Raw genomic sequence first — 57,583 nt, 5'->3', positions numbered from 1 at the left:
TTCTTCTCTCTTACTTAACACCACCGCTTTTTAATCATATTTATATCTCCTGACTTAGAAAAAATAAGCCGCTGTATTTCTGTCAAATAGATGACTGTCTAAGTTAAATTTTCTCCTTTACCCTGCTTCTGGTTTTTGTTTATATCTAAGACAAAGAAAATCAATTATTAAATAAATTCAAGGAAGTCTAATGGCCACCAAGCAAGATCTACACGCTGGCATTTTTGAAAATCATCCCGAACATTTCCAGCTGTTTACCGGAATAAATATCGCTTCTTCCGAGCTTATGCAGCTGGATTATTCAAACAAAGATATTGCAATTATTGGCACAGACCAGTTTACCGTTACCCAGCTGGATAAAATTAGTCAACATGCCGGTTCGGTGAAAGTTTTTCAGATTAATCCTGCTTTTGTGCTGCCAGGTTCAGACCGCATTCTGCAACGCATTATTAATCATCCTTTAATTGGTAAAAATCGTCGTCTATTTAACAACCGGATTAAGAGTCTGCTTTCCCTCAGATTTCTGGAAAATCAGGTACAAAACCTGTGGCTAAGACGCCAGTTAATGCCAAATCTTGCATCTTCTCCTAACACCTATCTCAAGTCAGATCATTATTATGCCGCGCTACAGCGGGAAAATTGCCAGCTGATTACCTGGCCAATCCTAAAAATTACTGAAAACAGTATTTGCTGTATCAATGGAGATCAGCATCAGGTCGATATTATTATTCATACTTATTTAGCAGAAGAATAAGCTACGTTGGGAACTCAACATGAAAAATTGATGAAATCTAGAACTCTACACCCAGGATTAATAGTGTACTTATTCAACAAATTGATTAAATAACGCTCTTTTGTATTTTTAATTATGATACTTGATATTTTTTAAATTTATAAAAATCATATATTATTTCTATAAATAAGCACTTATTGGTATTTTTTAGCTATAAAACAGAGCCAAATCAAAGTTTGGCTCTGTTTGGCTTTTTAGCCAATTCGACGTTTTAAACCCGTCATTTGCAAGACACGTGTCGAGATTTCTTCAATCGACATTTCAGAGACATTCAGGTACTTGATTCCTTCCGAAATGTAGATTCCTTCAATGGCACGCAGCTCCATCTGGCACTGGCTAAAGCTGGCATAACGACTATTGGCCTTACGTTCAGTGCGAATCGCGACGAGACGGTCTGCATCAATCATCAGACCAAACAGCTTGTTTTTATGCGGACGCAGTACCGCTGGCAAGCGATTATCGTCCAGATCTTCTTCTGTTAGTGGATAGTTGGCCACCCGAATACCAAATTGCAAAGACAAATAAATGGAGGTAGGTGTTTTACCCGAACGCGACACCCCAATCAGAATCAGATCGGCTTTATCATAATGACGCGTACGCGCGCCATCATCATTGTCCAAGGCAAAATGTACCGCATCGATACGGGCTTTATAGGAGGCAGTATCAGTCACCGCATGGGTTTGACCGACTAAAGTTGTAGGCAACACCTGCAACTCATCCGACAACTTACTAATAAGCCCTTCAAATACATCAAGATTTACGGCATTTGCGGTATTAATAATCTCCCGCACATAAGGGTCGACTAAAGTATCAAAAACCAGTGGTTTTTCACCGTCTTGCAGAGCACGCGCATTGATCTCTGCAACCACACTGGTTGCGGCTTCTTCAGAGCTAATATAAGGGATAATATGAATGTCAAACTTTACATTTGGAAACTGCGCTAATAGTGAGTGCCCAAGCGTTTCAGCGGTAATTGCCGTGCCATCCGAGATAAAGAAAACACTACGCTGAATTTGTTTACCTTCTGACATTAAAATTCTCCTCCACCATTTGTCTTAGTGCTATATAATCTTTATAGTAAACCGATCTTACATGACTGTCGCTTAGTAAAATCAAAAACCTAGATGATTTGCTATACTCTCATGCCAAGATAGTGATTAATACTGCAAAAGTGGAGTAACAACTTTGGAAGCGCGCGTAATTGGTCTGGAAAAATTAGGGAAGCACGACGTTGAACTCGTGGGTGGGAAAAACTCATCCTTGGGCGAAATGATCAGCCACTTATCCAATGCTGGTGTATCGGTGCCAGGTGGCTTTGCAACTACAGCTGAAGCATATCGTGAATTTCTCGAGCAAAGTGGCCTAAACGCTAAAATTAATGCAGAGCTTGCAGCACTAAATGTGGATGATGTGAATGCTCTTGCTGAAACCGGTGCAAAAATCCGCCAATGGATTGTGGATACTCCACTTACCTCTGAATTAGAACAAGAAGTTCGTACAGCATTTGCAGAACTTTCTAACGGCAACCCTGATATCGCGGTTGCCGTTCGTTCATCAGCGACAGCAGAAGATTTACCAGATGCTTCTTTTGCTGGACAGCAAGAAACTTTCTTGAATATTCGCGGTATTGATAACGTGCTTATCGCGATCAAAGAAGTTTTTGCATCTTTATATAATGACCGCGCAATTTCTTATCGTGTCCATCAAAACTTCGCGCATGACGTGGTTGCCCTTTCAGCAGGGATCCAACGTATGGTTCGCTCTGAAACGGGTGCTGCAGGTGTGATGTTTACCCTGGACACTGAATCAGGCTTCCGTGATGCAGTGTTTATTACCGCGTCTTATGGTTTGGGTGAAATGGTCGTTCAAGGTGCAGTCAACCCTGACGAATTCTATATTTCTAAACCGCTGTTAAATGCAGGCCGACACGCGATTTTACGCCGCAACTTGGGTTCTAAACACCAGAAGATGATTTATGGTGAAGAAGCTTCTGCAGGTAAATCAGTGGTTGTCGTAGATGTAGAAAAAGCTGAGCGTCAACAGTTCGCTCTAAACGACCAAGAACTCCAAGAACTTGCCAAACAAGCGCTGATCATTGAAAACCACTACGGTTCTCCAATGGACATCGAGTGGGCAAAAGATGGCGATGATGGAAAAATCTACATCGTTCAGGCACGCCCTGAAACAGTAAAAAGCCGTGAAAATGTCGGCACCATGGAGCGCTATCTCCTCAAACAACGTGGTACTGTGATCTGTGAAGGTCGCTCAATCGGTCAACGTATCGGTTCTGGTAAAGTCCGTATCGTGACTTCAATCAAAGAAATGGACAAAGTACAAGACGGTGACGTGCTGGTATCTGACATGACTGACCCGGATTGGGAACCAGTGATGAAACGTGCTGCTGCGATTATTACCAACCGTGGTGGTCGTACCTGTCATGCTGCAATCATTGCACGTGAACTTGGTGTTCCTGCGATTGTAGGCTGTGGTAATGCCACTGAAGTACTGGTTGACGGTCAGGAAGTGACTGTGTCTTGCGCTGAAGGTGATACGGGCTTCATCTATGAAGGTGCGCTGGATTTCGAAATCCAAACCAACTCGATCGAATCAATGCCTGCTCTTCCGTTCAAAGTCATGATGAACGTCGGTAATCCGGATCGTGCATTCGACTTCGCGCAAATTCCAAACGAAGGGATTGGTCTTGCACGTTTAGAATTCATCATCAACCGTATGATCGGTGTGCATCCTAAAGCATTGTTGAATATTGACAGCTTGCCACGTGAAACACGTGCTGCTGTGATGGCGCGTACTGCTGGTTATGCTTCTCCAATCGAGTTCTATGTAGAAAAACTGGTTGAAGGTATCTCTACTCTTGCTGCTGCATTTGCAGATAAACCAGTGATCGTGCGTATGTCTGACTTTAAGTCAAATGAATACGCAAACTTGATCGGCGGTAAGTTGTACGAGCCAGAAGAAGAGAACCCGATGCTGGGCTTCCGTGGTGCAAGCCGCTACGTGTCTGACAACTTCCGTGACTGCTTCGAGCTTGAATGCCGTGCATTGAAAAAAGTTCGTGATGAAATGGGCTTAACCAATGTACAGATCATGATTCCATTTGTGCGTACTGTGGCTGAAGCAAAACGTGTGATCGAGTTATTGGAATTGAACGGTCTTAAACGTGGTGAAAATGGTCTTAAAGTGATCATGATGTGTGAATTACCAACCAACGCATTGTTGGCCGATCAATTCCTTGAACACTTCGATGGTTTCTCTATCGGTTCAAACGACCTGACCCAGCTAACGCTTGGTCTAGACCGTGACTCTGGTATCGTATCGCACTTGTTCGACGAACGTGACCCTGCTGTAAAAGCGCTTCTTGCTCTTGCAATCCAGGCATGTCACCGTGCAGGCAAATACGTGGGTATTTGTGGTCAAGGTCCTTCAGACCATCCTGATCTTGCGAAATGGCTCATGGAACAAGGCATTGAGTCTGTATCTTTAAACCCGGATTCAGTCCTGGATACCTGGTTCTTCCTGGCTAAAGAAAAAGTGGCAACTGCATAATAGATTTTAAATAAAAAAAGACCCTTTCGCAGGGTCTTTTTTTTATGGGATGAATATTCTTTTATATTTCAAAACGCTCTTCTGAAAGTTTTAAAAATATAAGTTTTTGTATTTTGTTTCTCCACATTCAAATTGTAATGACAAACAAATGCCAACAGTAAAATCATTTTTAAAGGGCAATAATTAAAGCGAATCGGATATGTTGAATGATGCACTCAAACCACCCGATCCTTGTTACACTGTTTTTGATTTGAAGCATTTTCTTCATAAATAGGATTGAAAATACTCAATTTATCTATAATCTTAACGATAAGATGGTGTTTGTTTTCAAAATAGAATTCAATACAATCTTAATTCAACCTATTATCAGTTCAAATTTATATATTGAGATTCAGTCTATATGCAGATTTACTTGGCACGAAACAATCAACAAGCTGGTCCATATACGCTCGAGCAATTAAATCAAATGCTTGCCAATCAGCAAGTCATGCTAACTGATTTGGCATGGCATCAAGGCATGGCAGAGTGGAAAGCTTTAGGTGAGCTTACCCAGGGAAAATCGGTATATCAACCTGAGGGTTATGTCGCACCAACCGCAACACCTGACACGCCTTTCCAGAACAACCCGCCTATAACAGTGTCTGGTACGCAACCACGCACCCAAGCAACTACGCAAAAAAATACACTTGCCAGTATTCCCAGCCGTATTCTGGCCAAAATTGTAGACGTGTTACTCTGGTTACCAGCGACTTTTATTCTGACTGGATTCTTCACCCCTGAACAGGAAGTCCGCTTTGCAGAATTGAACCAAGAGTTCATGAGTGTGATACTCAACAGTGATGCTGATCCTACCATGGCGCAGCAACTGCAAACCCAGATGTTTGAGATGTTTTCTCAACAAGCCTGGATTGCAACTGCGGTCTATTTACTGATCATGCTGGTGATTCAAGCCTACCTTATTGCCAAATCTGGGCAAAGTATTGGCAAAAAAATGACGAAAATCAAAATTGTAGATGCTGAATCTGGTGAGAAAGTTAGCTTATTACGTGCCTTCACCATTCGTAGCGTATTCTTTATATTTCTGAATATCATCTTCATGCCCTTGAGTTTAATGATTGACTGGGCCTTCGGATTGGGTAAAAAACGTCAGACCCTGCACGATAAACTGGCAAAAACTCAAGTGGTAAAACAATAATTTTGAATCACTTAAAATGGGATGATATTCATCCCATTCTTTCTTACATAACTTTGAAATTGAAATAAAATTCCTATAAATATTCCTAAATCCCGAGCAACAAAATCGGTTTTTATTACAGGCATTTAAAGCGGCTTTAGATATAGCTTAGTTCGTCAATCTCAGGCATAATGCCCTACAACGTAGCGGTGTATTATGATTAATAGGATGTTTTGTAAAAATCAGCCTTTTTCGTCATGTGCACTTTAATCGCTATCCCATATTAAATTAGGGAATGGGACTCTTCACCGAGGTTGTAAAATGAGACAAACGATTTTAGCTGTATTGTCTTTATCTGCGATGACTGCACTCTTGACCGGGTGTGGTGGTGATATGGTACTTCTGAACTCTAAAGGTCCAGTTGCAGCAGGTCAAAGTAACCTGATGATGACTGCGATTTACTTAATGCTGTTGGTGGTTATTCCATCAATCATCATGGCATTATGGTTCGGTTGGAAATATCGTGCATCGAATAAAGACGCAGACTATAAACCTACATGGACACACTCTACTGCGATTGAAATTGTGGTATGGGGTATTCCTGTCATTATTATTGGTATTTTAGCTTGGTTAACTTGGTGGGGTTCCCACAAGTATGACCCATACCGTCCAATTGAAGCAGATAAAGCACCATTAACTGTTCAAGTTATTGCTGAACAATTTAAATGGATCTTCATCTATCCTGAGCAAAACATTGCAACAATTAACGAATTGCGTTTCCCAGAGAAAACTCCGGTAAGCCTTCGTATCACGTCTAACTTCACGATGAACTCTTTCTTCATCCCGGCGTTAAGTGGTCAGATTTATGCAATGGCAGGCATGCAAACTCACCTTAACTTCTTAGCTGATGAAACGAGTCCAGCTGAAGGTTATCGTGGTTTCTCTTCAAACTATTCAGGCTATGGCTTCTCACAAATGCGCTTCCGTGCACATTCTGTGACTGATGCTCAATTCGCTGAATGGGTTGCTGCAGTTCAATCAGGTAATGGTACTTCAGTAAATCCTGTTGCAGTTCAAAAAACTGTTTTAGACCAAGCTGAATTTGCGACCTTACGTGACGGCAACCGTTCACAAAAACAAATTGATGCAATGGTTCGTAATGCAAGAACAGATTTAGAGAAACGACTTGCTGAAACTGCACAAGCAGAAGGCCCATATAAGACTCAGCCACATCCTGTGACTTATTATTCTTCTGTCGAGTCTGGTTTGTTTGAATCTGTGATTCACAACTATATGAGTAACTACCACGGTGCTGATCATACAGCTCCTGTAGAAGCTGCAGCGACTGATGCTGTTGCTCAGGAAGCATCTGCTTCTGAAGCTCATGTAGCAGGTGAACATGCGACTGCTTCTCAAGGAGAATAAGACATGAGCTTCTTAGGTAAGTTAGGTCCAGATGCAATTCCTTACGATCCAATCGTATTGGCAACTGTTGCAATGATGATCTTGGGTGCTATCGCAGTTGTTGCTGGTATTACCTACTTCAAAAAATGGGGCTACTTGTGGAACGAATGGTTCACATCTGTAGACCATAAAAAAATTGGTATCATGTATATCTTCGTATCTGTGATCATGCTGGTGCGTGGTTTCGCCGATGCGATCATGATGCGTCTTCAGCAGTTCCTTGCAAAAGGTGGCGGCGAAGGTTATTTACACCCTGAGCATTACGACCAGATCTTTACCGCGCATGGCGTGATCATGATCTTCTTCGTGGCAATGGGTCTTGTAGTTGGTTTAATGAACATCTCTGTGCCGCTTCAAATCGGTGCACGTGACGTTGCATTCCCATTATTGAACTCACTCAGCTTCTGGTTATTTGCCGGCGCTGCGGGTCTGATGATGGTTTCACTTGCGTTAGGTGAATTCGCTGCAACAGGCTGGATGGCATACCCTCCACTGTCAGGTATCGAATATTCTCCAGGCGTAGGTATGGACTACTACATCTGGGCACTGCAAATTTCAGGTCTAGGTACGCTATTAACGGGTGTTAACTTCTTTGTTACCATCATCAAAATGCGTGCGCCTGGCATGAAACTCATGGAAATGCCAATCTTTACCTGGACATCTTTATGTACAGCGGTATTGATTATTGCGGCTTTCCCGGTGTTGACTGCAACAATTGCAATGCTAACGCTTGACCGTTACTTCGATTTCCACTTCTTTACAAATGACCTGGGTGGTAGCCCAATGTTGTATGTAAACCTGATTTGGACTTGGGGTCACCCAGAAGTGTATATCTTGGTATTACCAGCATTTGGTATTTACTCAGAAGTTGTTGCGACTTACTCGCGCAAAGCATTGTTCGGTTACAAATCCATGGTGTATGCAACAGTAGCAATCACAGTATTGTCATTCGTTGTATGGGTTCACCACTTCTTTACTATGGGTGCAGGTGCCAACGTTAACGCGTTCTTCGGTATCATGACCATGATTATTGCGATTCCTACAGGTGTGAAGATCTTCTCTTGGTTGTTCACCATGTACAAGGGTCGTATTGTTTACACTACCCCAATGCTATGGACACTTGGCTTCCTTGTGACTTTCGGTATCGGTGGTTTAACAGGTGTATTGATGGCAGTTCCACCAGCGGACTTCTTGGTACACAACTCTTTATTCCTGATTGCTCACTTCCATAACGTAATTATTGGTGGTGTAGTATTCGCGATGTTCGCAGGTATCATCTTCTACTGGCCGAAAATGTTCGGTTGGAGACTGAATGAAACTTGGGGTAAAGCAGCATTCTGGTTCTGGTTCTTCGGTTTCTACTTTGCATTCATGCCACTTTATATCCTTGGTTTCATGGGTATGACTCGTCGTTTGAATACATTTGACAACCCAGACTGGGATCCGTATGTAAATATTGCAATGTTTGGTGCAGTTCTGATTGCACTTGGTATTGTATGTTTCGTGATGCAAATTGTGGTTGGTTTCCTACAACGTGACCAACGTCTAGATTTGACTGGCGATCCATGGGATGGTCGTACGCTTGAATGGTCGACATCTTCTCCTGCTCCGTTCTATAACTTTGCTCATCTTCCAAAGATCAATGGTATTGATACTTTCTGGGTTGAGAAAGAAAATGGTGTTGCGTATGCAAAACCAACGAAGTATGAAGATATCCATATGCCAACGAATCGTGCTGCTGGTTTCGTTATCGCGATGTTCATCACTGTAATGGGCTTCGGTTTAATCTGGCACATCTGGTGGTTAGTAGTTGTTACGTTCATTGCTTCTATCATTAGCTTCATCGTGTCTTCTTTCACCAAGAAAGTGGATTACTATGTTCCTGCTGCTGAAGTTGAGCGTATTGAAAACGAACGCTATGCGATTCTTGAAAAACACTTGAAGAAGGACTAAGACAATGGCTGAAGTACTTCATCACGATAACCACGGACACGATGAGCATCATCACGATGATACTGACATCACCGTCTTTGGTTTCTGGACTTACTTGATGAGTGACCTTGTCCTGTTCGGTACACTCTTCATTGCGTTCGCTGTTTTAAGTAGCCACATTCCTGTGGGTACTCCAAGTGCGAGAGACCTGTTTGGCGACTCTTTAGGTTTCGTTCTGACTGAAACCTTCGCTCTCTTGATCTCTTCTGTAACCTTTGGTTTTGCAGTTCTTGCTGCATACAAAAAAGACGTTGCAAAAGTACTGACTTGGTTAGCGATTACTTGGGTATTCGGTGCTATCTTCATCGGCATGGAACTATATGAGTTCAATCACTTAGTTCATGCGGGTCACGGTCCAAGCACAAGTGCGTTCTTATCTGCGTTCTTTACCTTGGTAGGTACGCACGGTATTCACGTAACTTCTGGTCTGGTCTGGATGATCGTGTTAATGGTTCAAATCAAGAAATATGGTTTGACTCTTGCAAACACGCGTCGTCTAGCTTGCCTAAGCTTGTTCTGGCACTTCCTTGACATCGTTTGGATCTGTGTATTCAGCGTAGTTTACTTGATGGGAGTTCTGTAATGAGTCACGATCACAACTCAGCTGGTGCATCACACGGTAACGTTAAGCAATATACAATTGGCTTCGTACTTTCTGTCATCCTTACCGTAATTCCATTCGGTATGGTGATGGCAGGCGGTTTTGAACGCGGTATCTTGATTGCAGTAATTGCGATTACTGCGGTTGCTCAGATTCTTGTGCAGTTAATTTACTTCCTGCATATGAACTCTTCTTCAGAGCAACGCTGGAACGTGATTGCGTTCGTGTATACCATCTTAACCATCGCTATTCTTTTAGTAGGTTCTGTATGGATCATGAATTACCTACACTACAACATGATGATCTAAACTGGTCGTCATGTTGAAAAAGTATTTATTCCTGACTAAGCCAGGAATTCTCTTCGGTAACTTTGTTACCACTTTGGGTGGCTACTTCGTAGCCACTCAAGGTTCTGTAGATTTCCTTCTCCTGCTTATTACCCTTCTCGGTACTACGCTTGTCGTAGCATCAGGATGTGTGGTCAACAACGTGATTGACCAGGACATCGACCAAAAAATGCAGCGCACACAAAATCGTGCTCTGGTCATCAAAACCATCTCTGAACCTGTTGCCCTGGCTTTTGCTCTGGTCTTAGGCCTCATTGGTTTTAGCATTTTATGGTTCTGGGTAAATGCGTACGCTTTTCTTTTCGCGGTGATTGGTTTTGTTGTATATGTTGGTTTCTACAGCCTATGGACAAAACGAACCACAATTCATCAAACTGTAGTCGGCAGTATTTCTGGTGCAGCTCCGCCTGTCATTGGCTATACCGCTGTGGCCAATCAATTTGACCTGGGTGCATTACTGATCTTTTTAGGTTATGCGTTGTGGCAAATGCCTCACTCATGGGCAATTGCGGTTTACCGCTTTGATGATTACAAAAATGCAGGCATTCCCATTTTGCCTGTGGCGCGCTCGATTCATCGTACCAAGATCGAATCACTTTTGTATGTGGTGTTATTCACCCTGACCATGAATGCATTATTTGTATATGGCTATGCCAATTGGTTGTATGCAGTCATTTTAAATCTATTGTGCATTTACTGGTTGTATATCGGTGTCATTGGATTTAAAGCTGAAAATGATCAGCTTTGGGCAAAGAAATATTTTCTGTTCTCTGTCATCCTGATTACCGTGATCAGTATTGTATTTAGCTTTACTTCAACTGCGCCATCTACACAGATAGTATTTTTTTAAAAAGATAGAGAGTTCGTCTCTATCTTTTTTTATTTCAGAATCAACGTCTCATATGTTCATGCATCGGTTGCATCGCATGGCAGTCATAACACAAAGCACTCAAATTGATTAAACGGTTATCGGCTTTATTACCATTAATATGATGCGTATGTAAATTTGCATGATCGTGAGTACAATCTTTTGTACATGCTTCACAGCGCCATTGTTTCGATTTTCTGTATTTATAGGAAATATACTTCCAGTCCATTTGATATTGATTAACTACAATATCATTTTGGTCTGTATATAACACTTGAATCATCGCCTGATAAAATTGTGGCTCAAACTTGAGATAAAAATCACTTAAGTCTAATTTTTTGGATATCTGGTTTTTTTCCATCGGTGTCATCGAAGTTTTATAGCCGTTTAACTTTAATTGACTTAGACAGTATTTACAGACATCCAAATCATACTCACCACTTTTAATTTGGTTTGTATAATTTGAAATAAAGCGAATTTTACGAATTTTATCTGTGCGTGCTGAACACACATAACGCTGTATACGCCCAGCAGCCTTCATTTCTTTGAGCTTATGACAATGACAAATGTGTAATTTAGGCAGACTCTCTTCTTGCTTATTTCCCTGAAAAGCATCCTGAATATTCAGAGAAACCATCACGCCTTTATAATAAAGCAAACCCGAAGGAGAGCTTGTAATATCACCAATATCAACCTCGACACCTTCATGCAAATCATATAAATCTGCGTAGGTAATACCATTGCGAAAGGGTAAATCAGTAATATCTAAAAGCTTTGCTTTCATTTGACTTCTTAATTCATTTAAGAAGTCACTAGTTAAAAAATCAACGAGCTGCATTTGAATCACCATAGGCAACAGCACGAATTCTATCTTCAGCGGTTGTCACCACTCTAAATTCTACACGTTGTGATGCACCGTAATGCTCTCTATTAGAGCCACTCGCAGGTTGCCCATTTTTACCTAAAGGTGCAGCCGAAGAAAATCCAATTGCTCTGAATTTACGTTTTAACCACGCTTTTTCTACCGTTGTTAATAATGAACTTTGTAGTAAATAAATTAAGGTATTTTGTGCACGTGTTTGAGAAAGCTGCATGTTACGAATATAAGCCTCTTCCTCACCAACACCTTTTGCCCAGAAACTTGACGTATGCCCTTCAATACGAATTTCTTTAATATTATCAACAAAACGATCTTGCATCACCGAACGAATATAAATAGGGAAATATTCATTCAGTGCCTGCTTAAATTCAGCACTTAAATCTGCTGAACCTGCCTTAAAAAGAATTTCCTCATTATTAAAGCGCACTGTTAAGTCAGGACTTAGAGTTGCACCCCACTTGGTCAATTTACTTTGTAGCTTTTGCTCTAATTGCGAATGTAATTGTTGTTCATCCGCCTTAAAAATTCGTGGGATATCGACTGATTCTTTAACACGTATCATGTAAATGACACTAATAAGCAAAAACACCATCATCAGTGCAGTCATAATATCGCTTAAACTAATCCATTGATCAGAATTCGTTGCACGCTGACGCATAAAGGGCAACATTAAGATCTCACTCCCTGATCAATCGAGTCGATAATATTTTTTAAATTTTCTGTAATTGGCTCATAATCTTGTGCAAACTTGGTTGAAAGTGCACCTAATTGCTGAGCGAGTGTGATCAATGACTGATTCAATGTCTGCTGCAATTGAGTTTCAATCGTGCTTAAACCATCGCTTAATTGCTGCTGCGTCTGTTCAAATGATTGCTTCATTTGCTTTTGCATTTGCTCAGCTTGCTGTGCAGACGTTGTTTGTATCTGTAGCGCACGCGTATGACTAGACTCTAAATAGTCATGAATTTCAGTAAAGATCATTTCGGTCAGTTGATTGATTTTATCCATTTGCGATTCAGTCTTGTTAAAACTCTCTGCAAACAATTGACGCGTTTGATCAACCTCTACAAGTTTTGCATCCAAAGCGCCATAGAAATGCTCAATACGGTTGTTAAACTCATAGTTGGTATGATCAATGGATTGAATGGCTTGCCCTACTTGTAAAATAATTTGCTTAAAACCATCCACATTATGCAACACAGTTGAAAAATCATTTTTCACCTGTTCAATCTGAGACAACATTCCCTCATAATTTGTGGTCTGTTGTTCTACGTGAGATGCGTATTGCTCCTGCCAATCTACTAAACGGTTTACAGATTGATTAAGTTGCTTAAAGTTTTCACCCAAACTATCTGTTAAATTTTCATTGAAACGTTGAATTGCTTGTTCCAGGGCCTTAATGAAAATATCAGTGGTCTGTTCTGCTTGCTTTTGTGCAAACGAAACAAATTCGTTTCTTAATTCTGCGATTTCACCTGCAATATAACCTTGTGTACTGCGTTGAATTTGCTCAATACCACCTAAACTACTACTGATCGATTGAAGCATTTCTTGCATATTATTTTTATTATTTTTATCTAAATTTAGGCCAAAATTTTCAATGGCTTTTACTAAATTCTGATGATGATTTTGATTATCAGTATAAATTTTTTCTAAAAATTGGCTCTGCTTTGCTAAAATTTGATGCTCTTCATAAAACTGCTGCACCTGCTTATCTGCCTGTAAATCAGTATCATTTTCTTTAAACTTAATAAGTGCATGAAATTTAATTAAAATTGAAGCAAGAATACCTGCAAATGACCCCCAAAATGCAGTTTTAATACCATTTACTAGAGTCGATAGACTTCCCGTTGGATCCTCTGTGTCAAAGCCCGCAAGCCCCAAAGCAACACCAAAGAAGGTAAAGCCAATCCCTATTGTAATCAGTAAACTTGGGTAAGCAGGATTAGCCTTTTCATGCAAGCGATCTAAACGAATAAAATAAATAAAGAAAACAACAATAACTACAATTGCAAGGAAATGAAAAATTTTGGAAAAAACATCAAGAAAATCTAACATGACAGAGGGAAAGGAAATAAAATTATGTGAATAGTATCACTATAAATAATTGTTCCCACAAAAAAACTTCAATAAACACAAAAGAATAAATATAACTTAATATTTGAATTTAGCTATTTCAAAGCTATGACTTGTATTTTAAACCTAAACCCTCTAAAATTCTTGGCTCGCAAACACTGCGACACAACCTTGGTTGTGACTCCTTGCTTCAATTTACTTAAATTGGGGCTGTCCAAACCGTAAGGAGCTGACAATGCGTCATTACGAAATCGTACTTTTAGTACACCCTGATCAAAGCGATCAAGTCGTTGGTATGGTAGAACGCTACCTAACTCACATCAAAGAAGCTGAAGGTCAAATCCACCGTCTTGAAGACTGGGGCCGTCGTCAATTGGCTTACCCAATCAACAAGATCCACAAAGCTCACTACATTCTTATGAATGTTGAGTGTGGTCAGACTACTCTTGATGAGCTTGAAGAATTGTTCCGTTATAACGATGCAATCATTCGTAGCCTTATCATCCGTCGTGAAAACGCAATCACTGAAGAGTCACTATTGGCGAAAAGTGCTGAAGAAAAACGTGCGCGTAAAGCTCAACGTGAAGAAGCACAACACGCTCAAGACTCTGCTGAAGCTTAAGGAGAACATAACATGGCACGTTTTTACCGTCGTCGCAAGTTCTGCCGCTTTACAGCTGAGAACGTTACGTACATCGACTACAAAGATATCGACACTTTAAAACAGTACATCACTGAAAACGGCAAGATTGTTCCTAGCCGTATTACAGGTACTAAAGCTCGTTACCAACGTCAATTGGCGCTAGCTATTAAACAAGCTCGCTTCTTGTCTTTGATCCCTTACACTGACAATCATAAGTGAGGTTGAGCTGTGGATATTATCTTATTACAACGCATTAAAAACCTAGGTAAACTAGGCGATAAAGTATCAGTTAAAGCTGGTTATGGCCGTAACTTCCTTATCCCACAAGGTATGGCAGTTGCTGCAACAGAATCAAACACTGCTGCTTTTGAAGCTCGTCGTGCTGAACTTGAGAAAGCTGAAGCTGATGTTTTAGCTGCTGCTCAAGCACGTGCTGACCAATTGAACGAAGTAAATATCGTAATCACTGCGAAAGCTGGTGACGAAGGTAAACTATTCGGTTCTATCGGTACTCGTGACATCGCTGACGCGTTGACAAATGCTGGTCTAGAAGTAGACCGTGCAGAAGTACGTCTTCCAAATGGCGCACTTCGTCACACTGGCGAATTTAACATCGCAATCCAATTGCACCATGATGTTACTGCAGAAGTTCTGGTTACTATCGTAGCTGAGTAATTTCTCGCCTCAAAAAGAGCATGCGAAAGCATGCTCTTTTTTTATCTATAAAAAAATGACAGGTATCTCCTGCTTAAAAATTATTTTATTACCCATACAAATGAAAATTTACCCTTCGCATTTGATTTCAGAACGCGTATGATTTCATGTCGTAGTGAATAAAAGCTATTCATCTCCGATAATGTTTAACCATTGTATTTAAAATCAGGGATTTATATGTCACAGGCGAATGCCAGCAAAAAGCCGACCAGCGCTAATATCGAAATCAGTACTGAGAACAGCAATCTCAAGGAATTTCGTACTCCACCGCACAATTTAGCGATTGAACAAGCCGTACTTGCTGCATTAATGACCGTTGCCGAATCTTTTGAACAGGTCGGTGATGTGCTGACTGAAAATGATTTTTATGCGACCCGACATAAATATATTTTCCGCGCCATTGATCAACTCTCTAAAGAAAACTCACCTTATGATGCGGTACTGGTGCATGACTGGCTGATCAAGCAGAACTTGCTGGATGCCATTGGTGGTGAAGAATATCTGATGCAGCTCATGGCAGACTCGCCATCGAGTTTCTACAACCTGGAAACCTATGCAGGCAAAATTAAAGAATTCTCCACCCTGCGCAGCATGATTAAAGTCAGCTCTGAAATTTTACAAAATGCCTATGACACCAAAGGCCGTACCGTCAGTGAAATTCTGGACTTGGCTGAAACCAATATTTTCTCGATTGCAGAACAACATAATAACAATGCCAAGGCGCAAGGGCCTAAACCGATTAACTCTGTCGTTGCCGATGTTTTTGATAAATTGAATGAATTATCACAAATGGAAGGTAGCATTACCGGTTTAACCACAGGTTTTGTGGAACTGGATAATAAAACCTCAGGCATGCAATCCGGCGACCTGATTATTGTCGCAGCGCGTCCGTCCATGGGTAAAACCACTTTTGCCATGAATCTGGTCGAAAGCGTTTTATTTAATAACAACCTGCCGGCGCTGGTCTATTCTATGGAGATGCCAGCGGATTCGATTGCCATGCGTTTGATTTCGTCATTTGGCCGTGTGCATCAGGGGCATTTGCGTTCAGGCAAAATGGACAGCGATGAGTGGTCAAAAGTGACCAGTACCATTGTGCATTTACAGGAAAAAAACCTGTATATCGATGATTCCTCTGCCCTGCCACCAACTGAATTACGTTCCCGTGCCCGTCGTATTGCCAAAATGCATGGTGGCAAACTCGGCTGTATCATGGTCGATTATCTTCAGTTGATGAAAGTACCCGGTATGGGCGACAACCGTGTCGGCGAGATCTCGGAAATTTCACGAAGTTTAAAAGCCTTAGCCAAAGAAATGCAGTGCCCTGTGATTGCACTTTCCCAGTTAAACCGCGCCCTGGAAAACCGCCCCAATAAACGCCCGGTGATGTCCGATTTACGTGAATCCGGTGCAATCGAGCAGGATGCCGATTTGATCATGTTCATTTACCGCGACGAGGTTTATAACAAGGAATCAAAGGAAGCCGGCACTGCTGAAATTATTATTGGTAAGCAGCGTAACGGCCCGATTGGTACGGTACGTCTGGCTTTCGAAGGTCAATATACCCGTTTTAGTAATCTCTCACCTGAGTTTTATGCTCAGTATGATGATGAAGAGTAAACAAGCTCAGTCATCAGATTTCCATCGTCCCTCCAGGAGTAATTTAGGGTGCGCCAAGCTACAGTTTATATTGACAGTGCAGCACTGCAATATAATTTAAACCGTGTCAAACAACTTGCCCCAACCGCTAAAATCGTCAGTATGGTCAAAGCCAATGCTTACGGACATGGAGTTAAAGACTGCCTGGCAGCCTTAAGTGCAAGCGATGCTTTTGGTGTCGCATGCTTACAAGAAGCCCTGGAAATTCGTGAACTGGGTTATCAACAGCCGATCACGCTCATCGAAGGTGTTTTTGTTGCAGACGAAATGCCAATCGTGATTGATCAGAATATTGAAGTGATTGTGCATCAGCAGGCCCAGGTCGATTGGCTCTTGGCACATAAAGATGCTTATATCGCCAAAGACCTGAAAGTCTGGGTCAAGCTGAATAGCGGGATGAACCGTCTTGGCTTTAAGATTGATGTAATCAAAGACGTGATCAATCAACTCAAAGCTGAAGGTTTTACTTGTGTTTTGGCGATGCATTTTGCCAATGCCGATGCTGATCACCCGCTGAATGATGAACAAATCCGTCAATTCTTAGAAATTAAAAATGACTGCGCACCATTGATGGGTTCATGCTGTAATTCAGCAGCCATTTATAAATATCCAGAATTGCATTTTGATTTTGTCCGTCCCGGGATCATGCTTTATGGCGCGACTCCATTTGCAGATCGTGATGTGCATGATCTGGATTTAAAACCAGTCATGACCTTTACTGCCGAAGTGATTGCGCTCAACCATATCAAGGCAGGTGAGCATGTCGGTTATGGTTCAACATTTACAGCTGAGCAAGACATGACACTTGCGATTGTTTCAATTGGCTATGGTGATGGCTACCCTCGTGCTTTCCCGAAACAGAACTATGTGGCGATTAATGGCCAGCAAACGCGTGTCATTGGTCGTGTAGCAATGGATATGATCGCGATTGATGTAACTGCGATGCAGGTAAAACCTGGTACTCAAGTCGAACTTTGGGGGAATACCCGTTTGGTCGATGAGGTTGCTGAAGCCAATGGCACCATTGGTTATGAACTGTTATGCAGACTCAGTCATCGTCCGCTACGTAAAGTTATTTGAGTTGATCCTCAGAGCCAAAAAAGTCCAACAGAAGTTGGGCTTTTTATTTAAGCTGACTTTTGTTCTTCAGCCTGCTCTAAACTCAATTGCTCTAATAAAGCATCGACATGATGTTGCTGAAAGGCAAAAGGATTAAAGTCATTAAATCCCATGTCCTGACAGAATTGCTGGATTTGACTGCGTTTAGAAATATACTTCATCGACCAGTCGGGGAAACTCGGATATTCGATTTCCTTGGTCTCAAACAATTTAATATCATGATGGCGAGGATCTTTATTGAGTCTCTCGAGCAGCAGACTTTTTAAGGTTAAACACTCACCTTCCAGACATTGAAAAAAATAACCATCGGCAAAATACAGCACTCCTGTGACTTGATAGCGATGATTAAAATCACGTGCTTCTTTCAGGATATTGGTCAGATCTTCAAGCAAATCAACTTTAGAAGACGTACTTTTACTGGCGTAACAAAATTGGTACATGCGCTAACTTATCTATTTTTATTATGCTGGTGCACAGAAGTTCATACTGTACGCGAAAAAACTGAACCAGAATACCTTTTACAGAAAATATTCATTCGATGGAACAGGTAGCGCTGCCAGTCCTTTTTTCAAGGTGTCTGACCATTGCCGGCTGATCGACGTGAAATATTCATCATCTTCGGCAATACGTTTACCCCTCGGCATCATTAAACTGTCTTTTTTATACACCAGCACATCGAGTGGCATACCGACCGATACATTGGAACGTAAGGTCGATGCAAATGAAATGAGCGAACAACGCAGAGCTTCATCCAGCGGCATATCATAAGTCAAGGCGCGATCCAATATCGGCTTGCCATATTTACTCTCGCCAATCTGGAAATACGGCGTATCCCGCGTGGCACAGATAAAATTTCCTTGCGGATACACATGATAGAGCTGCATTTCTTGATCTTTGAGCTGACCACCCACCAGTAAATTACAATAATAATTACTCTGTTCCAAAATGTCGCTGGTGACATTGGCGATGACTCTCTTAAGCGTGCTCCCGATCAGTTCAGCCACATCAAACATGGTATGCAGACTGAGTATATTGGGTTCCTGCTTCAATTCTAGCTGATTTTTGATACGCCCAATTACGGCTTGTGTTGTGGCCAGATTTCCGGAGGCCTGTATGACGATCATACGCTCCCCAGGAATACCAAAGGTATACAGTTTGCGAAAGACAGAAATATGATCTACTCCGGCATTGGTCCGTGTATCACTAATAAAAAGCATACCTTGCTCTAAACGTAGCGCACAACAATACGTCATTCTTTTGTCCTTATTAACATCCTAGTACCTGAACAATGGAATGCATGGATTCCACACCGCCCTTCTCCCTCACACCACGTACCGGTGCTACATCCCAATAATCCCGCCCAATGGCCACATAAATATGCGAACTTGGAGTAAACAGCAGATTACTCACATCAAAACAATACCATGTCTGCTCTACAAACACCTCTGCCCAGGCATGACTGGCCAGATGTGAAGCATTTTGTGCATATAAATAGCCAGAAACATAACGGGCAGCCAAGCCCAGATATTTACACATGGCAATGAAAATATGACTATGATCCTGACAGACCCCCTGACGTGCTTCAAAGGCATCTATGGCAGAGCCTTGCACTGAGGTGCTATTGGAAATATAAGGGACATGTTCCAGCAAGGCCTGTGCCAGTTCAATCAGACGTTGACGGCTTAATGCAGGGACATGAGCTTGTGCAAAATCTTTCATTGCTGCATTACATTGCGTTGATTCGGTTGGCTGTAAAAAAATATTGGGATTGATTGAATCATTCAGTCCAGTCTGATGCGCGGGATTCAGCTCGACAATCCCTTGCGCCATGATCGTTAAGGAATAATAAGGTTCACGCTGGTTACAGGTCATCCACAGATTATGAAAGGCATCTTTTCGGATTTCTTTATTCCCCGGTACACTAATATCCCAGGAATGCACCCGTTGATGCGCATTGCTCGAAGGCATCATTTTGATGTACTGAATACTGTTCCTCACCTCAGCTGTATACATATAATGCGTTTGGTGATTCACCATCAATTTCATACATCTGCCTCAAACAGTTGATGGATATGGTCGCTAAACTGATAGAACTGAATCCGGTTCGGTTCTGTACGCAACTGTTCCCAGTATTGCTCCAGGTCACCCCAGCCCATTTCCACTAGAATTCTGACTACATCATCGATCTTGCACAGTGTCGTACTGGTTTCTTCACCGAGTCGTAACTGATGATCGAGCTGTTCGACACATTGTCCCAGGCTAAAGAACAGAAAAATATCGGCAGATTCAGCTTCCAGAATATCTTCACATTCAGTCACCACTTCACAAATATAACCAGCATTTTTGTCTGCAGTTTTGATCAGTTTCATTAGTTCTGCATAGCCTGATGCAGACAATACTCCGCGTAGTTCCTGAATATTATCTTTAGCCACTTTAAACTGCTGGCTAAAAGATGCGGTCTGAGTTGAATCTAGTACCAATTCATTTAAGGAACTGGCATCAAAAGCGGGTAAACAAAAAGCATGTGCATAGGCCACAGCTGCTTCGTCTTCTAAAAATGGAAAGCGCGCACATAAAAAATGAGTGCGAGATAAATAACGCCCTAACCAAAAAATATGTTGTGCATTGCTATTCAGCAAAACCATGACATTTTCCTTCTTTGGAATATTATGAATGTAAATTGTCGACTACCCAGGTATCTTTAATACCGCCACCCTGTGATGAATTCACCACCAGTGAACCGGGCTGCATCGCTACACGTGTCAAGCCACCCTGCACAATTTCAGTACGGTAAGGCGAGCTTAAGACAAATGGGCGCAAGTCAATATGACGTTCAGCAATACCAAAATTGGTCAAAGTCGGACTAACCGATAAGTCCAAAGTTGGCTGCGCAATATACAAATGCGGCGCAGCTAAAATTTTCTCCCTGAAAAATTCAATTTGCTGTTTCGAAGCCTGTGGCCCAATCAGCATGCCATAACCACCCGAACCCTGAGCTTCTTTTACCACCAGCTGGTCCAGATGGGCCAACACATAGCTTAAATCTTGCTGATTACGACATTGATACGTCGGAATATTTTTTAGTATTGGCTGTTCACCCAAATAAAAATGAATCATTTTATCGACATATGGATAAATCGATTTGTCATCTGCGACACCTGTACCCGGTGCGTTGGCAATCAGGACATTATTTTGTAAATAAGCTGACATTAAGCCAGGTACACCCAGGGTACTCTCCGGTTTAAAGCATAATGGATCGAGATAAGCATCATCGACCCGTCTATAAATAACATCGACTCTTTGGCGACCACGTATAGTTTTTACATAAACCTTCGAGTCATCAACAAAAAGATCACGTGATGTTACCAACGGTACATTCATTTCTCTTGCGAGAAAGGCGTGCTCATAGTAAGCACTATTAAAACGCCCTGGCGTCAGCACTACGACAAAGGGTTTGTCGACATGGGCATTTTCGATCAGGATTTCTTTTAAAAGCTGCGGGTATTGCTCAATTCCAGCAATCTTGGACTGTTCAAATATTTTCGGCATCAGCTTTTGGCTAATCTTACGGCATTCCAGCATATAAGAGACACCCGATGGCGTTCTAAGATTGTCCTCCAAGACATAAAATTCGCCCTTGGAATCACGTATTACATCAATGCCACTAATCTGGCTATAAATCCTGCCTTTCAGGCTATGTTGATACATATGCGGCTGATAAGCCTCATGCGTCAAAATCTGGAGTTCAGGAATGATATTGGCTTTTAAAATATCCTGTTGATGATAAATGTCATGTAAAAACAGATTCAGTGCGCGCACGCGTTGTGCCGACCCCAGAGCCACCATATTCCACTGTTTGCGGTCAATCACTCGTGGAATGATATCGAAAGGAATGCTTCGCTCTACCCCCTCTTTATCTTCGTAAACCGTAAAGCTAATGCCATGATGTAAAAAATGTTCTTTTGCCACCTGATTCAGAGCATTCAATTCATCCAGCGTGTGTTGGGATAACCATTCTTCCAGTCTTTGACTTGCCTGACTGGACATGACTTGCTCATCCTGCATTTCATTAAAGAATTTTGAAGACAACTGTTGAAATAAAAGTTGTGGATTTGCTGTAGTCGATACCGTTGCTGTTTTAGCCTCTATAAAATTTTTCCCAAGATTTTGGGAACTAAAATTATCAATTTTTTCAATTACATTTGTATCCCGATTTCCTTTAAGCATACAAACCTCGTCTTATCATCTATTATAATTAAATCAAAGCAATATCCATGCCATTGAACCTATATTGCAACTACCATTAATCTAATAAATGCGCCCTGAACTCAATGCCATTTCTTACCAAGTTGTTTTTAGTTTGTAGGACAATTGTTGCGCAGAAAGACTTGCGAAAAAATGAGAGTTTTTTTATTGTGTTAGTCTAAGCCTAAATCCCATCCTCTTTATCGCCAGCAAAATAAATTATGTCAGCACAAGAAAAAGAAACCTCGAATAGCCTGTATCGCCAATGGCAAATCTTGTCGCGTCTTTCTACCGGCAAATGGATGGGAACACGTGAATTACAGGAAATCTTGAATCGCGAAGGAATTGATATCAGCCTGCGTACCATTCAGCGTGACCTGAACCAGATTGCGCAGCGCTTTCCAATCGAAAGCAGCAAGACCACACCACAAGGCTGGCGTTGGCGCTCAGATGCACCGTTGCAAAGCTTGCCGCATATGACCAGCTCACAGGCGGTCACCTTTATGATGGTCGAAGAACATTTAAAACATTTGCTGCCACCGAGCCTGATCGAAGAAATGAATCCCTGGTTTGATCTGGCACGCCGCAGTCTGTCCTCGCAAAACAATGTCCGCCAATGGATTAATCGGGTACGGATTGTGCCAGCCACCCAACCGCTCATTCCACCTTTCGTGGATAAGACTGCACAGCAGGCGGTATATGAAGGCTTGTTGCAGGACAAACAGCTGGAATGTGTCTATCAGGGCCGCGGTCACAACAGCGAAGAAAAGACTTATATCCTCAATCCACTGGCTTTGGTGCAAAAAGGCTCCATCATTTATCTGGTCTGTACCCGTCATGACAAATCTGATATTCAGACCTTTGCCCTGCACCGTTTTAAATCGGCAGTAGTTCTCAATTCACGTGCCCTGCATCCGGTGAATTTTGATATTGATGACTATATCGATTCTGGTGCATTGGGCTTCCGGGTGGATTTCAATCACCCTACTGAAAATGTCATGCTAAAACTGAGCATGTCGGAATCGGATGCACATTATTTTGAGGAAAGTCAGCTCAGTAAAGATCAGAAGATTGAAAAACTGGACAATGGTATGTCGCTGATTAGTGCAACGGTTCCTTTTACTTCACAACTGGTGTGGTGGCTGCGCAGCTTTGGTAAAAAGATTAAACATATTGAACCCAGTATGGTGTCCAATGCAGTTAGCCAGATGGATGAGGAAAACCCTTAACCAAATGGATTTCATTCAGCTTTAATAATTCCAGAATAAAAAAATCCCCAGATTGGGGATTGGAGAATTATGCTTGTATTTTTATGATTGTTCTGGTGGTCTACCGCTGTACCAACCTGCTTTTCTCTAATACCCCGAAATGCAGATTGGATGAAACCTCAATATTTAAACAGAACTGAGACATGAGCAAGCCAGTTCGGCATTATTAAAGCGAATGGATTTTTTTGTCATGGTTTATAACTCCTGTATGGGTGATAAATCGACTATAAAAGCATTCACTCTGCCTGTGAAATAAATAGAATATATGTGCTTTGCATATTTTTTCTATAGGAATTTTTCCGCAAAATTTATCTGCAATTGCTACTGATTGATTGCCTGTCTGGGTATGATTTTTGGCAAGTTTATAAAATTGAATAACAATTCTATGCTTGCATAAGATACCTGGCTCTGCACATCATAAAGCCCTATAGAAGTAGAAATAGGGACTTAATTTTACAATGGCTAACCCTGCTCAATTAGTACGGCACAAGCTGCTCAATACTTTCTTTTCTCGCCATTCAGTCTGGTTTGCCTGCATTCTGATTGCAGTGATTTTTACCACATTCCATATCGGTTATTCGCCGCGTTATATCTATTATTTTATGCCGCAAACTTTGGTGAATACCCTGTGGATTCTGAGTATACTCCTGAGCCTGTTGGGTTTGTATGATGTACTGCAAAACAAGCATTCTATTCTGAAAAACTACCCCATCATGGGACATTTCCGCTTTATCTTCGAAGAATTTCGTCCGGAGATTCGTCAATATTTTATTGAAGCCGACCGCGATGCACTGCCCTTTTCCCGTATGCAACGTAGTCTGGTGTACCAGCGGGCGAAAAATGAAAATTCAGATAAACCTTTCGGTTCAATTCTCAATGTCTATGAAGACAATTATAGATTTGTCAGTCACTCTTTGACGCCATGTAAGGTGGCCGATCCACAAACTTTCCGTATCCTGATCGGCAATGAGCAATGTACACAGCCCTTCTCTGCTTCCATTTTAAATATTTCAGCCATGAGCTTTGGCAGTATGAGTGCCAATGCAATCCGTGCGCTGAATCTCGGCGCTCAAAAAGGTGATTTTTTCCATGATACCGGTGAAGGCAGTATCAGCCCCTATCATCTTGAATATGGGGGCGATCTGGTCTGGGAAATTGGCAGTGGTTATTTTGGCTGCCGTACCTTAGATGGACAGTTTGATCCGGAACGCTTTGCGGCACAAGCCAAATTACCGCAAGTAAAAATGATTGAAATCAAGTTATCACAAGGGGCTAAACCCGGACATGGCGGTATTTTACCTAAAAGCAAGATCTCGGAAGAAATTGCCCAAATCCGGGGCATCAGCCGTGAACATGATTGCGTATCACCCTCTAGTCATCCCGCCTTTAGCACCCCGATTGAAATGATGAATTTCATCCAACGATTACGTGAACTTTCCAACGGAAAACCGGTCGGATTCAAGCTATGTCTGGGGCAGCCCTGGCAGTTTATGAGTATGGTCAAAGCCATGCTGCACACCCAGATTTATCCCGATTTCATCGTCGTCGATGGCTCTGAAGGTGGAACGGGCGCTGCACCCATTGAATTAATCGACTTTGTCGGTGCACCCCTAAGAGAAGGTTTACTATTTGTGCATAATACCCTTGTTGGTGCAGGTTTAAGAGATAAAATCAAAATTGGTGCAAGTGGTAAAATTATTAGTGCATTTGATATTGCCAGCACGCTCGCGATTGGGGCAGATTGGGTAAATTCGGCACGTGGCTTCATGTTTGCCGTCGGCTGTATTCAGGCTCAAAGCTGCCATACCAACCAGTGTCCTGTCGGTGTCACCACACAGGATAAAGATCGTCAAAAGGCCTTACATGTGCCCACCAAAGCAGAGCGCGTGTTTCATTATCATAAAAACACCTTACACGCCTTGTCTGAACTGATTGCTTCTGCAGGCCTGAAACACCCTTCGGCGATTAAGGCACATCATCTGGCGCAACGTGTGAATAATCACGAAATAAAGAACTTTGCGCAGATTCATTTTTGGTTGAAAGAGGGAGAATTATTATCCTGTGAAAATAAGGATGAGGAGAACTTCTACTTCCGGATGTGGAACCTGGCTAAACTGGATAAATTTTAACTCAATACAGTTAAATTAGAAAAGGCGTTTAATCAAACGCCTTTTTTCACATTGAATTGTAGATCAATAATAGGTTTTACTGCCCTGTGCATGTAGAAAGGCAGGAATCAAGCCGGTCAATGCAGCACGAATATCCGCGCGTTCATTGATCAGTTGATGCGAACCTTCTTCCAGCATCAGTAAGGTCTGGAGACGGAATTTACGTCGGATAAATTCGATATTATAGCGCCAGTCTACGGTCTGATCCTGTGCACCCTGTGCCAGCCAGACCGGAATACGACAGGCCGGACGCGCTTCCATTTCCAGCATCCAGCGCGACATCGCCAGAATCCAGTCCATACCCATCATCCGCGGCTGTAACGGATCTTTAAGCCGGATAAAACGCAGAAACTCCGGATTATGGTTATTGCGTCTGAAATGCCGGGGAACTTCACGCTTGATCCGGCTAATAATGCCCAGCCCGACCGAGTTATGCCACCAGGCTGTTTTCGCAGGACGAATCAGCGGCGATAACAGCAAAACCCGTTCTACAAAAGGATTTTCGCGGCGCTGTGCAAATTCGAGTAAGTGATGCATCCAGATTGCACCACCGGTACTCTGTCCAATGCCGACCCAAGGTTTGGGCAATTGCGCGGCATGTTGTACATAGCGATGTACGGCATGCAAAACCTGCTGATAATGATCAAAATTCTGAATGCTGGCAGGTGAACCATCACTCAGACCATGTCCGGGCAGGTCATAGGTCAATACACTAAAACCTTGCTCCAGCAGCTCTTTGACAATCGGCTGATAAATCCCGCTATGTTCCAGATAACCATGCAGCAAGAAAGCAGTGCCCTGAATCTTGTCAAAGCGGGTATTTTCCAGGTTTGGTTCAAATACCTGTACATGTAATTTAAACAATGGCATCTGTACGTAGCCTTGCCAGTGTTTGCAGTCCAATAAATCAAAGCCATACAGCTTGCGATAGGATTGCAGATCAATTGGCGGCTCATCACTACGATTCAGGTTTAACGGCGGCAAGAGTTGTGGCGTTATATCCCGGCTTGGGATGGGTAAATCAAGTTGCTTCAGGATCGTGGGATTTAAAAATGGGATATCAGACATTATGGCACCTCCCGACAGTCACTAGATCCAAACCACATATCGCGCATGGTCGCCAACATTTCATAATTGGCACGACGACTATGATCATAATTTTGCGCACTTGGACGCCATCGTGTCAAAGGCTTCGGCATCGGTGCCTCTACCGGAATGGTTTGTATGCCATTTAAAGCAAATAAACGGCGGGTCCGTGGCATATGATAACGATCCGTAATCAGAATCACAGTCGGTGCTCCACCTTTCTTTTGTAATAATAATGAACTGAAACGGGTATTTTCACAGGTATTCATGCTGCGATCTTCCAGCAATTTGGCATCAACATCGTGGTTTTTCAACCAGCGCTGCATATACGGCGCTTCTACACCACTCAGCACAATCGGTAACTGATAATGTTTTTCTACCGCCAGCGTGGTTTCCAGACGTAAACGCGTATAGTGATTGACCACAATCTCTTCACCCTTTTCATCTAGCGTTAAACCGCCACCCAACACCACAATGGCATAAGGCTGGGAGCTATTCGCCGGTTTCACTTGTTGCTGATCTTGTAGTAAAGCCAGGTCCTGCTGAATTTCCTCTTCAGCGGTTTCTTGTACCGAGCTGGCCTCTTCTTGTTCTATAGGATGCGTACTCAGGAACTCAATATATTGTTCAATACGTTCTTTGTTTTCATTGCTGTCCCATTCCAGCAACTTCCGAACATTTGCAGTCGGATCAACCGGCTCTGTCGGTGCTTGTGAATATAATAATGGGACTTGAGCAGGCGGACTTTGCTCTGCCTTTTGACTTTGCTGCTCACGCTGATGTTCTTCAATGACCTGTTGCAGCGCTTTATAACGTGCCTGAATCAGAATCAGGTTGGCAGAATTGTTTTGTTGGATATCCTTTTCCATGACCTTTAAATATGCCTGACGGGCAATCCATAAATCGGAGCCAGGTTCCAGATTTTCATGCTCGCTCAATGCTGCCATTTTCTGGCTTTGCGCTGCTACTTCATTAAGTTCTAAAGATACAAACTGGTTTAAGCCCTTGACGATCATTTGCGAGTAAAAAGGGGTATAAACCAACACCAGTAGACAGCCGAATAGTACAAACAGTCCAGTGACCACTTGTAGCAAACGTACCATCCAATGGGTTTTATTCATATCATTTTTCATCCTGATGAGAACGGATCAATCCATTTTGGTCAAACAATACAGGTTCTGGTTCCAGCAGCAGCTTGAATTTTTCCCAGACCGACTGCTGTACTGCACGATAAGTTTTACGCACATCGGTAAGAGAGGCCTGACCATAATTCACCAAGACCAGCGCCTGTTTATGAAACATGCCGACAGACCCCAACTGTTTGCCCTTCCAGCCAGCCTGATCAATCAGCCAGCCTGCCGCCAGTTTAACTTGAGTATTGGCTTGCTGGTAATGGGGTAAATTCGGGAAAGATGCCGCAATCTGGTCAAAGACCGGCTGATCTACCAGCGGATTTTTAAAAAAACTCCCCACATTGGGAAATTCTTGCGGATCAGGTAATTTGCTTTGACGGATCTGAATTACTTGCTGTTGCAGGTTTTCTGCTGTAAGCGTATCACCGACGGCTGTCTTTAAGTCACCGTAATTCAGTTTCAAATCTGGCTGTTTCAGTAATTTAAAAGTCACATGGGTAATCACATAACGGTTTGGATCATCTTTAAAAATACTATGTCGATAGGCAAACTGGCAATCTGCTGCGCTAATCGAGCCAAACTGTTTGAGCTGCCGGTCATAGACTGCAACCGAATCGATAAACTCGCCAACTTCGACGCCATAGGCGCCAATATTCTGTACCGGCGATGCACCAACACGCCCAGGAATCAGGGCCAGATTTTGTAAACCATACAGACCTTGTGCTGTAGTCCAGAGCACGAAGTCATGCCAGCCTTGTCCGCCACCCACACGTAAACATTGCGACTGATCATCGCCATCCAGCATCTCAATGCCCTGAATATCGATATGCAAAACCAGTGCGTGAATCTGTTCAGGCAACAACATATTGCTGCCACCTGACAGAATCAGCACATTTAACTGTTGCTGTTCAGCAAAATCCAGAGCCGCCAGCAGATCATCGGTCGATTGAATATGGGCATAGTGTGAAGCAACGGCTTCTAAATTTAGGGTATTAAAGGGTTTAAGTTGAACCTGAGTTTGAATCTGCATTGCTTAAACCTTGTGTACATTCTGTTTGAAAATTTCAACCCATGCCTGACTGCTGGACTCACACTGATCGAGCACCCGTTCAAAACCATCCGCTTCGCCATAATAAGGATCGGGCAAGGCCTGTTGTGGATAATCCTGATCATGCTCACTCATCAATGCAACGCGTGCACGTAAATGACCGAACTCAGTTTCGGCCAGACGCTGTATATTCTGGATATTAGATAGGTTTTCCAGATCCATTGCCAGAATCAGATCATAATCAATAAAATCATGCGTGGTCAGCTGACGTGCGCGAAGCGTTGACAGATCATAGCCACGTTTCAGTGCATGCTGCTGGCTACGCAGGTCTGGGGCCTTGCCCGGATGATAATTACTAGTTCCAGCAGAATCGACCACAATATTCAGTTGCTGTTCATCACAATAATGTCTGAGTACCACCTCTGCCGTGGGAGAGCGGCAAATATTTCCCAAACAAACACATAACACCTTGTATGGCGTTCTGGATGACATAAACAACCTCAGAGCTACTTTATTTTAAGGATTCTTATGTTAAGTTATTTATATACTGATTCCTATCTCACAACCATAGAATAATCTCGTATTTGCAATAAAAAAATCAAGGATATCGCCATGAATCGTTTTCAGTTTCAAACCGTCCCCAATATCATTGCCGGACTAGGCACGATTCAGGAATTATTTAAAATTCTAAAAAATGGCCGTTATCAACGTCTTCTACTGGTGACTGACCCGGGTATGCTGAAGCAGCAATTACATCTGCCGATTCTGGATATTATTGAATCTGCCGGTCTGGATTATGTGATTTACTCAGATGTTCAGGCTGACCCGCCCGATAACGTAGTGCTTGAAGCAGCCGCTTTTGCAAAGCAGGAAAAGATTGATGTCGTGCTAGGCTTTGGTGGTGGCAGCTCGATGGATGTGGCCAAGCTGATTGCGATTTTGGCGCATCCTGAGCAGCATCAGACGCTTTCCGATCTGTATGGCGTCGATAATGCCACCGGGCCACGTTTAGCTTTAATTCTGGTTCCCACCACAGCCGGAACGGGCTCCGAAGTCACACCAATTTCGATTGTTACTACAGGTGAAACCACCAAAAGTGGCATTGTCGCGCCTATTCTCTATGCCGATATTGCTATTCTGGATGCGACTTTCACTCGGAATTTGCCGGCACAGATTACTGCAGCCACCGGAATCGATGCCATGGTACATGCCATCGAAGCCTATACCTCAAAACACAAGAAAAACCCTTATTCGGATATGCTGGCCAAACAGGCTTTAAGATTATTGAATGCCAATTTGCAACGCGTGCTGCAAGATGGTTATGATCTAGACGCCCGTCAAAATATGCTGGTCGGTTCCATGCTGGCCGGACAAGCCTTTGCCAACGCACCGGTTGCCGCCGTGCATGCGCTGGCTTATCCACTCGGTGGGCATTTTCATCTGTCACATGGACATAGCAATGCTTTGGTGCTGACCGAAGTCTTAAAATTTAATGCACCTGTAGCCAAACAGCTCTATGCCGAATTGATGACCTGGTTAGATCCCCATAGTAAAGGTTGTCATGATGGACTGACCGATCTGTTTATTGATCATTTTAATAATCATCTGATACAGAGCGGCTTAACCTTAAAATTAAAGCAGTTGAATGTACCAGAACAGATGTTGATGGTTATGGCAGAAGATGCCATGCAACAAAGCCGGCTGTTGCAGAACAATCCACGCGAACTCAAGCTGGATGACGCTTACCAGATTTACCAGGCGATTTATGCCTAAATCTATTTCCACACTAAGCCTTGTCTAGCTGAGAGCGAATCCTGATGAAAGCCACGATCAAACAACGCGAACACTATGCCTTTTTCTTGCCCATTCAGACCCGCTGGGCAGACAATGACCTGTATGGCCACGTCAACAATGTGACTTATTACAGTTATTTTGACACCGCAGCCAATGCCCTGCTGATTCAGGAAGCGGCCTTTGATCCGAAATACTCTCCGATGATTGGGCTGGTGGTCAGCTCCAACTGCCAGTTTAATCAGGAACTGTCTTATCCGGAAATTATTGAAGTGGGCGTGGCCATTGAAAGCATGGGAAATTCATCACTGAGCTACGATCTGGCCATTTTTAAACGCAATTCGGATACAGCTGCAGCTCAGGGTAATTTTGTTCATGTATTTGTCGATCGTGAGACACGAAAAAGCACCCCGATTTCAGCCGAAATGCGGGATGCCTTATCTCGATTTGTTGTGCCTTAAAATCCAGTCTATTTCAGCTGAATATTTTGCAATTCACCATCGAACTGCTGCAACAGGTCACGTACCGCAGGTTCAGCCTGTAACAGCTCTTCAGCGCGTTTAAAGGCACGAGCCTTCCGCTGATGCTGCATGGTATAGGGTGTTAGCTGGTCCACACTTTCAAATTTCACCTGGAAATGAGTTTGCGGCCACTGCTGTTGTAAAGCAGCTTCCAGAGTATGTTGCAGTTGTGTCAAAAGTTGCTGGTATTGCTCAGGGATATGAAAAACGGATTGGCCATTAATCTGTCCGCTCATGACACCATACTGTGCCAGTTCCTGCACTGCTGGAGAAAGCTGGCTGTTACGGAACCAGTATTCCCATTTTTCGACGCTCCACTCACCCTCTAACATTTGCTCAGGGATTTTTAAAATATCCTGTGGCATCAGATTCTGCGTATTTAAATCTTGGGAAATGTCATCCGGTAGCGCAGTCTGAATCGGAGCGACTTCTTCAATCACAGGCTGAGCAATCGTTTCCTGTGAAAGTTCCAATTCCGGTGAGGCAAGACTAAATTCCTCATCAGCAGATATTTCTTGTGCTGCTTCGACATGAGTAACAGCATCTACAGGAATAAACTCTTCAAGCAGGAAATCATCCGAGCTGCTGCTTGTCGCCGGTGCTTCTACGCTACTCTCGATTTCATCAAAACCAAACAGGCCTTTGTCGTCATTTGGATCAAAAACGATCTGATCACTAGACTGTACTTCCTCAATCGCTGTCTGAATTACTCCCTGTTGAACAGGCTCAGGTGCATGATCATTAGTGGACTTTTCTTCATGGAGAAAATCACCTGAAGATGGTTCAGGCATTGATGGCGTATAAGCTTCCTCATCCGTCTCATCGTCCAGAGAGAAATCATCGAAGGTCGGTTCCGCTTCAAATGTTTTTGCTGTGACTGTTTCAGACTGCAATTGTGTCTGAATGGGCTGTTGTAGACGTGTAGGAGAAGCTGCTATTGGTTGAGTTGCGGCTTCATGAACGACTGGAACCTCGCTTGGCTGTAAGGGTCGGAATGCCAATAAGCGTAGCACCGTCATCTCAAAACCTTGTTCCTGAGTCACCGCCAACTGTAAATCAGCGCGTCCTTTACATGCGACTTGATAATACAGTTGCAAATCCTGCGCCGAAATCAAACCGGATAATTGCATAATCTTTTGATTGATTTCAGCACTATATTTCAGACTTAAATCTGGCAGATATTGTAATAAAGCCAGTTCATGCAAAGTCGAAATTAACTGATCTAAAACCAGTGACACATCCAAAGCCTGCTGACGGAATTGCAGCAACAACTGACTGACCTGTGCTTTCTGGTTCTGGTGAATCGCCAGAATCAGATCATAAATAATGGTCCGGTCAATCAAGCCCAGCATGTCTTTGACATCCTGATGCTGAATCGCACCCTGACCATAGGCAATCGCCTGATCGGTCAGAGACAAGGCATCACGCAAAGAACCTTGAGCAGATTCGGCAATTTGCCAGATGGCATCCTGATCCGACTGAATACTTTCTTGGCCTAAAATCTGGGCCAGATGCTCGGTAATTTCATCAACAGCCAATGGGCGCAAAGTAAACTGCAAACAGCGTGAAATTACTGTAATTGGCAGCTTTTGTGGGTCGGTCGTAGCAAACAGGAACTTGACGTGCGCAGGTGGCTCTTCCAGAGTCTTTAATAAAGCATTGAAAGAATGCGTGGACAGCATGTGCACTTCATCAATCAGGTAAACTTTAAAACGACCTTGAGTCGGTGCATAAGGCACATTGTCGAGCAGCTCGCGAGTATCTTCAACCTTGGTGCGTGAGGCCGCATCGATTTCGATCAAATCGATAAAGCGTCCTTCGTTGACGGCGCTACAAGTCGCACAGACTTCACACGGTGTCGAGGTGATACCGGTCTCACAGTTCAAGCACTTCGCCAAAATACGTGCAATCGTGGTTTTTCCGACACCACGCGTTCCTGTAAACAAATAGGCATGGTGCAAACGGCCACGTTCGAGCGCGCTGGTTAAAGCACGTGAAACATGGTTTTGCCCCACCAATTCATTAAAATTACGAGGACGGTATTTTCGCGCAAGTACTTGATACATGTATGCTCCTTTTTACAGGTCTAAGCATACTGTTTTTTTAGTAAATAGTGAAATGAATGCCGGTTTATAAACAATAAAAATCCCTTGATCAAAATCATTGAAAAAGGGATATAAAACATATATTTTCTTAAAATCAGACCGATTCAAACAGGATAAAGTCACTTTGCATCTGGTAGCGTTTGCCTGTTTGATCTTCACGAATTTCCAGAACCTGCTTTTTCAGATCCACATAAACCAGATTGCGGGTATCGACATTCAGCAGTTCAATCTTTTGTTGCGTATCATCCTGAAAACGAATCGGCCCAGTAATGGTTTCAATCGGGTTATGCCCACTCAAGCTTTCACGTGATAACGTAAAAGTCCGATCATCATGCAAGCTCAAAGCAACAGCCATACCCGGACAATCGTCACAACTTGAAAAACATCCCATACAGGGTGTGGTGCCCTGATAATTCCCGACCCAGGCAGGAATCTGAGCTTTAGCCTCAATAGCAGTATTTGCCGTCGATTGGTTTTGATCCTGGCAGCCAAACAAGGCACTGCTTGCGACCAGAGGAATCATCAGCACTTTTTTCATCACTTCATACCACAGACTGGGAGTCACGCCAAAATAACATATTTTAAGGACTTTACTAAACTCCCCAATCAGGGATATTTAGCGCCAACCTTTACGTCCAGTCAGGACGGCATCAGCACAGCGTAAGGTTTCCTGTGTCAAACCCCACAGACGATAATCTCCGGTCAATGAACCTGTCGGGAAATTATGGGTATAGGCAAAACTTAAATTGCGCTCAGGGTCACACCAGGCTCCCGAACCATTAAAGCCCATATGACCAAAACCTTGCGAAGCTTTACCTAAAGTAAGCACCCGATGATAACCCAATCGCCAGTGCATCGGCAAAGGCATGACTCGATCGCGTTTTTTGCATTGAATCTGACTGAGACGCTGAAAAACTTCAGGCGAGATCAATTGCTGTCCTTGCCATTCGCCGCGATTGGCCAGCATGGCATAAATTTTTGCCAGACTCTCTGCGGTAAATACTCCATTGGCGGATGGAATGATTGCTTGCAGGCCTTGCTCACTAAAGAAACTGAAATTCCTCATTCCTTTGGGAATCATCGCATCCTGAAAATCCTGTGGATCTTGTCCACTCCAAATCAAAGCCCGCTCCATCAGATTCGGTTTTCTTGATCCTGTTTTTTTCGCAGGCTGCGATTGAGACTTGGCTGCTTTAGCTTTAAAAATCGGCAGTGCTACCCGAGCTAATTCATTGGTCGGCACACTGAAATAAGCACCATTCAACATCAAAGGCTGAACCAGATATGCCTGCATCAGTTCAGTTAAAGTTTTAGCTGTCGCTTTTTCTAATGCACCACCGACCTGCCAGCCAAAGGTCAGCGGTTGATAGGCCGCATCTGTTGCAACTTGAAAACGTGGTTCAGCCGCGGCAATTCGGTCTAGCATCTGCGGCCAGTCGGACATTTCAGTGGCGTCGGCAATGATATTACGGATATCAAACAATCCGCTTTGATGACTCAGCATATGCGCCAGAGTAATATTTTCTTTACCGTTTTGCGCAAATTCAGGCCAATATTCTGCAACAGGCTGGTCATAATCAACCAGGCCCTGACTGGCCAGAATATGTGCCAGTGTCGCCAGCACACCTTTGCCCGTCGAATAACACAGCGACATGGTATCGGTTTGCCAAGCCTCAGATTCCGATTTTTTCCCGGTATAAATATCGACGACTTTTTGTCCCTGAAAATAGACAACAAGTGCCGCACCACCCTGCTCTGTGCGAGCATGCTGTAGGCGACTAAACTGACGGGCAAGGTCACGGAAATTTTCATTTACCGTTCCTTGGTAATGGGCTGTATCCGCAAATAAATAATCTTTGAGTGGCTGCATCATTCTATCCATAGAATATTGATTTCTTAAAAACAAAAAAGCCTAAATCAGGTTCAGGCTTTTATCGTACTTTAAATTGCGGTCACAGTTCCTGTGACATGCGGCTTCTGATTTTTGCTATTACGAATCAGGATTTCCGTATCATTAGCTGCTTTCGCGGTTAAGAATTGCACTTTGGAAGGCAGATATAAGGGCAGTTTAAACCAGACATCTGCTTCATAGGCATCGGGCAATGCCAGGCTGGACAAAGCTTTAGCCTTGGTCCACATACCATGCGCAATCGCCTGTTTAAATCCGAATGCCTTAGCCATTAGGGCATGAATATGAATCAGGTTAAAGTCGCCGGATGTCATGGCATAACGGCGACCCGTATTTTCTAGAATTTCCCATTCAGCATTCAGCTCATAATCGGGTGTCTTGTTTTCGACGATTTTGGCTGCAGCTTTGCCTTTACTCTTTTGACGGGACAGATAAGTGGTCAAGGCTTCCACCACCACTTCATCACCGACTTTTACTGTGGTGATGAAATCAAACTGTACACCTTTATCATGCGGCTGCAATTCACCAAACTTGCAAGACAATGTGAGAGATTCATTGACTCCGATTTTACGATACTGTTTGACCTGATTGCGGATATGCACCAGACCGAGAACCGGAAAAGGAAAAGCTTCAGCCGTCATCATATGCATTTGCAGGCTTTGTGAAAGAACTGTTAGATAAATGGCTGGAATATAGCCATTATTTTTAAAACCACAAACTTCATTATAGGCTTTCAGATGCTTTTGATCGACCTTGAATGAATCCACCACATATTCAACTTGCGGTAGAACTTTTTCAGCTTTTGGCTTTTTTAAAATCAAGCCCTGAATCACTTTTGGATAGGCTAAATAAGGTTTTGGAAGTTGACTAAAATGGCGAGTATTCATACTGAACCTTTGGAATATTTATCTTTATGACGTCCTTCTTTTTAAAAGAAGGAAGAATATCTTTTTAAATAAATCCCTCCCAACCTCCCTTTAACAAAGGGAGGAGTAGTCCCCTCTTTTGCAAAGAGGGATTTAGGGGGATTCTAAATTAAGCCCCTAACAGGCTCTGACCACACACACGCACCACATTGCCATTCAAACCTGAAGAGGCAGTCGAGGCAAACATCGCAATCGCTTCTGCCACATCAACAGGATGACCACCCTGACTCATGGAATTCATACGGCGTCCAGCTTCACGGATGGCAAATGGAATTGCTGCTGTCATTTGCGTTTCAATAAAACCCGGTGCCACAGCATTAATGGTTATACCATTTTTTAATGTCGGTGCTGTGAATTTCACCACACCAATCACACCTGCTTTAGAGGCTGCATAGTTGGTTTGACCCAGATTACCTGCAATACCTGAAATAGAAGATACACAGATAATACGGCCATTTGCATTTAGACCATCGTTGCAGAGCAAGTAATCATTGACGCGTTCAATTGCTGACAGGTTGATGTTAATGACCAGATCCCAAAGCTCAGGCTTCATATTGGCCAAAGTCTTGTCGCGGGTAATCCCGGCATTATGCACGATAATATCCAGACCACCCTGCGCCGCTGCCGCCTGTTTGATTTTCTCACCCGCATCGGCTGCAGTAATGTCAATCGCTAGTGTAGAGCCGCCAATTTCACCAGCGACACGATCCAGATCCGCCTGCTGTTGTGGGACATCCAGACAAATCACATGTGCGCCATCACGTGCCAGCACATGAGCAATCGCCTCACCAATACCACGGCTTGCTCCAGTTACTACTGCCGTTTTTCCTGCCAGTGGCTTACTCCAGTCCAAGTCTACTTGTGCTGCTGCCGATACACGAATAACCTGACCAGACACATAGGCAGAGCGTGGAGAAATTGCAAAACGTAGCACAGACTCAAGATTGGCTTCGGCACCTGCATCGACATAAATCAGGTTGGCTGCAATACCCTTTTTAAGTTCTTTGCCCACAGATTTGACAAAACCTTCGAGCGCACGTTGTGCAATGGCCTGACTCACAGATTTTGCAGATTCAGGTGTTGTGCCGATCACGACCACACGACCAGAACTTTGAATCTGACGCGCAATCGGATTAAAGAATTCATAAAGTGATTTCAACTGCTCTGAATTTTCAATACCAGAAGCATCAAAAATAACCACTTTAAACCTGGATTCTTTATCGCCAGTATTAAATGCATTCAGGTTCAGACCCGATTTCGCCGCTGCCTGTTGCAGTTCAGCATTATTACCTGCATAGCTATTGGCATGAATATTGGCCAGTACCTGGGCAATAGAACCGGTCAATACACTCGCAGGTGCAGCACCGAATAACACAGCGCCTTTTACCACTGGCGTTGCAGACTCGAAACGGTCTAGGGAAATTGGGGATGGCAAGCCCAGATTTTTAATGACAAATTTACCAATAGGAGATTTTGCGAAAGTTTGGTACTGATCAGTCATGTTTATTATCTCTCATACAAATTAATTTTTGATCGATCTAAAGTTATCCTTTAACTTCAATATAATGCCAGATACTTATATTGCAATAGATCTACCAGATTCTACCCAATCATACTTGAGATATCTGGCAGATGACTTGACCTGAGCGCAGTCTGCAATGTCATTGTAGTCAATACAGCATATACTCATCTATGCTAATGTAAGCCACAAGAAGACGATCAATTTGCTTGGAAAAGCCTTATGAGCAAAACAACTCAAGAAAATCCAGCAGTCGAGAATTCCGCATCTCCAGCTGTGTCAAAATCATCAACGCGTGCTAAGCGTAGCACTAAAAACACGGATACAGCCGCTGCTGCAGCTAAAAGTCCGGCTAAAACTCCGCGTACCCGTCGTACAGCGAGCAGTAGCAGTCAGACGACATCAACTCAAACAGATTCAGTTTCAAAAACACAGCCTTCTGTTCAACAGGATAATAATATGAGCCAAAACACAGTTCGCCGCGTTGCTATTCTTGGTGGCAACCGTATTCCATTTGCACGTTCGAATGGTGCCTATTTTACTGCCTCTAACTCGGACATGCTGACCGCAGCATTAAATGGTCTGGTAGAGCGCTTTAATCTGCAAGGTCAACGTGTCGGTGAAGTGGTTGCAGGTGCTGTCCTGAAGCATAGCCGTGACTTTAACCTGACTCGTGAATGTGTTCTGGATACGGCACTGGCACCAGAAACCCCAGCTTATGATATCCAGCAGGCGTGTGGTACGGGTTTACAAGCTGCATTTTTAGTGGCAAACAAAATTGCACTGGGCCAAATTGAAGTAGGAATTGCCGGTGGTGTAGATACCACCTCTGATGCGCCCATTGCATTTGGTGACGGTTTACGTAAAGCGCTGCTTGAATTGAACATTGCCAAAACTGCCAAAGACCGTTTAAAAGCCTTGACCAAAATTAATATCAAAGAATTGATGGACGCACCTAAAAATGGTGAGCCACGTACTGGCTTGTCTATGGGTGATCATCAGGCGATTACCACACTAGAATGGGGTATTTCCCGTGAAGCGCAAGATGAACTTGCTGCATCTTCACACCAGAAAATGGCAGCAGCTTATGAAGAAGGTTTCTTTGATGATCTGATCACGCCATTCCTGGGTTTAGAGCGTGACAATAACCTGCGTGCTGATTCTTCAGTCGAGAAACTGGCGAAGCTTAAACCTGCGTTTGGTAAGGGCGATGCGCGTACCATGACTGCGGGTAACTCTACCCCACTGACAGATGGTGCTTCTTGCGTTCTGCTAGCGTCTGAAGAATGGGCAAAAGCCAATGGTCATGAAGTTTTGGCTTATCTGACTTTTCAGGAAACTGCAGCAGTTGATTTCGTCGAGAAGAAAGAAGGTTTATTGATGGCACCTGCTTATGCTGTTCCTCGCATGCTGGAACGTGCGGGCCTAAAACTTCAGGACTTCGACTATTATGAAATTCATGAAGCATTTGCTTCTCAAGTGCTGTCTACTTTAAAGGCATGGGAAGATCCAGCATTCTGTAAAGAGCGTTTAGGTCTGGATGCGCCACTCGGTTCAATTGACCGTGCAAAACTGAACGTGAAAGGCTCATCACTTGCAGCCGGTCATCCCTTTGCAGCAACTGGTGGTCGTATTATTGCGACGGCAGCCAAACTGATTGCTCAAAAAGGTTCAGGTCGTGTACTGGTATCGATCTGTGCTGCCGGTGGTCAGGGTGTTACAGCGATTATTGAAAAATAAGCTGCTACCTTGATTCAAAAAAGCTCCTCGATTGAGGAGCTTTTTTATACCTTTTACCTACTGTATTGGCATTGGATTATTTTTAAAGTATTCGTCAACTTTATTCCAAGGTGCTGTTGATGCTACACCCCTCACAATGTTTTGATTAACCCCCTGGCACAGCGCTGCATCGGGAGTGAGGTGGAATGTGTTAACATTTGGGTCCATATAAGGCAGTGAACCAGGACGGCGCTGGAAGTAGAAGTTCAACCAATCCACCATCGGTTCGAAGCCATGTGATGACATCGCCCATGCGCTATTATGCCCCCCCCAATGATGTCCGAATTCATGCGCAATAATACGAAAACCTGATAAACGATAGTGACCATAGAATAGCCAAGTATCGACACCCAGCACGGTACCGCCACCAAGACCACCCCCCATATTGGTAATACCAAGATTAATCTCGTTACGATTTAAAATCTCTTTGTAGATACGAACATAGTCTTCAGGCGTATAAATACCGTTTGGCCCATCGACTTGACCTGCATTACCAAAGAAATCATGGCCCATCACTGCTTTATGATTAAACCAGAGGTTTTCAAATTCAGGGGTACTGAGCATATATGCTAAGTTCGTCATCATGATGACCCATTCACGCGCATAGACAGGCGTTACTCGACACCATTTGCCTGGTTCGTCATATTTACCAAAATAGATTTTCCATTTTGCCTGAATTTTATTGAGCTTTTTCACATGCTCGTCTGTTTCAGAAGTCACATGTAAATCGAAAATATCACTTGGTATCAGCGTGGTCTGACTTAAACCTGCCAACTGAATTGAACCACTGCCATCTGCAAGCGGGAAGCGGGATTGATCATTCAATTTAATATTAAATTTTGCAGTGGAAAATGGCGTAAGCTCATCTAAATCTGCAAGTATAACCCAATCATCTGAATGACGAATTTTGGCGCGAATTTGTAAATTTCGAACAGGAACAGCGCTATAACTTTTAAGCGTTAAAGCGTTGCTACTCAGCTCTGCCGATAAAATCCGATTCATATACACATGACGTTCAGCACTATTGGTCAGCGTCTCCCAAGATTCACCATCTTGCAATACACGTGTTTGATTTTGTGCTTTAAATTCAGTCAACAATAATGCAGAACTCAGCTGTTTGGTCTTATTTTGCTGTAATGTGACCATTGGCAAGAGCTTAACCCTTTGATTAGACAAATGAATCAACTGTTGGCCATACACCGCAACATCACCTGCTCTTTCGATACGACTGTTTTCAGCTTGCCCTTTCAGGATATATTTTTTGAATTGGTCGATATTGTGCTTTGGCAGAATTGATTTTAAGCCAAATTCCTGAGTAGGATATGTTTCTATCGAACCATCATTCCTTGCGGTATACACAGTACCATCATCATGACGGTGTAAAAGGGTCGCAAGATTTGACTCTGTCAAAATAGGTGCAATGTGAGTGTCATTTTCACGAATTTGGTTAATGTCATGCACATAAGTTTTACCGTTTGGAAGGCTGGTATACAGATGATCTCCCATGACTTCCATACGTGCATTACAGTTACGACCACAATCTGGAAGACTAAGCCGAGCAAACTTTTTCGCTTTTAAATGGTTTTGTGCAATAGCATCGCTTTGACGCCAGACATTAATACGACCTTCGATATCGGGGACATAGATATAGCGGTCATCTGCGGTAACAGCATTACTGTGAACTAAAGCATGGTTCACTGTATCGCCCCACCAAACGCCAGTTCCTAGCGCCATCACAAAGCTCGGTTGAGGCTGTGAAATATCTAGAATATCGACACGGTTAGAACCATAACTGGCCACATATAAGCGTTCTGCATGGATTTCGATATCTGCAAGACTGTCCCATTTTTTTGCTAAGCCTTCAATTTTTAATGGGTCAATTGCACTCAGCGCACGTTTTTGTTTTAAATCATAACGTAAAATTTTTGATTCTGATTGGCTATTGGCGATATACAATACATCACCAGTTCGTACCAGGGCTGTAGGATTCCATGTACTTAAACCGAAATCTTGAGCAGTAAGTTCCGAACCCACATCCAAGACTTTAAATTCTGAAATTTTGGTAAATTGAGCATTATTTCCTGTTGATGGATTAGAGCCAACCGTACCTGACCCAGGCTTAGATGCATGGCTGTCATTCTCACCACCACCGCCGCCACAAGCAGTCATGAGTAAGGCAATGCTTAAACTCAACAAGCTATATTTTAACTTCATAATTCCCCTTAGATGCAAATGCATAAAAACTTCTGCTCTTATAAAGGGGTTTAAGATGAATACCAAGTCGAATAAGTGTGCTATGTGTCAAAGAAATACTGCTGTTTACTAAATTCCCCACATAAAGCACAAGTAACATTAGCTGTGCTTTATTTTTTTCTATGCTTTTCTTATTATATTTTTCGATGCTCAGGCTGATATCCAAGCATTTCTTCTATCGAATCATAACACCACTGAAAAATGAAGGTATATACCAGAATACACAGGGTCAGGCTAAAATCGAGCACAATCGCCTGCCATAGCCCCATGTTCATCGCATAGGCCACCATTGGAATGGTGGCGAGCATTAAACCACCTTCAAAGCCAATCGCATGTAAAATACGCACTCGAATCGTTCGTTTCAGTTGACGTTTCGCTTCAAATTTTTCGAAATAATGATTAAACAGCATATTCCAGATGACAGAGGTCACGGCCATCACAATTCCCAGTACACCTGTGACTTCTAGCGGCATATTAAAAATAAGACTCAAAGCTATCGCAATGATCACCAACAGGATGACTTCATAGCTAAGCGCATGCACAAGTCGTCTTTTGGAAATCAACATTTTCATTACTCGGTTTTTTATCAATAATCGCGCATATTATGTTCTTTAAACTGATTAATCGAGTTAGAATATTTCAATAAAATTGATAGATAAGATTGCATGAATATTAATCAGGAACAACTCACTGTATTTAAAACTGTGATGGAAACCGGTTCATTCTCTGCAGCTGCACGAAAATTGGGCAAAGTTCCCTCTGCCATTAGCATGTCAATTGCGAATTTAGAAATTGATCTGAATCTGCAACTGTTCCAGCGTATTGGGCGTGAACCTGTGCCAACGGAGCAGGCACAGACACTGTATGAAAGAACAGAACAGCTGTTAATCGAAATGAATCAGTGGAAACAGCATGCGCTTGCCCTAAGTTCAGGCCTGGAGTCTGAGCTGAATATCGTCATCGTTTCTGAATTACTGCATACGCGCTGGACTGATTATGTCGTTCTGGTGGAACAGCAATTTCCCGAGCTTCAGATTAATGTCTTTGGTGCACCTCAGGAAGATGCGCAACAGATGCTATTGGATGGTAGCGCACAACTGGCATTAATGTTTGAGCGGGAACAACTCGATGCACGTGAACAGTTTGTGGAATTAAAGCGTGAAGTCTTGATTCCTGTCGCAGCCAAGCAGCATGTACTGAGCCAATACGATCAGGTCAGCTTTGAACAGATTCTAAATAGCCGTCAAATTGTGGTGGCGAGCCGTGACCGTAATATTAAACCTGAATTATTATATTCCCGTCATTACTGGCGCACTGACAATCATCATTCTGCCTGTAGCATGATTCAACAGGGTTTGGGTTGGGGTGTTCTCCCGCAGGAAATGCTAAAAAAACAGCCGAATTTACAGCAAAATCTGCAAGTGCTGAATCTGCTCGATTTCACCCCAAAGTTTGAATATTTTATCGATCTGGTCTGGAGTCGGGAAAGCAACTTGGGCACAGCTGCTCATTTTTTGATTAATCATCTGCGAAATCAGCGTAAAAGTAGCGAATAATCACAGAAACACCACTTCAGTCTACTTGGTAAATACAGGGTTTATGATATAAAAGTATGCATAAGCAATAACCATAGAACTAGATCGTAATGACATTAACCGCATTAGACCAATTAAAAAACTTGACCACAATTGTGGCGGATAGCAGTGACTTGAGCGCAATTGAAAAATTTCGTCCTCTGGATGCAACCACCAATCCATCACTGATTACAGCAGCGGCCAGTCAAGTTGAGAACAAGGCCCTGATTGAAGCGGCCTATCAGCAGGCGCAGCAGGAAGGCTATGCGGATGATGCCCTAATTGAACGTACCATTGATATTTTGACCGTCAAATTCGGCGTTGAAATCTTGAAATTAATTGAAGGGCGTGTTTCGACTGAAGTCGATGCTTCCCTGTCTTTTGATACTGCTGCCACCATCGCAAAAGCCAAAGAGTTACTGGCACTATATGCGCAGTATGGGATTGACTCCGACCGCATCCTGATCAAGATTGCATCAACCTGGGAAGGCATTCAGGCCGCAAGAACCTTAGAAGAAGAAGGCATTCATACCAACCTGACCCTGTTATTTGGCCAGCATCAGGCCCATGCCTGCGCTGATGCCAAAGTTACTTTAATTTCACCTTTTGTTGGCCGGATTCTGGACTGGTACAAGAAGGCTGAAGGTGTGGATGCTTATCCAATCGAAAAAGATCCTGGCGTGTTATCGGTTAAAAGTATTTATGAGTTTTATAAAGCCCATGGCATTCAAACCGAAATTATGGGCGCCAGCTTCCGCAGTATCGATCAGGTCTTGGGCTTGAGCGGTTGTGACCTTCTTACCGTTGCACCAAATCTACTGGCAGAACTGAACCATGATCAACGTGAAGTTCAGCCGCAACTTTCAGCGACAGCTATTATTGTGCAGGGTGAACTGAGTCCGATCAGTCAGGCAGCATTTCTGGAACAGCTGAAGCAGGATCAAATGGCCAGTGAACTGTTACAAGGCGGTATTCAGGGTTTTATCAAAGCGCGTGAGCAACTGGCTGCGCTATTAGGCCAAACCTTTCTCAATCCCGTTGAAAGTTAAGCTAAAATCTTAGAAATTTTACCAGCCGATGTTGCTATAATGCCGCATCGGCTTTTTCTTGTGCGAATTCTTCGTGTTTGGTATTACAGATCTCAGTACCTTTATCATTGGCACCACCTTAATTGTGCTCTTGCCTGGCCCCAATTCCCTTTATGTCATGTCCATTGCCTCACGTTTTGGTATCAAGACAGGTTATTTAGGTGCTCTGGGAGTGTATACCGGTGACATGATTCTGATTGTATGTACTGCTTTGGGGGCTGCATCTTTATTGCATGCTTTTCCAATCCTGTTTATTACTTTGAAGATTATCGGCGCCATCTACCTGAGTTATCTGGGGATGAAGCTATTAAGTGCCGCCTATAAAACCATTCGTCCAACAGAAAAAGTGACCATTCCGCAGATGAATGCGGCTGATGCTAAAGCTTCGTCTATTCAGCCATTTCGTACTGCATTGACCATCAGTATTTTAAATCCAAAAGCGATTCTGTTTTACCTGTCATTTTTTGTGCAATTTGTCGATCCTCGCTATCCTTATCCGGCATTGACTTTCATTCTGTTGGCTTTGATCTTGCAATTGATTAGCATGACCTATCTGTCCATTCTGATTTTCTCAGGGGTAAAACTGGCCTCCTATTTCAACCAGCATTACAAACTGACAGCCAGTTGTGTGGCCATAGTCGGCATTTTATTCTGTGGTTTTGGGATGAAGCTAGCCAGCTCTACCTTATAAAAGCTTGAAACAGATATTGTCTAAATACGTGAAAAGCGTATGATTTAAACGCTTTTTAAAATTGTGTCATGGACGATGCCAAAACTATTACAAGATCTGTCTCTTACTGCGGTCATTGCCGGCCTGATTACCTGCCTGATTGGCATTAGTGTTTCTGCTGTACTGGTGATTGAAGCTGCACAAAGCTTAGGCGCCAATGCGGCACAAATCAGTTCCTGGTTATGGGCACTGGGAATCGGCATAGGTATCTCTGGTGTGTGGCTGTCCTGGAAATATCAGTATCCTGTTTCTACTGCCTGGTCAACGGCGGGACTAGCTTTGATCATTGCGTCTGCGGGTCATTACAGCCTCGGTGAAGCGATTGGTGCGTTTCTGATTTGTGGACTGTTGACTGCTGCGCTGGGATTCTTCGGAATTTTTGAGCGTATTTTTCATTTTATTCCACAAAGTTTAACCAGTGCCATGCTGGCTGGAGTATTGCTAAAATTTGGTATTTCAGTATTTGGTAGCCTGCAACAGTCCTGGAAATTTGTACTCAGTGTCCTGGCCATTTATCTGATCTCAAAAAAAATCAGCACACGCTATAGCATCGTGATTACCGTATTTACCGCAATTGCGCTCTGCCCTTTCTTTATCGATTTTACAATCCCGAGTTTAAACTGGAGTATGGCCCAGCCGGTCTGGATCCAACCTGAATTTAGTCTACAAGCTGTTCTAGGGCTGGCTTTACCACTGTTGGTGATCAATCTGGCTTCGCAATATCTACCCGGACTGGCAGTAATTAAAAGCTATGGCTATCCACCCAAGGTAAACGGTATTTTAGGCTGGACCGGTATAAGTCAGGCGATACTGGCACCTTTTGGCTGCTTTAGTGTCAATCTTGCTGCGATCAGTGCGGCAGTGAGTCTGGATACTCAAGCTCATCCCGACCCACAGAAACGCTATATTGCAGGCATGAGTTGTGGGCTGTTTTATATTTTGATGGGACTATTTGCAGCGACCTTGACCAGTGTCCTGATGGCATTTCCAGCAATCCTGATTACTATTCTGGCCGGAATTGCCTTATTCGGCACCATTGGGCATAACATCGCGCTGGCTTTTCAGCAAAGCCATGAACGTGAAGCGGCACTGATGACCTTTTTATTCAGCGCATCCAATATTCAGTTTTTCGGGATTGGTTCAGCCTTTTGGGGCCTATTACTGGGATTAATGGTTCATTTTCTATTTAAGCTCAAGCCTCAAGTCACTTAAAATTGATGACTGATCATTAGAATAAAATGACAAATAAGGGCAGCGATCATGTCTGCCTTTTATGAATGTCCTGCGGTCTGGGAAAAAGGTTGATGACGAGTACACCGGAAATAATCAGTGCAATGCCAATAAGTGCAGGCACATCGAGCGTCTGCTTGAAAAGTACATAACCCACAATTGCAGTCAGAACAATTCCCACACCGGCCCAGATGGCATAAGCGATTCCCAATGGAATGACTTTAATCACTTGCGACAATAAATAAAATGCAATACAGAATAAAACCACGACTGCCAAAGACGGCCATAATTTGCTAAAGCCTTCAGATTTTACTAAAAATGTAGAGCCTGTGACTTCGGCGACAATCGCCAGTGCCAGTAACAGGTAGGCCCACGATACAGGATTCATTTTTCCATCTCCAAAATTTCAGTGTTCATGCTTTGAATAACAAGCCAATTAAAATAGAAAATTAAACTTTAAATAATGCTTATTTTACAATGAATGCTGGTGCAGAAAATCAAGGGTGCGAATAAAGGTTTGCTGACTCTCTTTTTTGCCCATAAAAAACTGGTATTCATGAATCAGCCAGGCCTTAGATTCCGGATAAAATACCTCGGTCACTGCAATATTCCGGGCCTTGAGTGTCTCTACAAAAGGTAAGGACTGAGTATCGGTCAGAAAGTCTTTATTACCGCCACTGATGAACACCGGCGGATAAGCATTTGAAATATGCTGGATCGGGGAAATCTGCTTTAAAAATTCGACATCATCTTTCTGGTCGCCCGTATAAGCCTGTACCAGATTATAAACGCCCCATTCGACCATTTTGATTTCATCCGGTGCTTTTTGCACAAAGGCCTGTAGATCGTAAATACCACAATGCAAAATCAAGCCTTTGAGCTGCATTGGCTGAATATTTGGACTGAAATTGGATTGTTGTGAAAACTCTGGATTGGTCAACAATGCGGCATAATGACTGGCCAGATTGGCACCGGCAGAATCTCCGGCTAAATACAGTTGTGCTGCATCAATGTAGTAGTTCTCGGCATGCGTGTTGATAAATGCCAACGCCTGATTAATTTGCTGAAGTTGACTCGGATAAGTCACCTGCGGCGCAAACTGATATTGTACAGAAATCACGTTATAGCCTTGCGCCGCCAATAGCTTAAAATAGCCGCGGGCATGTGCCTTGGAACCTGAAATCCAGCCACCGCCATGAATCCAGACAATGGTCGGTCTCGGGCCTAGATTCTGAATATTCTGCGGTTGATATAGATCGAAGCTTAAATCCTGTAGCGGCTGGTACACGATATTGTTCTGTACCCGAACAGTTTCAGGAGCATAACGATCCATCACTTTTTGTTGTAGGCCCGTGGTCATATTGAAGGCACTGGCAATTAGCCTGCTATTTTGTACGGTATTCTGACAGCCCGCTAACATCATCGAGCTGACCAGCACAAGATTTACCGCGATATATCTCACAATTTCAATTTCCCTATATTGATAAAAATCAAGCGCAGGCAGTTTAACTGAAATGCTCAAAAACCAAAAACTTAATCCAGTTCGTTCTGGCAGCAGAGGTGAAAATCCCCAGTTTTTTGCTCGGATTTATTTGCCCATTTCTTTACAGTTTTATGTGAATAATAGTTGTAATTTAATGAGTTTTTTCATTTTTTTAGGTTTTGCAATTGCACCTGTAGAGTCACTGTGCTATCAATGAATCAGAAGCGAACAATAAACATTTGGAGTAAAAAAATCATGGCCTATCAGCATATTTTAGTTCCGGTAGACGGCTCAGAAATTTCTTTTTCCGCAGTACGACATGCTGCAAAAATTGCCAAAGCATTTGGTGGCCAGCTTTCCCTGATCAGCCTGATTGCAGAAGATCCTTTTACTGAAGCTGATTTCTATTACAGCTCATCTATCATGAAGGAATATTTTGTACAGGCGCATGCCAATGCCAAAAATGCCCTGAAAGAAGCCACTGCGATTGCAGCGACTGAAGGTATTGAAGCTCAGTCACGGATCGTCACAGGTCTGGTCAATGCCGAACACATTGCCAAAACTGCTGATGAAGTAAAAGCAGATCTGATTGTTATGGGTTCTCATGGCCGTAAAGGCTTCCAGAAAATGATTCTGGGCAGCTTTGCACAGGATGTTTTAGGTGCCAGTGAAACTCCGGTTCTGATCGTGAAAAAATAATCAAAGCTTTGCGCATCTTCAAGGTGCGCATTACCCAGTTTTCTATATTTGATTTCAAACCAAACCGTACGTTATGGAGATTCACCCACCCAAACCCTATTCTCCTTACTGCAATAATAAATATCAGGAAGCACCATGAATAATTATGATCATCTTCTCGTAGCACTCGATGAGTCCTCGATTTCCTATGCTGCCGCAGAACATGCCCTCGAACTGGCCAAAGTATTTCATAGCCATGTCACCTTACTCAGTGTCATTGCGGTTGACCCTTTTAAGGGCGTAGATTTTTATAAAGTTGCTCCAGCAGTCACAGATTACTTTATGCATGCAGAACAAAATGCGCTTGATCGCTTAAATGACCTGAAACAGAGCTTTGTTCGTGAAGGCATACAGGTCACGACAAAAATCCTGCATGGTATGGCACCTTCAGAAGGAATCTTACAGGCTGCAAATGAATCACCGACTGATGTCATTATTATGGGTTCACATGGCCGTAAAGGTTTGCAAAAACTCATGCTGGGCAGTGTGGCGCAAAATGTGCTGGCACTTTCTGATATTCCAGTACTGGTGGTCAGACAATAACAGGTATTGATGAAAGCCTGAGCTGAGCAGGCTTTTAGCGAAGCTTTTGATTCAGCTCACTCAAGAAGATTTCTGCATCAAGCTGGCTTTGAAATACTTTCTTGTATTCCCCGACCTGCTGAATGGAATGCGGCGTATATTGAATGGAGATTTCAAGTAAGCCATTTTCAGGATTCTTGCTGACATGTACGGCAATAATATGCTGGCTATTTAAATAAAAACCATCTTCAATTTTCACTAACATATCTTGGACAACCTCTAGTAAGCGAATCTGTAGATCCCTTTACCTAGCTTACAGCTTAATAAATAAATACTCTTTTCCGTATAATCATACTGTAACACCCTTTGGTACTTACCTAAGCCTTTAGAGAAATTCAACTGTATTTAAAGCCAGCGTTTGAAATAAACAGGAAATAAAAAACCGGATCAGGTCGATCCGGTTTTTTATGAATATTGATGTTATACGCTGAGCATACTATTGAGTGTCTCAGACACGTTTTTAGATTTAACCAGTGGTTTTAAGGTTTCAAGCTGTGCTTTCACTTCACTGCGTTGCGGTTCTGCCAAGGTATACCAGCGTGACAATACCTGTAGCAAACGTGAGCCTACAATCGGGTTTTTCTCGTCCAGATATTTCGCCAGACCAATAAAATGCTGTACGCCAAAGCTCCAGGTATTGACTGGGTTGGCATTCAAACCACCACTGACTGCACGAATACGGTTAGGCACCGCCAGATCATAATCTGGATGCTGGGTCAGATACGCAATGGTTTCGTCCGTTGCTTTTGGATGGGCTGCCTGAACCATAAACCATTGGTCTAAAGACAAGGCTTCATCTTCAAAGCGGCTGTAGAAATCGGCTAGAGCTTCTTGTGCTTGTGGTGCATCATTCCAGACCAAGACTTTCAGTGCACCCAAACGTTCAGACATATTCCCCGTGTGATATTGCTCATAGGCTAAATCAAAGGCAAATGCATCTCCCTGACGAGCCATCATCGTGAGCATGATATTTCTTAAAGCACGCACACCCATCGCTTGCGAGAATTCAGATTGCAGATCAGGATCCAGATTGAGATAAGTTTCTTTCGCTGTTTCACCAAAGGCACGTGCCAAAGTATGCAGCAAAGCCTCACGCTTTTCCTGAATCATGACCGGATTATAATCCTGATCAATACGGCTACCTAAATAACCTTCCGACGGTACATCAAACAAACGTGATGCCAACAGCGGATCTTTCTCAATCACATCCGGCAAGGTATTAAGCATGGCCTCGATATAAATTTCTGCAGGCTGATCATCCAGCAAGATACGCTCGAGTAAAGTTTGAGTTGCTTGCCACTGGTTAAAACCATTCGTTTCATATTGCAACAGGAAAGCCAGTTCTTTTTCTGAATAGTCAAAGTCCAGATTCACTGGTGCAGAGAAATTACGCAGCAAGGACACTACCGGTTTTGCTGTCACACCGCTAAATTCGATCGTGGCTTCATCCTGATCAAACAGATATACCCCATCTTTGACGCCATTTTCAAAGAGTGCCTCAGAGTTCAGCGTTAACTGCTCACCGCTTTCAGCATCAAACAATGCCAAAGCGACTGGAATGGGTACGGCTTTCAGATTTGGATATTTAGCATGGGTTTTCAGGCTTTGTTTCAAGCTGAGGCGATAGATTTGTGTCTCTACATCATATTCAGCTTTTGCTTGAAGTTTAGGTGTACCCGGCTGATTGTACCAGGTCAGGAAGTTTGAAAGCTCCACACCTGAACCTGCTGTCAGTGCAGCCACCCAATCCTCAACTGTTACTGCTTGACCATCATGACGGCGGAAATATTCATCGGTTCCTTGACGGAATTTTTCCTTACCGAGCAAGGTCGCCATCATGCGGTTAATTTCAGCCCCTTTTTCATAAACAGTGGCAGTATAGAAGTTGTTAATTTCTACAAAATGATCTGGACGCGGCGGATGTGATAGCGGCCCTGAATCTTCCGGGAACTGATGTGCTTTCAGAACTGCTACATCATCAATACGTTGTACCGCAGCCGACTGTAAATCTTCCGAGAAAGACTGGTCACGGAACACGGTCAAGCCTTCTTTCAAGCAGAGCTGGAACCAGTCACGGCAGGTAATCCGGTTACCAGTCCAGTTATGAAAATATTCATGGGCAATCACCGACTGTACCCGCATGATCGCAGCATCAGTGGTAAATTCTTCATCGGCGAGCACACATGAGGTATTGAAGATATTCAGCCCTTTGTTTTCCATGGCACCCATATTAAATGCACTGGTCGCCACGATCATGTAATTGTCGAGGTCATATGGCAGGCCATAATGCTCTTCATCCCAACGCATGGAATGTTTTAGCGCTTCCATGGCAATCTTGCATTTTGGAATATCTTTTTCTTCTGCATAGATTTCCAGTGCCACATTGCGGCCTTCTGACGTAACATAGGAATCTTTCATCACCGCCAGATCACCAATTACGCAGGCAAAGAGATAACTTGGCTTTTTGGTCGGGTCCTGCCAGATGGCGTAATGACGGTTGGCATCGACTTCACCGGTTTCCAGCAGGTTACCATTGGCGAGTAAAACAGGATATTTCTTGTCTGCTTCGACACGTGTGGTAAAGACCGACAACACATCCGGACGGTCTGGATAGAAGGTAATTTTACGGAAACCTTCTGGCTCATTTTGGGTTACAAACAGATCTGAACTGGCCTGATACAGACCTTCCAGCATAGTATTGCTTTCCGGATGAATTTTCACCACGATTTCAAGCAATACCTGATCAGGTGCATTGGCAATCAGCAGTTGCTCAGCATCCAGACTGTAGTCACTGGCATTGAGTATTTGACCATTTAACTGAATCGATTGCAGTTCCAGATCTCGTCCGAGCAAGACCAGATCACCGGCAGTTTGACGCTGCATCTGCAGTTTGCTGCTGACCAGCGTATGATCCGCATAGACCTGAATATTCAGCTCGATAGAATCGACGATAAAGGAGGGTTTTTGGTAGTCTTTTAAATAAATGGTTTGATCCGCTTCGATCACCGGGTTTGCCGCAATATTCATGTCCTGTCCTAATCTTTATCTTATTCGACATTGTTCATGTCAAAATCATACGCCAAGTTTTAAACGCTGTCTGTGCATTTGTATTGTTCGCTCTAATATGGGCATTGTACGCACCACTTTCAATGCATTTTGCCTAATTGTGCAGCATTCGATTAAGCTTAAGAAATATCTATGCCAAATAAACAGCCAGAATCATAATTTCTTACATTATTATAAACATTTGATTTAAAGATATATATTGATATCCAAATTACACTTCACAAATACAGATTAAAAAATAAGCACACTTCTTGCTAGAGTTAAGCTGTATTTCCCCGCCCTTAAAATTAAAGAATAATGATAACCATGAGGTGAGCCATGTACTTAAAAAAACATATTGTACGAATGGAAAATATCAAAACCCTGCAAACACTGGATCAGGCCAATATTGACCATAAAGTCATTGCACTCTTGATGAGCTGTGAAGGTATTCCTCTTCAGGCACATGAAGTGACTGCCATTCTCAACAGCTACGATGCCCTCGGTACCAAGAAAGTTCCATCTAAAAAAGTTCAAGCCTTAATTCACGCCAAACATCGCGGACAACAAGACGAAACCTTACCATGCCCAGTCTAAAACCCGTCATTTCATGTTTTTAAGATCAGAGCTACTTCGGTAGCTCTTTTCATGTGCGCGTGTATTTTTTGCTGACGTAAAATAGCATCAGTCAACTACATTTGCCTCGCATCAGCGGTGTATAATCAAATGCCCGTCCATTCTAAAGTTGCTCGCGCCCATGGTATTCAGTGTTCTGCAAAAACAGCTTGATGAAAGCACCCACTGCCCGCTATGTAAGGCATCGATGTATTGGATTGAGGCGGAACAGTATGATCAGGAGATGAGTTACCATGAATGCAGCCATTGCCAACATCAGCTTCATCCAGATCAAAAAAATAATTGTTATTGCGCACAGTGTCTGGCCCAGCGTAAACGCATGCTCAAGGAAGTCCGTTTACAGGAAAATCGTCTCTATCATAAAAAACAGGACCGGCCGGTTCCTGAGCTCAATCAGCTCAGTTTTATCAATAAACTGTTTTTACTTTCGATTTTAGATGAACAAGTACAGGAATATAGCCAGCACCGCGAATATATCGACTGGCATCATATTCGCTATTTTTCCATCAGTCCGAACTATCTGTTTCAACATGGTCTGATCAAAAATATGCTCAGAGAACAGATTTTAATTCCCAAAGATGTGCAACAGGAAAATCAGCACTATTATATTAATGTACGTCTGGATGGCTATTCTGAACCGAGCCTGTTCAGCATTACCCAGCAACTACGCAACTGGTTTTATCAGAACCTGAGTCAAGGTGTGCCCTTTAAAAGTGCAGATGAAGTCAAAGATGCCCTGTATTGTCTGCTATATGAGGAGATCATTCAGTTTGTGCAATTTTACTGTCGTAGCTGGAATGTGCAGATTGCCGGAAATCAGAGCTTTCAGACCTTTTGCTATCGCCTTTTAGATGTCTTGGCAGTGGGACAGATTTATTATCTGGTACAGACCGCACTGGAATATCTATATAAGCAAAAAGCGCTTAAAACACGCAATGAAAATTTTATTAATACCAATCTGCTGAAAAAAACCTTACAACAGTATCGGGAACGTTCTGTCACGGAAAAATGGGAAACCTCCACCCTGCCACGCCCGCCACAACTGGCCTTCAGCAAGATGAGTGAAATCCTGTTTTATCGCTTCCTGGGTTACGATGAGAATATTTTCTTTCAGCCGGTCTGGCGCTCATGGCATAAAATTGAACCGCGCCTGAAATTTTATTCGCAGAAACGTTGTATGCACTGCGGTTCACAGGAGCTTTCGGTGGATTATGATGCCAGTGACTATGTCAGCCTGTTCTGCCGTAGCTGTAAGCATCAGGACCATTATTTTACCCGCTGAGCGAAGATACGACTTAGATTCCTTTTTGACAGATGATCATTATGAATACTTCTACGCAAGCACTACAGCACACGCTTCTGGATCAAATCTGCGAGGCATGGTTAAAGTTACAGCAACATCAGCCATTGGTGCATATCATGACCAATGCCGTGGCCAGTAATTATGTGGCCAATGTGGTGCTGGCTGCCAATGCTTCCCCCGCCATGATCGATAATCCTTTTGAGGCCGAAAGCTTTGCCAAAATTGCAGCTGCGATCAATCTCAATCTGGGTACACCGACCACCGAACAAGTACAGGCCATGCACATTGCTGCGGAAACGGCACATCGTCTGAAAAAACCATGGGTACTGGATCCGGTTGGTTATGGAACGGTACTGCATTGGCGCTCGAATACGGTAGATCAGTTACTCAATTCCCATCCGACAATTTTACGGGGCAATGCCTCTGAAATTGGTGCTTTGGCTGGCAAGCGGATCGAATCCAAAGGTGTGGACAGTACCATCAATAGTGCCGATGTTTATTTACAGGCACAAAGCTTATTGGCGCATTGTGACTGTGTCGCGATTTCCGGTGAATCTGATTACATCATTTCCAGAGATTATCCGGTAATACAAGTATCAGGCGGATCATATTTACAACCGCGAGTCACGGCCACCGGTTGTGCACTTGGTGCACTGATTGCAGCCTATAGTGCTGTAAGTTCTCCCGCAATCGCAGCACTCGCTGCACATGTGCATTTTGCAATTGCAGGTCAACGGGCTTTTGAACGTGCGCCACAGCTTGGCAGTTTTAATGTGGCTTTTTTGGATGAAGTCCATCAACTTAATACTGAAAGCATCCGACAATACGCCAACTTTCAAATTTTGCCGGGAGCAGTTTAGTTTGCTAACAGCTTTAAGGGATGTTTGCAGGTTTGCATAGACCTGACACCCCACTTTTAGCTGTACATCGCTCACATTTTCTACTAATTTCTGAAGAGATAGGTTGTTTCTGAATCCTACGCTGAAACTATTTTGAGCATAATCGGTGGTTAACTGAACAGGCTTCATATAACTTAATGTAATTTATCTACCGATTTCCGCCAAAGAGATCAAAATTTTGTTTGATCTGTTTTTGCATGATCCAACTGAAATCATATGAATTATAATTTAATTATCCAGCAGGATTTGAATGTTACTTTTAAGCTTTAATTAACAGGCTCTATTGATCAATATCCAGTATGTGATTCTGCTTATGCTGCATTACGAACCTGACTATTAGACTTAAAACTCTAGTGCAATATCAGGCCATTCAGCTCAATATCCAACTTGAGTGATAGTCTGCATCGAATGATAAAAAATCTGTCTGAACAATGACCTCACTTTGTTTTTAATAAGGACATTTGAGAAAAGATGCATTAAAAAAAGTCAGCTGCCACTAGAGCAACTGACCTTCAAGATTTGAACAAAGCAAGTGTTTAAAACAAGCGTTTAAGCCGCGTAATGAATACTAACTGATTTGATACGATTGCTTTCAATTTCAGTGACTTTGAACTGTACACCTTGATAATCCAATTCAGTACCGACTTCGACCACACTGTTGGTTTTATCCAAAATCAGACCCGCAACACTGATATAACCAGCATCTTCATCAATCAGATCAATCATGCCGAGTTCAAGCTCAAGCTGATACAGATCCAGCATACCTGAAGCGATCCAGTGAGAATCGTCAATTCTGACCAAATCAAGTTGTTCGTCTGCATCCGGGAACTCACCGGCAATGGCTTCAAATACATCTAGTGGTGAGATCAGACCCTGTACATTACCAAACTCGTCGCTCACCAAGACCAAAGAGCCTTTAGAGGTACGCAAAGTATTGATCGCATCAATAACTTTCATCTTTTCAAAGATATAAATTGGACGATGGCGTTTGATCAGGGCTTTTAACTCTTCCGGTTCTTCCAGCACATCCAGTAATTCCTTGGCACGTACGATGCTAATCACCTTATCCAGGCTGCCACGACATACCGGAAACAGGCTGTGGGGAACAGATAGAATTCTTTCACGGATCTGTTCCGGGCTATCCTCTAGATCGACCCATGAAATCTGACTGCGCGGTGTCATGATCGAAGCGACTGAACGCTCTGCAAGGGTCAATACCCCGCCAATCATGTAACGTTCTTCATCTGCAAAGGCTTCTTGAGCTTCATTTTTGTCAGTATCAGTGGTTTCCAGCTTGCCGCCCATTAACTTCAAAATAGAATCAGCCGTACGATGACGCAAAGGAATCTTAGATTCATGCTTTGCTGCATTACGCTGGCCGAACTGGTTGAACGCTTCGATCAAGATCGCGACACCAATACCCGAGTAGATATAGCCTTTTGGAATGTGGAAACCAAAACCTTCTGCAATCAGACTGATACCAATCAAAAGCAGGAAGCTTAGACACAGAATCACCACGGTTGGATGACGGTTTACAAAACTGGTCAATGGTTTCGATGCCAGTAGCATTACACCCATCGCAACAATCATTGCAGCCATCATGACGTAAATATTGTCGACCATCCCAATTGCAGTAATCACTGAATCTAAAGAGAATACAGCATCTAAAACCACAATTTGGGCAACAACAGCAGTGAAACTTGCATAAACCACCTTAGTGGTCAATTTGACTTCAGGCTTACCTTCTATCTTTTCATGTAACTCTGTGACGGCCTTATACACCAAGAACAAGCCACCAAATAACAAGATCAAGTCCCGACCGGAGAAGGTCCAGTCAAACAGGGTGATCAACGGCTGAGTCAAAGTGACCAGCCAAGCAATGGCAAACAACAGGCCCAGACGCATCAATAATGCGAGTGAAAGACCGATGACACGAGCTTTATCACGTTGTTCAGGAGGAAGTTTTTCAGCCAGAATGGCAATAAAGACTAGGTTATCAATACCTAAAACGATTTCAAGAATAATAAGAGTAATTAAACCTACCCAAATTCCGGGATCTAATAAAAATTCCATTAGAGAACTACCCCGTTCGAGTAAGCTAGAAATAGAGATGGAAGATCAACGCACGGCGAGGGATCCATTAAATTTAACCTATGTAACTTAAGACCATTCCATTATGCATAAACTGAGTATTTTGTAATGTATTAATTTATAAAAAAATTACATGATTATGATTTTCCTTAGACTTTTTTCATTAATCAGTGTGTATAAAACGCATTAAACTTAATTTTTTCTTCACAAATTATTTTACTTTAATTAAAAATATGCAGTAATTACCATTCATTAGCTCAAACACTTTTAAAGTGAACTAAAAATTCAGCCATCAAATATATACCGATTAAAAAAGCAATCAGTTAAAATAGAGCTTGAAATTTTTGATGGGGAAATTCCTCCACATAACTGCATGGATCCATCAGCAAAATTGTCTGGTTGATTAAAATCAGAGTGATTGCATTTTGGCCGATAAGCGAATCATGCTGTCGAATGACAAACGATTGCGGAAAATGATTCCGCCTCAGAAATATACAATTAAGTATTAATTTTACACAAAATATTATTGCCTTTCATCC

52 protein-coding genes are annotated in these 57,583 nt (G+C 42.9%); 27 read left to right on the top strand and 25 right to left on the bottom strand.

Annotated features, from left to right (window positions below; genetic code table 11):
• The first annotated feature begins 190 nt into the window (after window positions 1-190).
• The gene (locus FTV48_RS03455; protein WP_005170508.1) at window positions 191-754 is read left to right on the top strand and encodes a hypothetical protein; all 564 of its coding nucleotides are present in this window, start codon (window positions 191-193) and stop codon (window positions 752-754) included.
• 233 nt (window positions 755-987) lie between these two features.
• Here FTV48_RS03455 and FTV48_RS03450 read toward each other — a convergent pair whose 3' ends face one another.
• On the bottom strand, window positions 988-1,824 hold the full coding sequence (locus FTV48_RS03450; RefSeq protein ID WP_005097231.1) for a pyruvate, water dikinase regulatory protein: 837 nt from the start codon (window positions 1,822-1,824) through the stop codon (window positions 988-990).
• A gap of 154 nt (window positions 1,825-1,978) precedes the next feature.
• Here FTV48_RS03450 and ppsA point away from each other — a divergent pair, with 154 nt between their 5' ends.
• From ppsA to cyoE, 7 genes are all read left to right on the top strand, one after another.
• Entirely contained in the window at window positions 1,979-4,357 is a 2,379-nt protein-coding gene (gene ppsA, locus FTV48_RS03445) for a phosphoenolpyruvate synthase (RefSeq protein WP_005097232.1), read from the top strand.
• A 400-nt stretch (window positions 4,358-4,757) separates the two neighbouring features.
• Window positions 4,758-5,552 (top strand): RDD family protein, encoded by a 795-nt coding sequence (locus FTV48_RS03440; protein ID WP_179999412.1) that lies wholly within the window; start codon window positions 4,758-4,760, stop codon window positions 5,550-5,552.
• A 300-nt stretch (window positions 5,553-5,852) separates the two neighbouring features.
• Entirely contained in the window at window positions 5,853-6,956 is a 1,104-nt protein-coding gene (cyoA, locus tag FTV48_RS03435) for a ubiquinol oxidase subunit II (RefSeq protein WP_005097235.1), read from the top strand.
• A gap of 3 nt (window positions 6,957-6,959) precedes the next feature.
• Window positions 6,960-8,948 (top strand): cytochrome o ubiquinol oxidase subunit I, encoded by a 1,989-nt coding sequence (cyoB, locus tag FTV48_RS03430; RefSeq protein ID WP_005097237.1) that lies wholly within the window; start codon window positions 6,960-6,962, stop codon window positions 8,946-8,948.
• Between the two features lie 4 nt (window positions 8,949-8,952).
• Window positions 8,953-9,570: a cytochrome o ubiquinol oxidase subunit III gene (gene cyoC, locus FTV48_RS03425; protein ID WP_005097238.1), complete on the top strand. Its 618-nt coding sequence runs from the start codon at window positions 8,953-8,955 to the stop codon at window positions 9,568-9,570.
• Window positions 9,570-9,896 (top strand): cytochrome o ubiquinol oxidase subunit IV, encoded by a 327-nt coding sequence (locus tag FTV48_RS03420; RefSeq protein ID WP_005097239.1) that lies wholly within the window; start codon window positions 9,570-9,572, stop codon window positions 9,894-9,896. The genes cyoC and FTV48_RS03420 overlap by 1 nt, the downstream gene beginning before the upstream one ends.
• Window positions 9,897-9,906: 10 nt before the next feature.
• Window positions 9,907-10,785: a heme o synthase gene (gene cyoE / locus FTV48_RS03415; protein WP_005097240.1), complete on the top strand. Its 879-nt coding sequence runs from the start codon at window positions 9,907-9,909 to the stop codon at window positions 10,783-10,785.
• A gap of 40 nt (window positions 10,786-10,825) precedes the next feature.
• Here the strand turns inward: cyoE and FTV48_RS03410 are convergent, their stop codons facing one another.
• The 3 genes from FTV48_RS03410 to FTV48_RS03400 are packed head-to-tail and all read right to left on the bottom strand — an operon-like array spanning window position 10,826 to window position 13,741.
• Window positions 10,826-11,641, bottom strand: coding sequence for a hypothetical protein (locus FTV48_RS03410; protein WP_179999410.1), 816 nt, complete (start codon window positions 11,639-11,641; stop codon window positions 10,826-10,828).
• Window positions 11,628-12,341, bottom strand: a complete 714-nt coding sequence (locus FTV48_RS03405) for an OmpA family protein (RefSeq protein ID WP_218944650.1) — start codon at window positions 12,339-12,341, stop codon at window positions 11,628-11,630. The genes FTV48_RS03410 and FTV48_RS03405 overlap by 14 nt, the downstream gene beginning before the upstream one ends.
• 11 nt (window positions 12,342-12,352) lie before the next feature.
• Complete coding sequence (locus FTV48_RS03400; protein WP_179999406.1) at window positions 12,353-13,741, bottom strand: hypothetical protein; 1,389 nt, start codon at window positions 13,739-13,741, stop codon at window positions 12,353-12,355.
• A gap of 253 nt (window positions 13,742-13,994) precedes the next feature.
• On the opposite strand from FTV48_RS03400, the gene rpsF reads away from it, so the two are divergent.
• The 5 genes from rpsF (at window position 13,995) to alr (ending at window position 17,855) form a co-directional block, all read left to right on the top strand.
• The gene (gene rpsF / locus FTV48_RS03395; RefSeq protein ID WP_004278789.1) at window positions 13,995-14,381 is read left to right on the top strand and encodes a 30S ribosomal protein S6; all 387 of its coding nucleotides are present in this window, start codon (window positions 13,995-13,997) and stop codon (window positions 14,379-14,381) included.
• Between the two features lie 12 nt (window positions 14,382-14,393).
• Window positions 14,394-14,621 carry a 30S ribosomal protein S18 gene (rpsR, locus tag FTV48_RS03390; protein WP_005097242.1) on the top strand — a complete coding sequence of 76 codons (228 nt, stop codon included), beginning with the start codon at window positions 14,394-14,396 and terminating at the stop codon, window positions 14,619-14,621.
• Window positions 14,622-14,630: 9 nt separating this feature from the next.
• Window positions 14,631-15,077 (top strand): 50S ribosomal protein L9, encoded by a 447-nt coding sequence (gene rplI, locus FTV48_RS03385; RefSeq protein WP_004645413.1) that lies wholly within the window; start codon window positions 14,631-14,633, stop codon window positions 15,075-15,077.
• Between the two features lie 216 nt (window positions 15,078-15,293).
• Complete coding sequence (gene dnaB, locus FTV48_RS03380; RefSeq protein WP_005097243.1) at window positions 15,294-16,736, top strand: replicative DNA helicase; 1,443 nt, start codon at window positions 15,294-15,296, stop codon at window positions 16,734-16,736.
• Between the two features lie 48 nt (window positions 16,737-16,784).
• Complete coding sequence (gene alr / locus FTV48_RS03375) at window positions 16,785-17,855, top strand: alanine racemase (protein ID WP_100535297.1); 1,071 nt, start codon at window positions 16,785-16,787, stop codon at window positions 17,853-17,855.
• Window positions 17,856-17,902: 47 nt separating this feature from the next.
• Here alr and FTV48_RS03370 read toward each other — a convergent pair whose 3' ends face one another.
• The 5 genes from FTV48_RS03370 to FTV48_RS03350 form a co-directional block, all read right to left on the bottom strand.
• Window positions 17,903-18,334 carry a BLUF domain-containing protein gene (locus tag FTV48_RS03370; protein WP_100329597.1) on the bottom strand — a complete coding sequence of 144 codons (432 nt, stop codon included), beginning with the start codon at window positions 18,332-18,334 and terminating at the stop codon, window positions 17,903-17,905.
• A 78-nt stretch (window positions 18,335-18,412) separates the two neighbouring features.
• Window positions 18,413-19,147: a proteasome-type protease gene (locus tag FTV48_RS03365; protein ID WP_005097248.1), complete on the bottom strand. Its 735-nt coding sequence runs from the start codon at window positions 19,145-19,147 to the stop codon at window positions 18,413-18,415.
• A 13-nt stretch (window positions 19,148-19,160) separates the two neighbouring features.
• Window positions 19,161-19,940: a transglutaminase family protein gene (locus tag FTV48_RS03360; RefSeq protein ID WP_179999404.1), complete on the bottom strand. Its 780-nt coding sequence runs from the start codon at window positions 19,938-19,940 to the stop codon at window positions 19,161-19,163.
• Entirely contained in the window at window positions 19,937-20,539 is a 603-nt protein-coding gene (locus FTV48_RS03355; protein WP_005097250.1) for an alpha-E domain-containing protein, read from the bottom strand. The genes FTV48_RS03360 and FTV48_RS03355 overlap by 4 nt, the downstream gene beginning before the upstream one ends.
• A 22-nt stretch (window positions 20,540-20,561) precedes the next feature.
• Window positions 20,562-22,121 carry a circularly permuted type 2 ATP-grasp protein gene (locus tag FTV48_RS03350; RefSeq protein WP_179999402.1) on the bottom strand — a complete coding sequence of 520 codons (1,560 nt, stop codon included), beginning with the start codon at window positions 22,119-22,121 and terminating at the stop codon, window positions 20,562-20,564.
• Between the two features lie 239 nt (window positions 22,122-22,360).
• Between FTV48_RS03350 and FTV48_RS03345 the strand changes: the two genes are divergently transcribed.
• Window positions 22,361-23,368 (top strand): YafY family protein, encoded by a 1,008-nt coding sequence (locus FTV48_RS03345; protein WP_005097252.1) that lies wholly within the window; start codon window positions 22,361-22,363, stop codon window positions 23,366-23,368.
• 497 nt (window positions 23,369-23,865) lie between these two features.
• Window positions 23,866-25,536, top strand: a complete 1,671-nt coding sequence (locus FTV48_RS03340) for an FMN-binding glutamate synthase family protein (protein WP_005097253.1) — start codon at window positions 23,866-23,868, stop codon at window positions 25,534-25,536.
• A 63-nt stretch (window positions 25,537-25,599) separates the two neighbouring features.
• On the opposite strand, the gene FTV48_RS03335 is transcribed toward FTV48_RS03340, so the two are convergent.
• The 4 genes from FTV48_RS03335 to FTV48_RS03320 are packed head-to-tail and all read right to left on the bottom strand — an operon-like array spanning window position 25,600 to window position 29,334.
• A complete protein-coding gene (locus FTV48_RS03335) occupies window positions 25,600-26,643 on the bottom strand; it encodes an alpha/beta hydrolase (protein ID WP_005097254.1) in 1,044 nt (347 codons plus the stop codon).
• Window positions 26,643-27,782, bottom strand: a complete 1,140-nt coding sequence (locus tag FTV48_RS03330) for a YdcF family protein (RefSeq protein ID WP_179999400.1) — start codon at window positions 27,780-27,782, stop codon at window positions 26,643-26,645. Before FTV48_RS03330 ends, FTV48_RS03335 begins: the two co-directional genes overlap by 1 nt.
• Window position 27,783: 1 nt before the next feature.
• Window positions 27,784-28,824: a UDP-N-acetylmuramate dehydrogenase gene (gene murB, locus FTV48_RS03325; RefSeq protein ID WP_179999399.1), complete on the bottom strand. Its 1,041-nt coding sequence runs from the start codon at window positions 28,822-28,824 to the stop codon at window positions 27,784-27,786.
• Window positions 28,825-28,827: 3 nt separating this feature from the next.
• A complete protein-coding gene (locus tag FTV48_RS03320) occupies window positions 28,828-29,334 on the bottom strand; it encodes a low molecular weight protein-tyrosine-phosphatase (protein WP_005170478.1) in 507 nt (168 codons plus the stop codon).
• 120 nt (window positions 29,335-29,454) lie between these two features.
• Here FTV48_RS03320 and FTV48_RS03315 point away from each other — a divergent pair, with 120 nt between their 5' ends.
• Window positions 29,455-30,615, top strand: coding sequence for an iron-containing alcohol dehydrogenase (locus tag FTV48_RS03315; RefSeq protein ID WP_179999397.1), 1,161 nt, complete (start codon window positions 29,455-29,457; stop codon window positions 30,613-30,615).
• Between the two features lie 44 nt (window positions 30,616-30,659).
• Window positions 30,660-31,094 carry a thioesterase family protein gene (locus FTV48_RS03310; protein ID WP_005170474.1) on the top strand — a complete coding sequence of 145 codons (435 nt, stop codon included), beginning with the start codon at window positions 30,660-30,662 and terminating at the stop codon, window positions 31,092-31,094.
• An 8-nt stretch (window positions 31,095-31,102) separates the two neighbouring features.
• Here FTV48_RS03310 and dnaX read toward each other — a convergent pair whose 3' ends face one another.
• The 5 genes from dnaX to FTV48_RS03285 form a co-directional block, all read right to left on the bottom strand.
• The gene (gene dnaX / locus FTV48_RS03305) at window positions 31,103-33,220 is read right to left on the bottom strand and encodes a DNA polymerase III subunit gamma/tau (RefSeq protein WP_159138320.1); all 2,118 of its coding nucleotides are present in this window, start codon (window positions 33,218-33,220) and stop codon (window positions 31,103-31,105) included.
• Window positions 33,221-33,353: 133 nt separating this feature from the next.
• On the bottom strand, window positions 33,354-33,797 hold the full coding sequence (locus FTV48_RS03300; protein ID WP_034608473.1) for a copper resistance protein NlpE N-terminal domain-containing protein: 444 nt from the start codon (window positions 33,795-33,797) through the stop codon (window positions 33,354-33,356).
• Between the two features lie 78 nt (window positions 33,798-33,875).
• Entirely contained in the window at window positions 33,876-35,129 is a 1,254-nt protein-coding gene (locus FTV48_RS03295) for a serine hydrolase domain-containing protein (protein WP_373683525.1), read from the bottom strand.
• A 71-nt stretch (window positions 35,130-35,200) separates the two neighbouring features.
• Window positions 35,201-36,055 (bottom strand): MaoC/PaaZ C-terminal domain-containing protein, encoded by an 855-nt coding sequence (locus FTV48_RS03290; protein WP_100535292.1) that lies wholly within the window; start codon window positions 36,053-36,055, stop codon window positions 35,201-35,203.
• Between the two features lie 148 nt (window positions 36,056-36,203).
• Window positions 36,204-37,595, bottom strand: coding sequence for a 3-oxoacyl-ACP reductase (locus tag FTV48_RS03285; RefSeq protein WP_179999393.1), 1,392 nt, complete (start codon window positions 37,593-37,595; stop codon window positions 36,204-36,206).
• A 240-nt stretch (window positions 37,596-37,835) separates the two neighbouring features.
• On the opposite strand from FTV48_RS03285, the gene FTV48_RS03280 reads away from it, so the two are divergent.
• Window positions 37,836-39,353: an acetyl-CoA C-acetyltransferase gene (locus FTV48_RS03280; RefSeq protein WP_100355358.1), complete on the top strand. Its 1,518-nt coding sequence runs from the start codon at window positions 37,836-37,838 to the stop codon at window positions 39,351-39,353.
• 57 nt (window positions 39,354-39,410) lie between these two features.
• Here FTV48_RS03280 and FTV48_RS03275 read toward each other — a convergent pair whose 3' ends face one another.
• Both FTV48_RS03275 and aceI read right to left on the bottom strand, forming a co-directional pair.
• On the bottom strand, window positions 39,411-41,606 hold the full coding sequence (locus FTV48_RS03275; protein ID WP_179999391.1) for a beta-propeller fold lactonase family protein: 2,196 nt from the start codon (window positions 41,604-41,606) through the stop codon (window positions 39,411-39,413).
• A gap of 173 nt (window positions 41,607-41,779) precedes the next feature.
• Window positions 41,780-42,211 carry a chlorhexidine efflux PACE transporter AceI gene (gene aceI / locus FTV48_RS03270; RefSeq protein WP_005097273.1) on the bottom strand — a complete coding sequence of 144 codons (432 nt, stop codon included), beginning with the start codon at window positions 42,209-42,211 and terminating at the stop codon, window positions 41,780-41,782.
• Window positions 42,212-42,310: 99 nt separating this feature from the next.
• Here aceI and FTV48_RS03265 point away from each other — a divergent pair, with 99 nt between their 5' ends.
• From FTV48_RS03265 to FTV48_RS03250, 4 genes are all read left to right on the top strand, one after another.
• Complete coding sequence (locus FTV48_RS03265) at window positions 42,311-43,201, top strand: LysR family transcriptional regulator (RefSeq protein WP_005097274.1); 891 nt, start codon at window positions 42,311-42,313, stop codon at window positions 43,199-43,201.
• Window positions 43,202-43,290: 89 nt separating this feature from the next.
• Window positions 43,291-44,268 carry a transaldolase gene (gene tal / locus FTV48_RS03260; protein WP_179999389.1) on the top strand — a complete coding sequence of 326 codons (978 nt, stop codon included), beginning with the start codon at window positions 43,291-43,293 and terminating at the stop codon, window positions 44,266-44,268.
• Between the two features lie 73 nt (window positions 44,269-44,341).
• Complete coding sequence (gene leuE / locus FTV48_RS03255) at window positions 44,342-44,998, top strand: leucine efflux protein LeuE (protein ID WP_100535288.1); 657 nt, start codon at window positions 44,342-44,344, stop codon at window positions 44,996-44,998.
• Between the two features lie 75 nt (window positions 44,999-45,073).
• A complete protein-coding gene (locus FTV48_RS03250) occupies window positions 45,074-46,249 on the top strand; it encodes a benzoate/H(+) symporter BenE family transporter (RefSeq protein ID WP_179999387.1) in 1,176 nt (391 codons plus the stop codon).
• 46 nt (window positions 46,250-46,295) lie between these two features.
• On the opposite strand, the gene FTV48_RS03245 is transcribed toward FTV48_RS03250, so the two are convergent.
• Complete coding sequence (locus tag FTV48_RS03245; RefSeq protein WP_100355361.1) at window positions 46,296-46,655, bottom strand: multidrug efflux SMR transporter; 360 nt, start codon at window positions 46,653-46,655, stop codon at window positions 46,296-46,298.
• Window positions 46,656-46,739: 84 nt separating this feature from the next.
• The gene (locus tag FTV48_RS03240; protein WP_218944654.1) at window positions 46,740-47,690 is read right to left on the bottom strand and encodes an alpha/beta hydrolase; all 951 of its coding nucleotides are present in this window, start codon (window positions 47,688-47,690) and stop codon (window positions 46,740-46,742) included.
• A 315-nt stretch (window positions 47,691-48,005) separates the two neighbouring features.
• Here FTV48_RS03240 and FTV48_RS03235 point away from each other — a divergent pair, with 315 nt between their 5' ends.
• On the top strand, window positions 48,006-48,449 hold the full coding sequence (locus FTV48_RS03235; RefSeq protein ID WP_179999385.1) for a universal stress protein: 444 nt from the start codon (window positions 48,006-48,008) through the stop codon (window positions 48,447-48,449).
• 135 nt (window positions 48,450-48,584) lie between these two features.
• Window positions 48,585-49,031, top strand: a complete 447-nt coding sequence (locus FTV48_RS03230; protein ID WP_005097283.1) for a universal stress protein — start codon at window positions 48,585-48,587, stop codon at window positions 49,029-49,031.
• A gap of 34 nt (window positions 49,032-49,065) precedes the next feature.
• Here FTV48_RS03230 and FTV48_RS03225 read toward each other — a convergent pair whose 3' ends face one another.
• Complete coding sequence (locus FTV48_RS03225) at window positions 49,066-49,275, bottom strand: hypothetical protein (RefSeq protein WP_004278836.1); 210 nt, start codon at window positions 49,273-49,275, stop codon at window positions 49,066-49,068.
• Between the two features lie 215 nt (window positions 49,276-49,490).
• Window positions 49,491-52,097: an aminopeptidase N gene (pepN, locus tag FTV48_RS03220; RefSeq protein ID WP_179999383.1), complete on the bottom strand. Its 2,607-nt coding sequence runs from the start codon at window positions 52,095-52,097 to the stop codon at window positions 49,491-49,493.
• A gap of 357 nt (window positions 52,098-52,454) precedes the next feature.
• Here pepN and FTV48_RS03215 point away from each other — a divergent pair, with 357 nt between their 5' ends.
• The 3 genes from FTV48_RS03215 (at window position 52,455) to thiM (ending at window position 54,914) form a co-directional block, all read left to right on the top strand.
• On the top strand, window positions 52,455-52,712 hold the full coding sequence (locus FTV48_RS03215) for a hypothetical protein (protein WP_005097289.1): 258 nt from the start codon (window positions 52,455-52,457) through the stop codon (window positions 52,710-52,712).
• Window positions 52,713-52,872: 160 nt separating this feature from the next.
• Window positions 52,873-54,033 (top strand): hypothetical protein, encoded by a 1,161-nt coding sequence (locus tag FTV48_RS03210; RefSeq protein WP_179999381.1) that lies wholly within the window; start codon window positions 52,873-52,875, stop codon window positions 54,031-54,033.
• Between the two features lie 32 nt (window positions 54,034-54,065).
• Entirely contained in the window at window positions 54,066-54,914 is an 849-nt protein-coding gene (gene thiM, locus FTV48_RS03205; protein ID WP_179999379.1) for a hydroxyethylthiazole kinase, read from the top strand.
• A 588-nt stretch (window positions 54,915-55,502) separates the two neighbouring features.
• On the opposite strand, the gene FTV48_RS03200 is transcribed toward thiM, so the two are convergent.
• A complete protein-coding gene (locus FTV48_RS03200; RefSeq protein WP_005097293.1) occupies window positions 55,503-57,026 on the bottom strand; it encodes a TerC family protein in 1,524 nt (507 codons plus the stop codon).
• Window positions 57,027-57,583: the final 557 nt, after the last annotated feature.

The organism is Acinetobacter sp. YH18001 (assembly GCF_013416975.1).
Classification (GTDB): Bacteria; Pseudomonadota; Gammaproteobacteria; order Pseudomonadales; family Moraxellaceae; genus Acinetobacter; species Acinetobacter pseudolwoffii.
This window is presented reverse-complemented; position numbering and strand designations above follow the sequence as displayed.

Coding starts and splice junctions, on each gene's coding strand:
- rpsR (WP_005097242.1), top strand. CDS start 14,394: ATGGCACGTTTTTACCGTCGTCGCAAGTTCTGCCGCTTTACAGCTGAG.
- FTV48_RS03405 (WP_218944650.1), bottom strand. CDS start 12,341: ATGCGTCAGCGTGCAACGAATTCTGATCAATGGATTAGTTTAAGCGAT.
- cyoB (WP_005097237.1), top strand. CDS start 6,960: ATGAGCTTCTTAGGTAAGTTAGGTCCAGATGCAATTCCTTACGATCCA.
- tal (WP_179999389.1), top strand. CDS start 43,291: ATGACATTAACCGCATTAGACCAATTAAAAAACTTGACCACAATTGTG.
- FTV48_RS03250 (WP_179999387.1), top strand. CDS start 45,074: ATGCCAAAACTATTACAAGATCTGTCTCTTACTGCGGTCATTGCCGGC.
- FTV48_RS03355 (WP_005097250.1), bottom strand. CDS start 20,539: ATGGTTTTGCTGAATAGCAATGCACAACATATTTTTTGGTTAGGGCGT.
- FTV48_RS03455 (WP_005170508.1), top strand. CDS start 191: ATGGCCACCAAGCAAGATCTACACGCTGGCATTTTTGAAAATCATCCC.
- FTV48_RS03230 (WP_005097283.1), top strand. CDS start 48,585: ATGAATAATTATGATCATCTTCTCGTAGCACTCGATGAGTCCTCGATT.
- FTV48_RS03365 (WP_005097248.1), bottom strand. CDS start 19,147: ATGACGTATTGTTGTGCGCTACGTTTAGAGCAAGGTATGCTTTTTATT.
- cyoC (WP_005097238.1), top strand. CDS start 8,953: ATGGCTGAAGTACTTCATCACGATAACCACGGACACGATGAGCATCAT.
- FTV48_RS03350 (WP_179999402.1), bottom strand. CDS start 22,121: ATGCTTAAAGGAAATCGGGATACAAATGTAATTGAAAAAATTGATAAT.
- FTV48_RS03320 (WP_005170478.1), bottom strand. CDS start 29,334: ATGTCATCCAGAACGCCATACAAGGTGTTATGTGTTTGTTTGGGAAAT.
- cyoA (WP_005097235.1), top strand. CDS start 5,853: ATGAGACAAACGATTTTAGCTGTATTGTCTTTATCTGCGATGACTGCA.
- FTV48_RS03210 (WP_179999381.1), top strand. CDS start 52,873: ATGGTATTCAGTGTTCTGCAAAAACAGCTTGATGAAAGCACCCACTGC.
- FTV48_RS03225 (WP_004278836.1), bottom strand. CDS start 49,275: ATGTTAGTGAAAATTGAAGATGGTTTTTATTTAAATAGCCAGCATATT.
- FTV48_RS03330 (WP_179999400.1), bottom strand. CDS start 27,782: ATGAATAAAACCCATTGGATGGTACGTTTGCTACAAGTGGTCACTGGA.
- FTV48_RS03240 (WP_218944654.1), bottom strand. CDS start 47,690: ATGATGTTAGCGGGCTGTCAGAATACCGTACAAAATAGCAGGCTAATT.
- FTV48_RS03345 (WP_005097252.1), top strand. CDS start 22,361: ATGTCAGCACAAGAAAAAGAAACCTCGAATAGCCTGTATCGCCAATGG.
- FTV48_RS03235 (WP_179999385.1), top strand. CDS start 48,006: ATGGCCTATCAGCATATTTTAGTTCCGGTAGACGGCTCAGAAATTTCT.
- FTV48_RS03245 (WP_100355361.1), bottom strand. CDS start 46,655: ATGAATCCTGTATCGTGGGCCTACCTGTTACTGGCACTGGCGATTGTC.
- FTV48_RS03200 (WP_005097293.1), bottom strand. CDS start 57,026: ATGGAATTTTTATTAGATCCCGGAATTTGGGTAGGTTTAATTACTCTT.
- FTV48_RS03275 (WP_179999391.1), bottom strand. CDS start 41,606: ATGAAGTTAAAATATAGCTTGTTGAGTTTAAGCATTGCCTTACTCATG.
- FTV48_RS03290 (WP_100535292.1), bottom strand. CDS start 36,055: ATGAATACTCGCCATTTTAGTCAACTTCCAAAACCTTATTTAGCCTAT.
- FTV48_RS03340 (WP_005097253.1), top strand. CDS start 23,866: ATGGCTAACCCTGCTCAATTAGTACGGCACAAGCTGCTCAATACTTTC.
- FTV48_RS03440 (WP_179999412.1), top strand. CDS start 4,758: ATGCAGATTTACTTGGCACGAAACAATCAACAAGCTGGTCCATATACG.
- murB (WP_179999399.1), bottom strand. CDS start 28,824: ATGCAGATTCAAACTCAGGTTCAACTTAAACCCTTTAATACCCTAAAT.
- thiM (WP_179999379.1), top strand. CDS start 54,066: ATGATCATTATGAATACTTCTACGCAAGCACTACAGCACACGCTTCTG.
- dnaX (WP_159138320.1), bottom strand. CDS start 33,220: ATGTATCAAGTACTTGCGCGAAAATACCGTCCTCGTAATTTTAATGAA.
- FTV48_RS03315 (WP_179999397.1), top strand. CDS start 29,455: ATGAATCGTTTTCAGTTTCAAACCGTCCCCAATATCATTGCCGGACTA.
- FTV48_RS03310 (WP_005170474.1), top strand. CDS start 30,660: ATGAAAGCCACGATCAAACAACGCGAACACTATGCCTTTTTCTTGCCC.
- rpsF (WP_004278789.1), top strand. CDS start 13,995: ATGCGTCATTACGAAATCGTACTTTTAGTACACCCTGATCAAAGCGAT.
- FTV48_RS03400 (WP_179999406.1), bottom strand. CDS start 13,741: ATGTTAGATTTTCTTGATGTTTTTTCCAAAATTTTTCATTTCCTTGCA.
- aceI (WP_005097273.1), bottom strand. CDS start 42,211: ATGTTGATTTCCAAAAGACGACTTGTGCATGCGCTTAGCTATGAAGTC.
- FTV48_RS03295 (WP_373683525.1), bottom strand. CDS start 35,129: ATGCAGCCACTCAAAGATTATTTATTTGCGGATACAGCCCATTACCAA.
- FTV48_RS03265 (WP_005097274.1), top strand. CDS start 42,311: ATGAATATTAATCAGGAACAACTCACTGTATTTAAAACTGTGATGGAA.
- dnaB (WP_005097243.1), top strand. CDS start 15,294: ATGTCACAGGCGAATGCCAGCAAAAAGCCGACCAGCGCTAATATCGAA.
- FTV48_RS03285 (WP_179999393.1), bottom strand. CDS start 37,595: ATGACTGATCAGTACCAAACTTTCGCAAAATCTCCTATTGGTAAATTT.
- FTV48_RS03450 (WP_005097231.1), bottom strand. CDS start 1,824: ATGTCAGAAGGTAAACAAATTCAGCGTAGTGTTTTCTTTATCTCGGAT.
- FTV48_RS03335 (WP_005097254.1), bottom strand. CDS start 26,643: ATGTCTGATATCCCATTTTTAAATCCCACGATCCTGAAGCAACTTGAT.
- FTV48_RS03410 (WP_179999410.1), bottom strand. CDS start 11,641: ATGCAGCTCGTTGATTTTTTAACTAGTGACTTCTTAAATGAATTAAGA.
- FTV48_RS03300 (WP_034608473.1), bottom strand. CDS start 33,797: ATGAAAAAAGTGCTGATGATTCCTCTGGTCGCAAGCAGTGCCTTGTTT.
- FTV48_RS03420 (WP_005097239.1), top strand. CDS start 9,570: ATGAGTCACGATCACAACTCAGCTGGTGCATCACACGGTAACGTTAAG.
- FTV48_RS03215 (WP_005097289.1), top strand. CDS start 52,455: ATGTACTTAAAAAAACATATTGTACGAATGGAAAATATCAAAACCCTG.
- FTV48_RS03280 (WP_100355358.1), top strand. CDS start 37,836: ATGAGCAAAACAACTCAAGAAAATCCAGCAGTCGAGAATTCCGCATCT.
- pepN (WP_179999383.1), bottom strand. CDS start 52,097: ATGAATATTGCGGCAAACCCGGTGATCGAAGCGGATCAAACCATTTAT.
- FTV48_RS03370 (WP_100329597.1), bottom strand. CDS start 18,334: ATGTACCAATTTTGTTACGCCAGTAAAAGTACGTCTTCTAAAGTTGAT.
- FTV48_RS03360 (WP_179999404.1), bottom strand. CDS start 19,940: ATGAAATTGATGGTGAATCACCAAACGCATTATATGTATACAGCTGAG.
- cyoE (WP_005097240.1), top strand. CDS start 9,907: ATGTTGAAAAAGTATTTATTCCTGACTAAGCCAGGAATTCTCTTCGGT.